The sequence below is a fragment of the Peptoniphilus rachelemmaiella genome (assembly GCF_943169845.1).
In the GTDB taxonomy this organism is placed as follows: Bacteria; Bacillota; Clostridia; order Tissierellales; family Peptoniphilaceae; genus Aedoeadaptatus; species Aedoeadaptatus rachelemmaiella.
In genome coordinates this window covers 1-57,671 of the sequence record NZ_CALPBW010000006.1, presented here as the reverse complement: position 1 = coordinate 57,671, position 57,671 = coordinate 1, and the positions used below count along the sequence as shown (strand labels likewise).

At 48.7% G+C, this 57,671-nt stretch carries 50 protein-coding genes and 1 tRNA gene (1 of these 51 running past the window's edge); 12 read left to right on the top strand and 39 right to left on the bottom strand.

Annotated features, from left to right (window positions below; translation table 11 throughout):
- The 12 genes from KO087_RS03825 to KO087_RS03770 form a co-directional block, all read right to left on the bottom strand.
- Positions 1-961, bottom strand: partial view of an ABC transporter ATP-binding protein gene (locus KO087_RS03825; RefSeq protein ID WP_215507878.1) — the 5' portion only. It extends 422 nt beyond the left edge of the window; 961 of the gene's 1,383 nt are visible here — the first part of the coding sequence; it begins with the start codon at positions 959-961; its stop codon lies beyond the left edge, outside the window.
- Positions 958-1,686, bottom strand: a complete 729-nt coding sequence (locus tag KO087_RS03820; RefSeq protein ID WP_215507876.1) for an energy-coupling factor transporter transmembrane component T family protein — start codon at positions 1,684-1,686, stop codon at positions 958-960. Before KO087_RS03820 ends, KO087_RS03825 begins: the two co-directional genes overlap by 4 nt.
- On the bottom strand, positions 1,686-2,276 hold the full coding sequence (locus KO087_RS03815) for an MptD family putative ECF transporter S component (RefSeq protein ID WP_215507874.1): 591 nt from the start codon (positions 2,274-2,276) through the stop codon (positions 1,686-1,688). The genes KO087_RS03820 and KO087_RS03815 overlap by 1 nt, the downstream gene beginning before the upstream one ends.
- A gap of 25 nt (positions 2,277-2,301) precedes the next feature.
- Positions 2,302-4,026, bottom strand: a complete 1,725-nt coding sequence (locus KO087_RS03810; protein ID WP_215507872.1) for an ABC transporter ATP-binding protein — start codon at positions 4,024-4,026, stop codon at positions 2,302-2,304.
- Complete coding sequence (locus KO087_RS03805; protein ID WP_215507870.1) at positions 4,023-5,792, bottom strand: ABC transporter ATP-binding protein; 1,770 nt, start codon at positions 5,790-5,792, stop codon at positions 4,023-4,025. The genes KO087_RS03810 and KO087_RS03805 overlap by 4 nt, the downstream gene beginning before the upstream one ends.
- Positions 5,793-5,899: 107 nt before the next feature.
- Positions 5,900-6,514 (bottom strand): TetR/AcrR family transcriptional regulator, encoded by a 615-nt coding sequence (locus tag KO087_RS03800; RefSeq protein WP_215507868.1) that lies wholly within the window; start codon positions 6,512-6,514, stop codon positions 5,900-5,902.
- Between the two features lie 499 nt (positions 6,515-7,013).
- Positions 7,014-7,652 (bottom strand): hypothetical protein, encoded by a 639-nt coding sequence (locus tag KO087_RS03795; protein ID WP_215507866.1) that lies wholly within the window; start codon positions 7,650-7,652, stop codon positions 7,014-7,016.
- Positions 7,624-8,469, bottom strand: a complete 846-nt coding sequence (gene ispE / locus KO087_RS03790; RefSeq protein ID WP_215507865.1) for a 4-(cytidine 5'-diphospho)-2-C-methyl-D-erythritol kinase — start codon at positions 8,467-8,469, stop codon at positions 7,624-7,626. Before ispE ends, KO087_RS03795 begins: the two co-directional genes overlap by 29 nt.
- A gap of 42 nt (positions 8,470-8,511) precedes the next feature.
- Positions 8,512-8,763, bottom strand: a complete 252-nt coding sequence (locus tag KO087_RS03785) for a Veg family protein (RefSeq protein ID WP_285814621.1) — start codon at positions 8,761-8,763, stop codon at positions 8,512-8,514.
- Between the two features lie 238 nt (positions 8,764-9,001).
- Positions 9,002-11,260: a 5'-nucleotidase C-terminal domain-containing protein gene (locus KO087_RS03780; RefSeq protein ID WP_215507863.1), complete on the bottom strand. Its 2,259-nt coding sequence runs from the start codon at positions 11,258-11,260 to the stop codon at positions 9,002-9,004.
- Between the two features lie 69 nt (positions 11,261-11,329).
- Complete coding sequence (msrB, locus tag KO087_RS03775; protein WP_215507862.1) at positions 11,330-11,764, bottom strand: peptide-methionine (R)-S-oxide reductase MsrB; 435 nt, start codon at positions 11,762-11,764, stop codon at positions 11,330-11,332.
- 9 nt (positions 11,765-11,773) lie between these two features.
- A complete protein-coding gene (locus KO087_RS03770) occupies positions 11,774-12,280 on the bottom strand; it encodes a zinc ribbon domain-containing protein (protein ID WP_215507861.1) in 507 nt (168 codons plus the stop codon).
- Between the two features lie 146 nt (positions 12,281-12,426).
- Here KO087_RS03770 and KO087_RS03765 point away from each other — a divergent pair, with 146 nt between their 5' ends.
- Together KO087_RS03765 and KO087_RS03760 are read left to right on the top strand one after the other, a co-directional pair.
- Entirely contained in the window at positions 12,427-12,663 is a 237-nt protein-coding gene (locus KO087_RS03765) for a glutaredoxin family protein (RefSeq protein ID WP_215507860.1), read from the top strand.
- A gap of 61 nt (positions 12,664-12,724) precedes the next feature.
- Positions 12,725-12,922 carry a DUF1858 domain-containing protein gene (locus KO087_RS03760; RefSeq protein WP_215507858.1) on the top strand — a complete coding sequence of 66 codons (198 nt, stop codon included), beginning with the start codon at positions 12,725-12,727 and terminating at the stop codon, positions 12,920-12,922.
- 65 nt (positions 12,923-12,987) lie between these two features.
- Here the strand turns inward: KO087_RS03760 and KO087_RS03755 are convergent, their stop codons facing one another.
- The 15 genes from KO087_RS03755 to KO087_RS03685 form a co-directional block, all read right to left on the bottom strand.
- Entirely contained in the window at positions 12,988-13,860 is an 873-nt protein-coding gene (locus tag KO087_RS03755) for a DUF1002 domain-containing protein (RefSeq protein ID WP_215507856.1), read from the bottom strand.
- 144 nt (positions 13,861-14,004) lie between these two features.
- Positions 14,005-14,235, bottom strand: a complete 231-nt coding sequence (locus tag KO087_RS03750) for a glutaredoxin family protein (protein WP_215507854.1) — start codon at positions 14,233-14,235, stop codon at positions 14,005-14,007.
- A gap of 62 nt (positions 14,236-14,297) precedes the next feature.
- Positions 14,298-14,636 carry an ArsR/SmtB family transcription factor gene (locus KO087_RS03745; protein ID WP_215507852.1) on the bottom strand — a complete coding sequence of 113 codons (339 nt, stop codon included), beginning with the start codon at positions 14,634-14,636 and terminating at the stop codon, positions 14,298-14,300.
- A complete protein-coding gene (gene rsmA, locus KO087_RS03740; protein ID WP_251374907.1) occupies positions 14,636-15,508 on the bottom strand; it encodes a 16S rRNA (adenine(1518)-N(6)/adenine(1519)-N(6))-dimethyltransferase RsmA in 873 nt (290 codons plus the stop codon). Before rsmA ends, KO087_RS03745 begins: the two co-directional genes overlap by 1 nt.
- Positions 15,501-16,049: a ribonuclease M5 gene (rnmV, locus tag KO087_RS03735; protein WP_251374906.1), complete on the bottom strand. Its 549-nt coding sequence runs from the start codon at positions 16,047-16,049 to the stop codon at positions 15,501-15,503. Before rnmV ends, rsmA begins: the two co-directional genes overlap by 8 nt.
- Positions 16,037-16,810, bottom strand: coding sequence for a TatD family hydrolase (locus tag KO087_RS03730; RefSeq protein ID WP_215507850.1), 774 nt, complete (start codon positions 16,808-16,810; stop codon positions 16,037-16,039). Before KO087_RS03730 ends, rnmV begins: the two co-directional genes overlap by 13 nt.
- A gap of 8 nt (positions 16,811-16,818) precedes the next feature.
- Positions 16,819-18,792 carry a methionine--tRNA ligase gene (gene metG, locus KO087_RS03725; RefSeq protein WP_215507849.1) on the bottom strand — a complete coding sequence of 658 codons (1,974 nt, stop codon included), beginning with the start codon at positions 18,790-18,792 and terminating at the stop codon, positions 16,819-16,821.
- Positions 18,793-19,122: 330 nt separating this feature from the next.
- A complete protein-coding gene (locus tag KO087_RS03720) occupies positions 19,123-19,557 on the bottom strand; it encodes a hypothetical protein (RefSeq protein ID WP_215507848.1) in 435 nt (144 codons plus the stop codon).
- Positions 19,558-19,717: 160 nt separating this feature from the next.
- Complete coding sequence (locus KO087_RS03715; RefSeq protein ID WP_215507847.1) at positions 19,718-20,374, bottom strand: DUF6198 family protein; 657 nt, start codon at positions 20,372-20,374, stop codon at positions 19,718-19,720.
- Positions 20,375-20,713: 339 nt separating this feature from the next.
- A complete protein-coding gene (locus KO087_RS03710) occupies positions 20,714-22,777 on the bottom strand; it encodes a helix-hairpin-helix domain-containing protein (RefSeq protein ID WP_215507846.1) in 2,064 nt (687 codons plus the stop codon).
- 57 nt (positions 22,778-22,834) lie between these two features.
- Positions 22,835-23,944, bottom strand: a complete 1,110-nt coding sequence (prfB, locus tag KO087_RS03705) for a peptide chain release factor 2 (RefSeq protein WP_215507845.1) — start codon at positions 23,942-23,944, stop codon at positions 22,835-22,837.
- A 17-nt stretch (positions 23,945-23,961) separates the two neighbouring features.
- A complete protein-coding gene (gene secA, locus KO087_RS03700) occupies positions 23,962-26,700 on the bottom strand; it encodes a preprotein translocase subunit SecA (protein WP_215507842.1) in 2,739 nt (912 codons plus the stop codon).
- A 79-nt stretch (positions 26,701-26,779) separates the two neighbouring features.
- Positions 26,780-27,022: a DUF951 domain-containing protein gene (locus KO087_RS03695; RefSeq protein ID WP_215507841.1), complete on the bottom strand. Its 243-nt coding sequence runs from the start codon at positions 27,020-27,022 to the stop codon at positions 26,780-26,782.
- Positions 27,019-27,855: a mechanosensitive ion channel family protein gene (locus tag KO087_RS03690; RefSeq protein ID WP_215507840.1), complete on the bottom strand. Its 837-nt coding sequence runs from the start codon at positions 27,853-27,855 to the stop codon at positions 27,019-27,021. The genes KO087_RS03695 and KO087_RS03690 overlap by 4 nt, the downstream gene beginning before the upstream one ends.
- A gap of 16 nt (positions 27,856-27,871) precedes the next feature.
- Positions 27,872-28,942, bottom strand: a complete 1,071-nt coding sequence (locus KO087_RS03685) for a hypothetical protein (RefSeq protein WP_215507839.1) — start codon at positions 28,940-28,942, stop codon at positions 27,872-27,874.
- A 57-nt stretch (positions 28,943-28,999) separates the two neighbouring features.
- Between KO087_RS03685 and pgeF the strand changes: the two genes are divergently transcribed.
- The 9 genes from pgeF to KO087_RS03640 all read left to right on the top strand — a co-directional run bounded on the left by pgeF (position 29,000) and on the right by KO087_RS03640 (position 37,660).
- A complete protein-coding gene (pgeF, locus tag KO087_RS03680; protein WP_215507838.1) occupies positions 29,000-29,725 on the top strand; it encodes a peptidoglycan editing factor PgeF in 726 nt (241 codons plus the stop codon).
- Between the two features lie 54 nt (positions 29,726-29,779).
- Positions 29,780-29,855: transfer RNA gene (locus KO087_RS03675), tRNA-Ala, on the top strand.
- A gap of 119 nt (positions 29,856-29,974) precedes the next feature.
- Positions 29,975-30,769, top strand: coding sequence for a glutamate racemase (gene murI / locus KO087_RS03670; RefSeq protein WP_215507837.1), 795 nt, complete (start codon positions 29,975-29,977; stop codon positions 30,767-30,769).
- Positions 30,762-31,847 (top strand): bifunctional glycosyltransferase family 2/GtrA family protein, encoded by a 1,086-nt coding sequence (locus KO087_RS03665; protein ID WP_215507835.1) that lies wholly within the window; start codon positions 30,762-30,764, stop codon positions 31,845-31,847. Before murI ends, KO087_RS03665 begins: the two co-directional genes overlap by 8 nt.
- A gap of 107 nt (positions 31,848-31,954) precedes the next feature.
- On the top strand, positions 31,955-32,818 hold the full coding sequence (locus KO087_RS03660) for a methylenetetrahydrofolate reductase (protein ID WP_215507833.1): 864 nt from the start codon (positions 31,955-31,957) through the stop codon (positions 32,816-32,818).
- Complete coding sequence (locus tag KO087_RS03655) at positions 32,811-33,437, top strand: hypothetical protein (protein ID WP_215507831.1); 627 nt, start codon at positions 32,811-32,813, stop codon at positions 33,435-33,437. Before KO087_RS03660 ends, KO087_RS03655 begins: the two co-directional genes overlap by 8 nt.
- Positions 33,434-35,806 (top strand): homocysteine S-methyltransferase family protein, encoded by a 2,373-nt coding sequence (locus KO087_RS03650; protein ID WP_215507830.1) that lies wholly within the window; start codon positions 33,434-33,436, stop codon positions 35,804-35,806. The genes KO087_RS03655 and KO087_RS03650 overlap by 4 nt, the downstream gene beginning before the upstream one ends.
- A 295-nt stretch (positions 35,807-36,101) precedes the next feature.
- A complete protein-coding gene (locus KO087_RS03645) occupies positions 36,102-36,617 on the top strand; it encodes a sigma-70 family RNA polymerase sigma factor (protein WP_215507829.1) in 516 nt (171 codons plus the stop codon).
- Positions 36,614-37,660, top strand: coding sequence for a DUF4179 domain-containing protein (locus KO087_RS03640; RefSeq protein WP_215507828.1), 1,047 nt, complete (start codon positions 36,614-36,616; stop codon positions 37,658-37,660). The genes KO087_RS03645 and KO087_RS03640 overlap by 4 nt, the downstream gene beginning before the upstream one ends.
- 208 nt (positions 37,661-37,868) lie before the next feature.
- On the opposite strand, the gene KO087_RS03635 is transcribed toward KO087_RS03640, so the two are convergent.
- From KO087_RS03635 to KO087_RS03580, 12 genes are all read right to left on the bottom strand, one after another.
- The gene (locus KO087_RS03635; RefSeq protein WP_215507827.1) at positions 37,869-38,174 is read right to left on the bottom strand and encodes a YciI family protein; all 306 of its coding nucleotides are present in this window, start codon (positions 38,172-38,174) and stop codon (positions 37,869-37,871) included.
- Positions 38,171-39,514, bottom strand: coding sequence for an aminotransferase class I/II-fold pyridoxal phosphate-dependent enzyme (locus KO087_RS03630; protein ID WP_215507826.1), 1,344 nt, complete (start codon positions 39,512-39,514; stop codon positions 38,171-38,173). The genes KO087_RS03635 and KO087_RS03630 overlap by 4 nt, the downstream gene beginning before the upstream one ends.
- Positions 39,514-40,392, bottom strand: a complete 879-nt coding sequence (locus tag KO087_RS03625) for a radical SAM protein (protein ID WP_215507825.1) — start codon at positions 40,390-40,392, stop codon at positions 39,514-39,516. Before KO087_RS03625 ends, KO087_RS03630 begins: the two co-directional genes overlap by 1 nt.
- Positions 40,393-40,520: 128 nt before the next feature.
- Positions 40,521-41,273 (bottom strand): formate/nitrite transporter family protein, encoded by a 753-nt coding sequence (locus tag KO087_RS03620; protein WP_215507823.1) that lies wholly within the window; start codon positions 41,271-41,273, stop codon positions 40,521-40,523.
- 110 nt (positions 41,274-41,383) lie between these two features.
- Positions 41,384-42,532, bottom strand: coding sequence for an ABC transporter permease subunit (locus KO087_RS03615; protein WP_215507821.1), 1,149 nt, complete (start codon positions 42,530-42,532; stop codon positions 41,384-41,386).
- Positions 42,525-43,595, bottom strand: a complete 1,071-nt coding sequence (locus KO087_RS03610; RefSeq protein ID WP_251374905.1) for an ABC transporter permease subunit — start codon at positions 43,593-43,595, stop codon at positions 42,525-42,527. Before KO087_RS03610 ends, KO087_RS03615 begins: the two co-directional genes overlap by 8 nt.
- Positions 43,588-45,183, bottom strand: a complete 1,596-nt coding sequence (locus tag KO087_RS03605; RefSeq protein WP_215507819.1) for a sugar ABC transporter ATP-binding protein — start codon at positions 45,181-45,183, stop codon at positions 43,588-43,590. The genes KO087_RS03610 and KO087_RS03605 overlap by 8 nt, the downstream gene beginning before the upstream one ends.
- Positions 45,184-45,260: 77 nt before the next feature.
- The gene (locus KO087_RS03600) at positions 45,261-46,601 is read right to left on the bottom strand and encodes a DUF3798 domain-containing protein (RefSeq protein ID WP_215507817.1); all 1,341 of its coding nucleotides are present in this window, start codon (positions 46,599-46,601) and stop codon (positions 45,261-45,263) included.
- 188 nt (positions 46,602-46,789) lie between these two features.
- Entirely contained in the window at positions 46,790-48,970 is a 2,181-nt protein-coding gene (locus KO087_RS03595) for a YhgE/Pip domain-containing protein (RefSeq protein WP_215507815.1), read from the bottom strand.
- Positions 48,957-51,491: a YhgE/Pip domain-containing protein gene (locus tag KO087_RS03590; protein WP_215507813.1), complete on the bottom strand. Its 2,535-nt coding sequence runs from the start codon at positions 51,489-51,491 to the stop codon at positions 48,957-48,959. The genes KO087_RS03595 and KO087_RS03590 overlap by 14 nt, the downstream gene beginning before the upstream one ends.
- Before the next feature lie 183 nt (positions 51,492-51,674).
- Positions 51,675-52,034 carry a hypothetical protein gene (locus KO087_RS03585; RefSeq protein WP_215507811.1) on the bottom strand — a complete coding sequence of 120 codons (360 nt, stop codon included), beginning with the start codon at positions 52,032-52,034 and terminating at the stop codon, positions 51,675-51,677.
- Between the two features lie 105 nt (positions 52,035-52,139).
- A complete protein-coding gene (locus KO087_RS03580; protein WP_215507809.1) occupies positions 52,140-53,306 on the bottom strand; it encodes a CD0519/CD1768 family membrane protein in 1,167 nt (388 codons plus the stop codon).
- A gap of 668 nt (positions 53,307-53,974) precedes the next feature.
- Between KO087_RS03580 and nifJ the strand changes: the two genes are divergently transcribed.
- Entirely contained in the window at positions 53,975-57,496 is a 3,522-nt protein-coding gene (gene nifJ, locus KO087_RS03575) for a pyruvate:ferredoxin (flavodoxin) oxidoreductase (RefSeq protein WP_215507808.1), read from the top strand.
- Positions 57,497-57,671 lie beyond the last annotated feature (175 nt).

Here is a 57,671-nt window from a genome sequence, read left to right as displayed (position 1 = left end):
AAATTTTCCCTTTATTTTCTTTGTATAAGCCACATATGATTTTTGCTAATGTAGACTTCCCAATTCCATTTTCTCCAACAATCCCAATAATATTCCCATAGCTAAATTTAAGATCCTTGATGGACAAAATTGTTCTGGTACTTCTTTTGAACATCAGATTTTTTAACTCTAATAAAGTCCCTTTATTTGAAGTTTCAAAATCATCAAATCTTTCAATGGCTTTATAATCAGAATGCCTAAGTCCCGTTCTCATTCGTTCATCTTCACTTAGATTTTCAATTTCGTCCATACTATATTCTCTGATGATTTTTCCATCCTCTAAGTATATTGCTCTATCAACAATGTCTATTAAATACCACAGCCTGTGTTCTGCAATAATAATAGTTTTTCCTAAAGATTTAAGCTTTTTTATTGTAAGCGATAGTTCTTTCATTGACTTTATGTCTAAGCTTGAAGAGGGTTCATCAAGAATAAATATCTCAGGGTTTAATGCGTAAATGCTTGCTATAGCAATCTTCTGCTTTTCTCCTCCGGAAAGACTGAATATATTTTTATTCATCAAGTTTTCAAGATGAAGCTCTTTTTCGACTTCTTCAATTCTTTTGTTAATTACTTCCCTTTCTATGCCGTAATTTTCTAAACCAAAAGCAATTTCATCGGTTGTATTGGTTGTATAAAATTGTGTTTTGGGATTTTGGAAAACCGTACCTACACTCTTAGATAATTTATAAATTGGTGTGGTAAATGCATTCATACAATTGACCATAACACTGCCGGAAATGTCCCCATCATAAAACTCGGGTATTATGCCATTCATAAGCTTTAAGAGAGTCGACTTTCCACAACCACTTCTACCACATAGAAGAATGCATTCTCCTTTTTTTACAATTAAATTAATGTCTTTTAATGAGTAATTCGCTCCTCCCTTGTATTTAAAACTTAATTCTCTAATTTCAATCATAAGTCCCACCCCGAAATTTTCATAACTACGACGATTAATATAATTAAAGTCATAGAAAGTAAAACACAACGATCCTTTATCCTCAACTTAATAAGATATCTACTTGTTTTGTTAACAGGCGCATCAAGTCCCCTTATAATGGCTGATTGAGAGAGCTCATCCCCAATTTCTATCACACTTACGAATAAGGGTACAAAAAAATACTCCATAATTAATGTTGGTTTTCTTATTAAATTTATTAAGTTGAAATTAATTCCTCGCGTTTTCATCGCCATATTTATATGACTCCATTCGTCTTTAATGGTAGGCAAACATCGAAATATTACAGAAATCATTATGAGCGAGTCTTTTGAAAGTTTTAATTTTTGTAATGTTGCCACTGCACCGGAAACAGATGTGGAATTTAAAATCCATTTACCCACGATAATACATGGCAGAAATTTTCTTCCAATTGCCAAGATAAATAAAATTAAATTCAAAAGAAAATTCATACTAAAATAGGCTAAAGATTTTTCCAATACTACACTTATTACAAAAAATAAAATATACCTTATCGCAGATTTTCTATAACCTTCACTAATAATAATGGCAAGGAAAAATAATGTAATAAGGCTTTGATAGACCAAACTGAATCCCATAAAAATTAAAATATTCGCACCTATAAGTAAGATAAGTTTTGTTCTGAGGTCATATTTTGACCCCAGAACAAACTTTGAATTTTCCATTATAAAACTCCTGCGGATTCCAACTTTTTATTTAGTATTTTCTTTGTAAAATAAGAACCGATCAAAGAGAATATAAATGTTCCTATGATCATAACCGGTAACATCCATATTGGTGTCCATGCTCTTACTGTGTTACAAAAGCTTTGATCTAAGCCACCTTTTATTACACTTTCAAAAAATGCTTCTCTCATAACCCAAATTGGTAAGAATCCTCCAAATAAGTTTAGAGAAAAAAACATATGACTAATTGTATTTTTCTTAAAGTCTGTATATTTTCCACTTTTTGCTATGAACATGGCAATTATTCCGGCAGGCACTGCCACTAATGGTGCAATTGGAATATGCCCTGTTGCAACTAATAAAATACTTGGTAAAATAGCTGCGATTACAATAGCAGTAGCTGACTTTGTCTTTGCAAGAAGCATATGATAGGTTGGTGCAGCAAGTAGTGCTACAAGCATAGGCATTAGTAAAAATAAAACAGGGACAGGCATAGATATTGCCCCAATTACTAAATATGTTACAAAGTAAAGTGCAATTAAAACACCGGCTGTAACTGCGTTTTTTGATGATTTCTTTTGTGTTTTCATAAGTTTCCTCCTTTAAAATTGATTGTTACTGTACAATCTTCCATTCTTTAGACTTTTCTTGATAATTCCATAAGTCTTTATATAGTCCTTCATTTTTAATAAGTTCTTCATGCTTCCCAACTTCCTCTACCTTTCCGTTGTTTAAAACAACAATTTTATCAGCTCCCATTACGCTTCTTAATTTATGGGCTACAACCACAACTGTTTTATTCTTAATTAAATTTGATAGAGCTTCTTGTATAATAAGTTCATTTTCAGGATCAAGCGAAGATGTTGCTTCATCAAGTAGTATTATTGGGGCATTTTTTAATATTGCTCTCGCTATTGATATTCTTTGTTTCTCACCTCCAGACAGAGTCGCTCCTCCTTGTCCAATCATAGTGTCAAATCCATCATCTTTATTGACTATAAAGTCATAAGCTCCTGCCATTTTTGCAGCATTCATGATTTCATCTTTACTCGCATCTTCATTTCCAAACTTAATGTTGTTATAAATTGTGTCTTTAAAAAGATACACATCTTGAAACACAACAGAAAATTTATCCATTAATTTATCAGGGTCGGCTGTTAGCAAATCTACTCCACCAATTTTAATTGTCCCTTCATTAGGATCATAAAATCTGGAAATTAATTTAATCAGTGTAGATTTTCCAGAGCCAGAGTAACCAACAAAAGCAGTTAATTCATTTTCATTAATGTCTAATGAAACATTGTCGATAACCTTAGTTTCCTTATAAGAAAATGAAACATCACAGATTTCAATTTTGTTGCTTTCGATTACATCGCAATTTCCTGACATGGGTTCAGCGTTAAGTAGGTTGATGATTCTCTCTCCTGAAACTGATGCCATTTGTAGACCCGTATAATTTACAAGTGCAAGCTCCAAGGGATCAAAAATTCTTGTGCCTACAAATAAGAACATTAAAAATGTATCAATTTCCAAAGATCCATTTATAAATAAACAGGAACCGGCTAAACTCATCAAAGGAAGTCCTATTCTTAAAATCATACTTGCTATAGTAGTTAATGAACCAACCCCTTTCTCACTCTTAATATTTGCGTCTTTTGAGTTATCTATATCTTCTTCAAGTTTTATTAATGTATCATCTATGCTGTTATAAGCTTTTAGAGTCTTAATGGCATCCAAATATTCGTTTGTATCTTCTTCCTCTTTTATCCTCATTTTCTTTGTTTTCAAATAGATTTTTTTCTGAAAGTTTTGCATGAGTGTGAGAAGTAGAACAGAAATCGGCAATCCAATAAGTGTTGCTATTCCCATTTTTAGATTAATGATCAAAAATAATATTGAGCAAAGAACTGCTACACATATACCACTGAAGAATTGAGGTAGTTGGTGCGTTACTGCCGTTTCAACTTTGAAAAAATCATTCATTAATGTATCTAAGATCTCTGCTGAGCTTTTCCCTGAAATATAACCTATTGGCAGTTTTCTTATGTGGTCTGCAAGCTCTATTCTTCCATCTGCACTAGACTTGTATCCAAGTTCATAGGTATATTTTGTGGCTAAATTTTCCAATAAGAATGTTACAAAGAAAAATATTGCCATTATCCCAAAATACTTACATAAAAGGCTCGTATCTATACTATCTGCACCTCTATTTAAAAATAGTGTTTCTACAATTTTCGCCAAAGCAATAAATGGTATAAGGTTGGAAATAGAAGCCAAAACATTTAAGGCAATGGATTTTCTTATATTATTCATCTTTCCTAAAGTAATATTACTTATCATTCATTCTCACTCCCTTCTATATCCATTTGCCAAATATTCGTTTTCTTATAAATTTCATAAAGTCGCTTATATATTCCATCTGCAAGGATTAAATCTTCATGCTTCCCTCTTTCTGCAATTTTTCCATCAGATATTACTAAAATTTGATTTGCTTGCTCTATGGTATTTAACCGATGCGCAATCATGATAACTGTCTTATCTTTAACCAATTCAGATAAAGCTTCCTGCATAAGATATTCATTTTCAGAGTCTGCAAAACTTGTTGCCTCGTCTAATACTAATACCGGTGCGTCCTTTAAAATTGCTCTTGCCACGGCAATACGTTGTTTCTCTCCTCCGGATAAATGAGTTCCTTTACCCAAAACAGTGTCATACCCATCAGGAAGTTTTACAATAAAATCATGACATCTTGCTTTTTTACATGCTTTTATAACATCCTCTTTTGTGGAGCCTGTCTTTGCCATAGCAACATTATTGAAGACTGTATCTGTGATTAAATCACTGTCTTGAAAAACGAATGCTATCCTCTCCATTAAGTCGTTCATCGGAATATTTTTTATATTAACCCCACCAATTTTAATGGAGCCTTCTGAAGGATCGTAAAATCTGGGTATTAGCGTTCCAATGGTAGATTTGCCTGCTCCCGAATAGCCAACCAATGCTGTAACTTCTCCTTGTTTAGCACAGAAGCTTATATTCTTTAAAACCTCTTCATTTCCATAAGAAAAGCTTACATTCTCGAATTCAAGATCATGACCTTTTATCTCTTCCTCGCTATTTTCAATTGCCAATTCTTTTTGATCTATGATTTCGTAGATTCTCAAAACAACTTCATTTAGTAAATTCATTCCTTCTGCAAAATCTCTAAGTTTTAATGCAGGTACGCTAATGGCAGGTGCAAGAATCAAATAGAAAATAAAAACTGTAGCAAAATCCAAGTTATTATTTCGTGACATTAAAAGTATTCCTACTGGAACTATGAATGTAGCAACAGATAAAATAAACATTCTAAATGAAACAAATCCCGGTCTTATCATTGATGTCATCGAACTTGTAAAGGCTCTATATTCTCCTACTGACTTTGAAAAAGTTTTAAATGATTTTGCTCCTGTTCCAAATATTTTTACTTCCGGCATACCTTTAACATATTCACTGGTAGCTGAATTAATTTGATCCAATATTGCAAAGTTCTTCTCAAGTCCACCTGATTTTATAATCTTTGCCATGATTGCAATCTGAATTCCTAAACCGACAAATATAATTAACAAAGTCGTAAGACCTAATATTAAATTTATCTTCAACATAACAATTATCATTGCTAAAATTAGTGCTAAAGTTGAAATTAAATTTGGTAATTGATGAGAAAAATATCCCTCAATTTGATTCATGTCCGATCCTAATACTTGCCTTATTTTTGACTTGTTGTCTCCGGTAAAAAATCCTAAAGGAAGATTCCCAATATGAAATAATATCTTCTTTTTTAAGTTGGCTATTAAAACATATGAAAACTTATGGCATAAAATACCGCCAATGTAAGTTAAGCAATATGACAATACCACTGCTGCAAGTCCATAGATACAGAACTGTATTGTACTTTGTTCTAATTTTCCATATAAAAATAGAGATTTTATGACTTTGTATATCACCAAAATTGGACAAATACTTAACAGCATCCCAAGAGTAACAAATAATATTCCTCCTACAAGTTGTCCTTTTTTTATTTCACTGTAGAAAATAATATCTTTGATTGATTTCTTCTTTTTCATCTAAAACATACCTCCTTACCGAACGAGTTCGTTCATTTGCCTTAAAACTAATACAAGGAAAACATCCTTGATGTTTCCCTTGTAAAATACTTATATTTTATTTTTCTCTACTGAGGTCTTTGAAATAGTTCACCTATTATTCCAAAGGCCTCGCTTGAATTTGTTTTGTTTTCTCCCTTAATAATATAGTCATTATATATTGTTCCAACAGCTCCGTATAAAATAAAAGCTGCAAAACTTCTCACATTTTCTCTGTTTATTCCCATATTATTTCCTATTTTTTTGTCTTCAATCCCTTCAATTATAAACTCTGAATAGACATATATAAATTTTCCAATGTAATGAATCAATTCCCATAGCCTGTAAGAATTATCTGTAATTGAATTCTCTTTTGAAAAATTATATCTTGTCGTAAACTGACCGATATCTTTTACTATAAGTTCCCTTAAAGTTTTTATTCTTTCTTCGTAATCTATTTCCTTGTTTTGGAGTATATCCAACTTATTTTTTAGTTTTTCATCAAAATATGTTTCCATACACGCCAAGAAAATATCTTCTTTTGATTTGAAGTAGTAATAAAACATTCCAGGTGCACCATTAACTTCTGCGAGAATATCTCGCACAGAAACTTTCTCATATCCATTCTTCTCAAAAAGCCTGGATGCTATATTTATAAGCTCCTGTTTTCTTTCTTCCGGATCCTTTATATTTCTTTTTGTCAAAACCTCACCACCAATCGACCGACACTCGTTCTTTTAATATAGGCTATCATTCTCATTTTATTTTGTCAAGAGCGAAGCCTAAACAATTTATATATAGAGTACTCCTGTTAATTCGGTCATAATTCTCAACGTTTCGCTTGCAGTATGTTGTTTATATTGCATTTGATCTAGGTTGTATTCATTTGTTCACGATTTTACTTCGGAATCTCGCCTTTTTACTTTTCTTTGAATCGATCGTTAGAGTTGACGCATTTAAGTGTTTGATTGTTCCGCGCATCCTTGCCGGCTTCGATAGACGTAACTTCTCTTTTCAGTGAACTGAAGAATTTTTAATGGGCGTGTTGTCGCGGCAATTATCTTTTCTCTATCTGCTTTAAATGATTTTAATCTTCTCTTTCTTCTATTCGTCATTGTTTTTTCCATGAAAAGACCCCCAAGAGTGGATGTCTCGATCCAACTTTTGGGGGTCAGTGCATCATGCAGAGAGGGTCATTTTGTTTTATCTTTTTTTCGACACCTCGCCCCGTAGCCAGGGGTGGGGATAATATTTTCTGAAGCGCACCGCTTCGCCTAAGAGCTCGCCCATGAACCGCTCCACGGAAAAGTCCCATACTGTCCAAAAAAAGCGGCACTCACCCTCCTCCTCTGTTTCGGGGAAGGTTTCAAGCCATAGGTCCAGGGGATCTGCCACGGCGATTTCCTTTTCTTTAAACGCGCGGGAAAAATCGTCTCGCCGGTAGCTGTAGCCCAAAAGGGCCAACACCAACGTGCCGCCTTTTTCAAAGCGCGCCTCGTAGGAATCGATCATGTTTAATACATAGCTGTGGTGAAAAAGGCCGTCTGCCACGGTGTGGGCCAAAAATTCCGTGTTCACATCGTGGTTTCGATAGCCCATGGTGCGGCCTTTTGCGGAAGCCTCCTTTAGAAGCTCGGCAAAATCACCATCTGCGTCTTGGGTTAAGCAGAAGGCAGCATCCATCTTCATGGAGCGGAAGCGGGCTTTATTTTTTTTGTAAAAATCTTCGCCCGTGGCGGGATCGTAGAGGATCGTAAAAGAAAGATCCGGGCGGCGCCGAATCAGCGCGGCCGCCGCATACATGCCCGCTTTGTCATTGATGGCTATTCCCAATCGTTCCATGTTCCTCTCCCGCCGTTTCCGTTTTGATTACGATTTTATACTTCTTTCTTAGTATAGCATAGGCGGCGTCCCGATCCTCTATTTTTTTAAACAAAGCGTATACCGTGGGCCCGGAGCCGGACATGTGGGAAAAGGCCGCCCCCGCCTCGTAAAGATCGCGAATCATCCCGTCGATGACCGGATGCATACCGCTGACGCCGGGATAAAGGTCGTTGACCACCACATCCCTGAGCCCTTCGAGTCGTCCTTCTTTCAGAAGATTCACCGCATCGTCTACAGCGGCTGTTTCGTGAAAGGCCTTCACCTTTTCGTAGGCCGCTTTCGTGGACACGGCAAAGCCCGGATTGAGCAAAAGCACCGGATAGGGCGGGATGTTTACAGGCCGGAGCACATCGCCGATCCCCTCGCCTACGGCGGCCTTGCCGTAAAGACAATATGGGAAATCCGCCCCCAGCACAGCACAGTCATGGATCAGTTCCTCATCGGCAACAGGCAGGCTGTAAATGTCTCTCACGGCCTTTAAAACCAGGGCGCCGTCGGCTGTGCCCCCGGCAAGGCCCGCCCCCGCCGGAATGTTTTTTTGAATCACTATCTTCACGGGCAAGGGGCCGAAGCGGTTTTCTAAAAAGCCATGGGCCTTCGCCATGAGATCCTTCTCCCCGTAATTGGGCCCTTCAATGGAAAAGGCGGCGGTTTTTACTATTTCAATCTCGTCATATAGCCCGATGGGCAGAAAAAGTGTTTTTATTTCGTGGTAGCCGTCGGCTCGTTTGCCTGAAATCCACAAGCCGACATTGATTTTTCCGTAGGCGCGCAAGGTATCCTCCCATAAAAAAAGCTCCGCCAAGGGAGCCTTTCACTACGATATTTTTAATTTAGCCGAATCCGCATCTTCTTCCAGGATCATAATTTTTACCGTGGACGTGAGTACGTCGGCATAGGTAAATGAAATGTTTCGATCGCTGCGATCGTCGGAAGAGATGCTAATGACAAACAGGGAGGGGTAGACCGCCGTGAGCACGCCTTTACGGGTGACAATGCGCTTGCGCCCTCGATTTGCCTTCACAATTACCTCTTTGCCAATATGCTCTGACAATTCGTTTTTTATCATATCCATTTGTGTCATTGGGACCGCCCTTCTATCCACACAATTATATGTGATACAAGTATACAATAATCCCCGCTGTTTGTCAAGGCAAATAACGCTATATAATACCGCAAAAAAGAGGGTGGGTCAAGAGAAATATTCGTGAATCCAAGTATTTTTTAACCTTCTTTTCACCTTCTGTTTACAATCCCTTTTCTTCCCATGAAAAAAGAGCCGTCGCCGGCTCTCTTTTCATTTTCATTTAAGCTGCCTTCTTTTCAGTTTCGACTGCTTTTTTATCTTCCGTTGCCTTCTTTTCAGGTGCAACTTTCTTTTCTTCGGGTTTCTTACCTTTTTCTTCCGCTTTTACCTTTTCATCGACTTTTTTCGTAGCGCGGACGATTTCATCCAGCGCATCCATGACTTTGGCCAGTTCCGCACGGGTAGCCGATGCCTTGGGTACGAATTGATTGTTTTCGCGACCTTGCATTAAGTTGGTGTGGCGAACGATGTCGATGGGTTCGAGGGCCCATTTGGAAATCATTTTTTGATCGGAGAAGGGTTCTTTCAAGTCCAGGGTGTAGGGAACTTTCTTGCCTTCGACGTAGCGACCTAAAATGGTGGCCATTTCTTCGCGGGTAACCTTTTGGTTCGGTTTAAAGGTATTGTCTTCATAACCGAGGACGTATTTGTTCTTGGCTGCCCAAACGACGCCGTTTTCGTACCATTCGCCGGCTTTGACGTCGGTAAAGGGATTGGCTGCCGTTTGTTTAACATCTTGTCCTTCCAGGCGGGCCAAGACGGACACGAGCATGCCTCTGGTAATGGGTTCATTCGGTGCAAACAGGGTGTCGCTTACGCCTTTAAAGAGGCCTTTTTGCGTTGCGGAAAGGATGACCTTTTCTGCCCAGTGGCCCTTGATGTCGGTGAAGGCGTTGGTCGGTTCGACGGGTTTTACATCGCCCTTCGCTTCGGCCACGATACGGCCTTCGACCTTCGGGTCCACATTTTTGTGTTCAGCCAGGTATTTTTCCAGAACTTCCGTGTACATACCGTAGTCGCCGAGCTTTTTGCCTTTGGCGAACATGGTGTAGCCGTCGCCGCCGGATGCCATAAAGTCATTGGTTGCTAAGGTGTAGGTTTTTTCGAGATCAAGTTCCTTGTCTCCTACCTTCACGTCGTAGACGCGCTTGCCGGCTTCTTGTTTCGGATCGTATTTAAAGCTGACGCCGGAAACTTGAGGGAATTTCCCTTGAGGTGCCGGTGCATCGGCTACGCCGAATTCCAAAGCGGCCAGTAAATCGGCGCCGGAGACTTCGATCTTCATAATGGTGTTTCCGAAGGGGAAGGCGGTCCAGATTTGGGTCATGTTGATCTTCCCTGCGGGAATCGTTTCGCGGATGCCGCCGCCGTTTGTAAACGCCACGTCGGATTTTGCCGCTTCGCGCATGGCGTCTGCCACCATGTTGCCGAAGTTGGTTTCTTGCGCGCGCACATGTTCTCTCGCGCCATCTAAATCAACAGCGGTGGTGCCGACGACGCGTTCCAGTTTGCTCTTGTTGTTTTCGTACATGGCGTCGAGTTTCTTTGCGATGTCTTTGTTTTCTTCAATGTTTTCGAAGAATTTGGCGTCGCGAAGAACGGCGGTCTTGGAAATAACATCTTTGCCTCTTAAGGTGATGTTTACTTCGCCTAAGTTTTTCAGGTAGTAGCCCGTTTGCGCGATCAGGGTATTGTTCACGACTTTGCCTTCGGGCAAGGTGGTGTGGGAGTGGCCGTCGATAATGACGTCGATGCCGTCAACAGCTTTGGCGATGTCGGATGTTTTTACAACCGTAGCATCGTCGATGCCTACGTGGGCCAACATGACGATGACATCAACGCCTTGATCCTTCAAGGATTTCACTTGGGCGCGCGCCACTTCGACGGGATTTAAGAAGGTAATGCTTTCGGTGTTCTTCGGATTGGATTTTACTTTGGTTTCTTCCGTAGCAATGCCGAAGATACCGACTTTAACGCCGTCTACATCGAGGATGGTTTGGCCTTTAAAGTCGTTGGTGCCGGTGTTTTTAATGATGTTGGCAGCCAGGATATCGAAGCCTTCGGAGGAACCTTTTGCGGGTGCAGCTTGGTTTTTAAAATCCACCAGGGCTTGATAACCATAGTTGAAATCGTGGTTGCCGGGCACCATGGCCTTGTAACCCATGGCCTTCATCACGTCGATGACGCCCTTGCCGTTTTCAATACCGGCCAGTGCCGTACCGTGGGTCACGTCCCCGGCATCTAAAAGCACCGCATTTTTAATGCTGTCCGCATAAGTTTTCACCCGTGCATAACCGATATTGGTGAGTTTCTTGTCTTTGCCGTACTCCGCTACCATGTGTCCGTGGACATCGTTGGTGTGAAGCAAGGTAATGGTCTTGGTTTCTTCTGCCGGCGCGGCAAATACGCTCATGGGGCCGGCGATGACGCCGAGGACCATGGCCAATGCCAGTGCCAGGGATAAAAATTTCCGTTTCATGATACCTCCTTTAGTTCACTAACGTATATATCTATTATACCCCCGTCGGAGGTTTCTAGTCTTTTCAATTTAGAGACAATCCAGCCAAGAACCGTACCCTCTTTTCTCCATTTCTTCCTTGGGAATAAATTCGATGCTGGCGCCGTTAATGCAGTAGCGCAAACCCCCCGCTTCCGCCGGCCCGTCGTTAAAGACGTGGCCCAAGTGGGTGGTTTCCGTCTCCACTTCCGTGCGAATCATGCCGTAGCGCCCGTCGGTGGTCTCTTTAATCGGTGCGTCGGGGGCCGTCTTGGAAAAAGCGGGCCAGCCGCAACCGGAGTCGAATTTATCTTTCGAGAGAAACAAGACCTCTTTCGTAATGACATCCACATAGATGCCTTCGTCGAATAAGTGATCGTAGGGATGGGAAAAAGGAAGCTCCGTGCCTTTTTCTCGGGTCACGTGATAGGCCACATCGCCTAAGGATTCCCTGAGTTGCGCTTCGTCCAATTCTTTTTTATCCATCAATACCTCCTATGCCAAAGGCGTGCCGCAGCGCGGGCAATACGTGGCCCCGGCCTCCGCCTGGAAATGGCAGTTCTTACATTCTACAAAATCCGGATCATCGGCAATTAATTCGATGGTCTCGATTTTTCTGCCGCAGTGGGGACAGAAATTCGTATCTTTGTTAATTTCCGTGTGGCAATCCGGGCATTCGTAGCGGAACACCTCTCCCGCGAGCTCCTTTGACGCCATGCGATTTTCCAGACTCGCCTTTTCTTTTTGCAATTCGTCGATGGCAAAAAGCAGCTCGGAGCTCGTCGTGTCCGCCAAATGGGACTGCTCCCGCATTTCCATATAATAAACTTCCCCTAAGTGGGTGTATTCCTCCAGAATTTTCGCCTCCAGCTCGCGAATTTGCATGCGCAACTTCGCCACATTGGAGGCCTCCTTCGCACTGTAAAGGCCCTTTATGCTTAAATCTTTTACCTGATTGGAAAGGTCTTCAAAACCTTTGCCGATGCTGTTAAAAATATCCATACCTTCACCTCAAATAAAGCATACCACATGGCCGCGGTCATTTTTACGACTTAGAGAAGGATTAGACTTTTTTTCAATTCATCCCTTCATGTGTGAATAGCCATCACTTGGGTATAAAACAAATAACAAGAAGAAGGAGGAATACCATGGATTATAAATTATACGCGGCTACCTATTGCCCCTTTTGCAAAAAAGTCATCGACTTTATGGAAAAAGAGGGCGTAGAAAAGGTGGACGTCGTCTTCGTAGACAAAGATGACGAAGCGAAAAAGGCATTATTGGAAGGCAGCGGCGGCAAACAAGTTCCCTGCCTCCACTACGGCGATACATGGATGCTGGAATCCGACGACATCATCGCCTACATGAAGGAAAATTTGATCTAACTTGCCATTCTTTTTCCCATAGGATAAAATGAATGAGAAAATAAAGCTTAAGGAGGCTAGGATGATTACAAAAGATACTTTAATCGGCGATTTGGTTCGCCAATACCCGGAAGCCATTCGTGTCCTCATGCAATTTGGCATGGGCTGTGTAGGTTGCCCCTCCAGTCAAATGGAATCCTTAGAAGAAGCTGCTTATGTTCACGGTTTTGATGCCGACGAACTGATGAAGGCTTTAAACAGAATCGTTGAAGCAAAATAACAAAACAAAAAAGCCTCCCCCATGGGGAGGCCTTTTTCATTGAGAAACCCGGCTGGCCGGGTTTTTTATTTGTTGAAAATGCTATCGAACAGATCGGCGAAAAAAGCTTTGATCTTTTGAATCAAACTTTGGCCCTCTTCGCTGTTAATGTATTCCTTTGCCTGATCGGCGGCGCCTTTTGCTTTATCAGCCAAGCCGTGCCAGTCGATGTCCGTCTTTCGTAAATTGTCGAAAAAGTTCGTCAACTTATCCGTTTGCTCGGCGGTGAGATTAAGATTGTACTCGTTGGAAATATTGATGATGATGTTTTGCACTTCTTCCCGGCTCTTCGGCGCTTCCGTGGCGATTTTTTCCTTAATGTCTTTCACCAGACCCGTGGCCTTGTCCGCACCCACCTGTTGTGCTAAATCCGAGGTGACGACCATTTCTTCGTTGGCCGCTTTTTTTACTTTGTCGCTGATTTTTTTGCCGGTCGAAGTTTCGTAGGCCTTCATGATCCCGGTGAGCGCCGCCGTGCCGCTGACATTCATCGGCGCATCCACGGTGATCTTCGCATCTTTAATCCCTGCGGTCTCCAGGGCTTGGCGATACATATCGTGGGTAATGTAGCGAATCCGCTTCGACGTTTCTACTTGGATGCCGCTGCCTTCGGCGGTGTATTCCACTCTGGCGCTGGAAATGGCCTTGCGACCGATCTTCGATTCGGGCACGAAATCGCCCAGGTATTTGTGCTCTTCCTTGTTGGTGACCTCGATGATTTGATCCTTGTCCGATCCGTTAAAGCGCTTCATCAAGGCATCTCGTTGTTCGGGCGTAAGGTCCTGACCGAAACACAGAATCACGTCGCCTTCCACGGCATCGGCGAATACCGGCGCCTGAATCGTAACGAGCATGAGAAGGGCCAGAGCCGCTGCCATGTATTTTTTTAGAAACTTCATAATCTCCTCCACTTCTTTTTTCGTATGCCATTATAACACAGGGGCCGCGAACCGCCGCCGAAAAAGAAATGTCTTCGCTATTTTTTAGAAAACTTTTGCTTTTCGGCACGAAAAAAAGAGGCCGAAGCCCCTTTTTCAGTTTCGTTATTTTGCCAAGGCGGCGTCGATGCGTGCGCGGTCGAAGCCGACGATTTCTTCTTCGCCGATGACCAAAACAGGTACGCCGGTGTAGCCCATGGAGATCAATTCATCTCTTGCAGCTGCGTCGGTTTGCACGTTTTTTTCATCAAATTCGATGCCTTTTTCCTTCAGATAATCCTTTGCCATGGTGCAATAAGGACAGGTGTTGCTTGTATAAACTTTTACTTCTGACATTGTCATTCCTCCAAAATAATTCATGATTTCGCTTACTCAATTTATACCCGCGAGGTATGGGCTTAATCACCTTCGCCGATTTTATGCATAGCGTGGGTGTAGCCCATGGTAAAGAGGGTCGCCACATGGTCGTCATCCAGGGAGTAGTAGACTTTGCGCCCTTCTTTTCTCGAGCGAATAAGCCCTTCTTCTTTCAGAAGAATGAGCTGATGGGAAATGGAGGATTGGCTCATGCCTAAAAGTTCCACCAGTTTCGATACATTGCAGGTGCCCAACATGAGGGCGTACAAAATCTTTAATCGCGTGGGGTCGGCCATGACTTTAAAAATGCCGCTCAAGCTTTCGATTAAAGGTTCGTTTTCCACAAAGGCGTGAAATGTCTCGTCGCTGTATTCCGCCATTAGTCGCCCTCCTTTTCTACTTTCGGAAAGTTTTTCGCCAAAATCCGATACTCTTCCACGGTAATGGCCTCGGCCCGACGACCGGGGTCAATGCCCGTGTCGACCAAGGCTTGAAGGATCTGATCTTTTTCGATTTCGAAGCCGTAGGTGGACAGGGCGTTTAACACGGTTTTTCTTCGCTTGGAAAATGCCGCCCGCACCACGGCCTCGGCCCGCTTCAGATTTTCCCGGTGATCGGTTTTAAAATTCGTAAGGGCCAAGACGGCGCTGTCTACATTGGGCTGGGGCATAAAGCAGGTGCGGGGCACGGTGAGGGCCACGGCCACATCGGAGCGCATTTGTAAATAAACGGAGATGGAGCCGTAGGCCTTCGTTCCGGCCTTGGCTGCCATGCGATTTGCCATTTCTTTTTGCACCATGACGTGAACCGATTCCAAGGGCAGGTCCGAATTAAAAAGATGCAACAAAATCGGCGTGGTCACGTAATAGGGCAGATTGGCTACCACTTTAATCTTGTGATCGCCGAAGCGGGCCGCCAGTTCTTTTTTTAGGTCCGTCTTTAATACATCTTTGTAGAAAATCTCCACGTCTTCGTATGCGCCCAGGGTTTCATCAAGAATGGGCTTTAAGTGCTCGTCGATTTCCACGCAAAATACTTTCGCGCCACGTAGGGCCAATTCTTCCGTTAAGGTGCCGATGCCGGCGCCGATTTCTAAGACGACGTCCCCTTCGCCGACGTCGGCATTGTCGGCAATGGCGCGGACGATGTTTCCGTCCATGAGAAAGTTTTGGCCCAGGGATTTTTGAAAGCGAAAGCCCCATTTCTCTTGAATCTCTCGGATCCTGGCCGGGCTGTATAGTCGTTTATCCACCGAACACCTCCTCATAGATGCGCTCAAATTCTTCGACGGAAATGCCGAAGCTGTTGAGTCTCTGCAAAAATTGCTTGCCGTTGCCGTGACCGATGCCTAATGCCTCGGCCATTTTTTCGCGGCGCCCTGCCGCATCCGATGCCCCCGTCATGCCGTAGCGAATCATATCCGCCTTGGTAAATGTTTCTTCGTAGACTTTTTTCATGGGCTTGGCACGATAAATCGCTTCCCGAATATCCTCGGCCCGTGCGTTTTCGATGCCGATATCGTCTTTATAAAGGGCCTTGTCCTGCGGCAAATAGGCCTGCTTCGGCGAGGCCAATGCCTCTGTAAGCCGCCGGCGAATTTGCTTGCCCATGTAATCAGGATCCGTGAGAATAATGACGCCGCGGCGACGCTCCACTTTTTTCAGCTCGCGCAAAAATTTTTCGCCGAAGGCGTAGCCTCCCGTGGCCATGACATCGCATTTCAGGGCGCTCTTCACCCGGGCGATGTCATCTTTTCCCTCGACCACGATCACTTCTTGTATTATTTCTTCCATTTGTAAAACCGTTTCGTATTTTCATCTGTGTGCGCCACAAGATCCGCCACGTCCATGTCCCTGAGGGCGGCGATATTTTTCGCCACATAAGCCACATACTTGGGCTCGTTGCGCTTGCCTCGATTGGGCTCCGGAGTCATGTAGGGGCAGTCCGTTTCCAAGAGCAGGCGATCCAAGGGCACGGCCGCCGCCACTTTCTTCGGCACTTTGGCGTTTTTAAAGGTGGTCACGCCGCCCAGGGAAATGTAGCAGCCCAGGGCCATAAAACGCGCCATCATTTCCACAGAATAGCTGTAGCAGTGAATGAGCACGTGGTGACCGGGATGGGCCTCGAGAAAATCCTTCACGATGTCGTAGGTCTCCTCCGCCGCATCCCTGGAGTGGATCACCAGAGGCAGATCCACTTCCACCGCCAAATCACACATGGCGCGAAAGACAGTCCGCTGCACGTCTCGTGGCGAATTTTCATAGTAGTAGTCCAAGCCGCATTCGCCGATGGCCAGCACTTTTTCGTCCTTTGCCAGCTCCACCAATTCCGCCCGCACGGCATCGTCGTAGTACTTCGCCTCTTGGGGATGAACCCCCACCACGGCGTAAAGGCGGTCGTGTTTTTTCGCCAAGTCCGCCACGGCGCGGGAGGTTTCAATATCGCTTCCCACATTCACCACGGCATCCAGGCCGTCTTCTTCCATGCAGGCGATAATTGCTTCTCGATCGTCGTCAAATGCCTCATTTTCCAAATGGGAATGGGCGTCTATCATAGATCCTCCTAACTGATTCTTGCACCGGATTTTAATTGTTCCATGGTGGTGGCCAGGGACAATTTTCCGTCTTTGTCTTCCGCCGCAAGGAGCATGCCTTGAGACAGAACGCCACGCAATTTCGTGGGCTTTAAGTTGGCCAAGAGCAGGATTTGTTTGCCCGTGAGCTCTTCTTTCGTGTAATATTCCTTAATGCTTGAGCAGATGACCCGCTTTTCGTCGCCGACGCTGAGATTTAAAACGTAGAGGCGATCGGCATTGGGGTGATCTTCCACGGAATCCACGGTGGCGACGCGAATGTCCAGTTTATCGAAGTCGTCGATGGTGATTTCCGGCTTCAGATCCAAGGCTTCCCCTTCCTCTTCCACCGCTTCGCCCTTGGCGAGTTTTTCCGCTTTCCGCTTTTCAATGAGGGCGTGGTTGGCATCCCAGAGGCGCTTCGTTTCTTCTTCGATATCGAGGCGCGGGAAGATGATCTTCTTTTCGCCCACGTGTTTGCCCGGTTCCAAAAGGCCCCAGCGCGTGGCGTCTTTCGCTTCGAAATCCTTCGTCGCCGTAATTTGTTCGGCGATGGAAATGGCCGTGTTGTTCATAAAGAAAGACAGAAGGATGGAGACGATGCGCAGAGATTCCGCCAAATTATAGAGAACCGTATCTAAGCGTTTCTTTTCGTCTTCGCCGCCTTTGGCCAAGACCCAGGGTTCGTTTTCGTCTACATATTTGTTGCTGCGGCGAACCAATTTCCAAATGGCTTCCAGTGCCGTGGAGAATTGATAGGTCTCCATTTCTTTTTCCAGCTCGCCCCAAATGCTGACGGCCAGATCCTTCAATTCCTTGTCAATGGCCGTTTCGCCGTGAGGCGCGGGGACGATGCCGTCGTTGTATTTTTCGATCATGGAGACGGTGCGGGAGACCAGGTTCCCTAAGTCGTTGGCCAAGTCGGAATTCAGCCGCTTCATAAAGCTTTGTACATTGAAGCTGCCGTCGTGGCCGAAGGAAAATTCCCGCAGAAGGAAATATTTCAGGGCATCGACGCCGTAAAGGTCGATAATGGGTTCGGGATAAATAATATTGCCCTTAGACTTACTCATTTTGTCGTCGTCGAAGAGAATCCAGCCGTGGCCGAAGATTTGTTTCGGCAGGGGCAGATCCAGTGCCATGAGCATGGCAGGCCAGATAATGGTATGGAAACGCATGATTTCCTTGCCTACCAAATGGACGTCCGCCGGCCAGAAGTTTTTAAATTGCTCGTCGTCGGTGCCGAAGCCCGCGCCGGTTAAGTAGCAGGACAGGGCGTCGATCCAAACGTAGATGACGTGTTTGTCGTCGAAGGGAACGGGCACGCCCCAGTCGAAGGTGGAGCGGGTGACGGACAAGTCATCCAATCCGTCTTTTAAGAAAGAGTTGATCATTTCGCTCTTTCTGTAAGCCGGTTGAATAAATTCCGGATGATCTTCGTAGTATTGAAGTAGCTTGTCCCGGTATTCAGAAAGGCGGAAGAAATAGCTTTCTTCGTGTTGCAAGTGGGTTTCGCGGCCGCAGTCCGGGCACAAATGGCCTTCCAGCAATTGGGATTCGGCCCAGAAGGATTCGCAGGGCGTGCAGTAGTAGCCTTCGTATTCACCTTTATAGATTTCGCCCTTGTCGTAGAGCTTTTGGAACAACGCCTGCACGTTTTTTTCGTGTTGGGGATCCGTGGAGCGCACAAAGGAATCGTAGTGGATGTCCATGGTCTTCCAGAGAGCCTTGGTATCGTCGACAATGGCGTCGATGTATTCCAAGGGTTCCTTGCCGGCTTCCTTGGCCTTTTCCTGAATCTTTTGGCCGTGTTCGTCGGTGCCGGTAGTGAACAGGACATTGTAGCCTTGCAGGGTCTTAAAACGCTTCACCGCATCGGCAGCCACGGTGCAGTAAGTGTGGCCGATGTGTAAATTGTCGCTTGGGTAATAAATGGGCGTTGTAACGTAAAAGTTCTTTGACATGTATGCCTCCTTGCATATAGATGATATGCTCGACCATAGAGGATGGCCGAAAAAAATTTCTTGTAACAATTATACTATCAAGGCAAGTTCTGCGCAATAAACCCGCGTCATGCTATACTTTTTAAAGAAGCTGCAAAAATAACAAAGAAAATAGAAAATCCATAAAAGCCGTGACTTGCCGGTTCAGACTTCAGGCGACATACGCTTTTAATTGAAAAAAGAAGAGGCTTTGCCGATCAATGGCATATGCCTCTTCTTTGTCATTTCATGATTATGACTTTCCTGAATGTAATCTTACCTCTTAACGCCGCACTCAACCTGTACGCATACCTATTGCAATGACTTCACACGAAAATCAACAAAGAACAGATCGACGATGAGCGTGGCAAGCCATAGGGCAATGAGCGGGAACTTCGAACCCGCGAATGTTGCCAGATCCACAAAAGGAAAATCCCACGAAACGCTCCGCCCGGCGTCGATGATTTCTAATGGCAAAAGAACCAAGATTTCATTAACGAGCAATGCGATAACAAGAGATACAATCTGCGACCTGATAAAATCCCGCCCCGTAATTTGCGATCTTTTTCTGAGTCCACGCAAGAGCAAAAGCCACAGAAAGATAGTGAGAAGCTGACTCATTCGACAGACCACAAGATCATCCCCAAACATAACGCTGAAAAGAAATCCGACAGCATTTGGAAACAATGCCCAAGGAATCATTCGAAATAGATAGGTATTACCTAGGTTCCTCTTTGCCATCATCATTTAAATCTCCCTTCGACACAACTCTGCATTGTCCCGTTGTTTATTCTTTTTCCGTTCCGCCCTTTTAGTCATAATCGTTTATCTTATAAATATCTTTTATACCTTCATATAAAAATAGAGACATGGATACAATCGTCTCTGCCTCTATTTTCATACTCAATTATGCGTTTTTCTCGATGCCGCCTTGGCTCACTTGCCAAGCCGGTGCCTTCATCTTTAATTCAAATTGACCAACTAAGTAAGAGGAGATAATCGTCGTGAGAAAAGAGAATATCAACCGCGTCGGTGCAATGTAGGTAAGAGACAGTGTAAGTACAACTGCATCGGTAAAGAAGTAGGCGCGAGAAATGGGCCACTTCAATTTTTTCGAGATCACCATGGCCAGGGCGTCGTCGCCGCCGGCGCAGCCCCCGGCCGAGACGGCAATGCCACAGCCGCAGCCGATAAAGATCCCGCCGGCTATAGCAGCGAGAAGAGGCAGGTGATACAAACTGGGAAGGACCGGGCCCATAAAGTTAAAAATCCAGTAAAAGACGGAAAAGCCCAATGTGGCAACGGCCGACTTCTTTAAGAAGCATCTGCCCAACATGGAAAAGCCCAGGCCGTAACAAATGCCGTCCAGTATCGGCGAGACATAGGCCAAATTCAGCCCCACGACTTTCTTTAAAAACAGGCCCAAGCCCAAAACGCCGCCCTCGGTGATTTGAGAGGGTTCGTGGACATTGACCACGCCGAAAGCCATAATGGCGCAACCCAGCAGAATTTTGAAAAAATCTTTCTTCGTAAGTTCAAGGTTTCTCAGCAAAGAACTGAGCATAATTGTCACTCCTAATTCAAGGATTAGGGAACCAAAAAAAGACTGCCGTCTTAGGTTCTCCTAAATCGCAATCTTCGGATGGTGTCGATGCTTTTTGTTTTGCTGATTTTTTCTTGTAAAAACTCTGAGCCAACGGATAGGCTTAACGGCTCGAAAAATCCCACATCAGGCACTTTTCAAACACTCATCGCATACCCTGCATCAGATAAAAACTACCGATTAAATCGGCAACCACCGTAATAAAACAGTACTATCTCGGATAGTATACCACATACACTATTTCTATTCAATCCTTTTCTCCCGCGATAGGGAAAAAGCGGGGACGCCGCCCCGCTTCAATTATTCTTTTACATCCAGAGAAATCCTGCCCCGTTCTTTATCCACTTTTTCGATGACCACCTTCATGCGGTCGCCGACTTTTAACAGATTGTAGATGGCGCGATTTCTCTTTCCTTTTAATTTTGTAATGTGCAATAGCCCTTCTTTTTTGACGCCGATGTCGATAAAGGCGCCGAAGTCCACGACGTTTTTCACCACGCCTTCCAGTTCCAGCCCGGGCACCAATTCTTCCATGGTGAGTGCCGAGCGGCGCAGGCCCACATCTTCCGTGTCGCCGCGGGGGTCGCGGCCCGGTTTTTCCAGCTCCCTGCGTATGTCTTCCACGGTAAAGGCGCCGGCATGGGCGAGGATTTCTCTTTCCTCGTCGGTGAGGCTTTCTTCCCTCAGGATCAATTCCGCCAAGTCGTAGGATTCCAGGTGCACGCCGGTGCGGTCCAGAATATTTTCTCCGTTTTGTATGCGCAAAAAGCCCGCCGATTGTTCAAAGGCCTTCTCGCCCAGGCCCTTCACCTTTTTGATCTCCCGGCGATTTTTAAAGGCCCCTTCGCTTTCCCGATAGGCCACGATGTTTTTCGCGAGATTCGGACCGATGCCCGCAACGAAGCTTAATAGGGAGGGCGATGCGGAATTAATGTCTACGCCCACTTCGTTGACGGCGCCTTCCACCACGCCCTGCAGGCGATCGTCCAGGGCTTTTTTGTCCAGATCGTGTTGGTATTGGCCCACGCCAATGTGCCGCGGCTCGATTTTCACCAGCTCCGCCAAGGGATCCTGAAGCCGCCTTGCGATGGAAATGGCGCCACGGACAGTAACGTCCAGATCGGGAAATTCTTCGATGCCCAGTTCCGATGCGGAATAGATACTGGCGCCGTCTTCACTTACCACGGCATAGGCCACGTCCCATTGCTTCTCTTCAATGAGACCCGAGACGAATTGCTCCGTTTCATAGCTGGCCGTGCCGCTGCCGATGGAAATAAATTTCACGCCGTGCTTTTCGACGAGACCCTCGATGATTTTTTTCGCCTCTTCCACCCTGGGCTTTGGCGGCGCGGGAAAGATTACGGCGTTGTCTAAAAACTTTCCGTTTTCATCGACTACGGCAACCTTGCAGCCCGTGCGGTAGCCCGGGTCGAGGCCCAAGACCACGTAATGGCCCAGTGGCGGCATGAGAAGGAGGGGTTTTAAATTTTGCGCAAAGACCTCGATGGCATCAGCCTCCGCCCGCTCCTTTAAATCCCGGCGAATTTCCCGCTCCAGAGAGGGAAAAAGAAGCCGCTTAAAAGCATCTTCCGCCATGGGAAGAAAGGCCGCCCGCTTGTCGTCGTTAGGGCCTGCCACCTGAAGAATCATGGAGATCAACGTCTCTTCGCTGCACTGAATCTTTACCTTTACGGCGCCTTCCCCTTCCCCGCGATTCATGGCGAGGATGTTGTGGTTCTTCACCTCTTTTAGGGGCGCGGTGAAATCATCGTACATACTGTAGGCGGGATCCGCTTCCTTCCCCGCTTCTGTCGTGAGCACGCCGCGGCGCCACAAATAGCTCTTAAGCAGGCGGCGTACCTTCGCATCGTTTGAGACGGCCTCAGCCACAATGTCGCTCACGCCTTTTAGAATCTCTTCTTTCTCCAAGCCTTCAAAGACCTCTACCTCATCTTCAAAATCCTTTAAAGACCCGTCGGACAAAAAGTTTTCCGCCAGAGGCCCCAAGCCTTTTTCCAGAGCATCGGTGGCTCGCGTTCGCCGCTTGGGCTTGTAGGGGCGATACAAATCCTCCAAGGTCTGCATATCCCAAATGCCTTCAATGGTCGCCTTTAATTCTTCCGTGAGCTTGCCCTGGCCTTCGATGGTATTCAGCACCGTTTCCCGGCGATCCGCCACCTTCTCCAGTTCATTTTTTCTGCCTTCGATTTTACGAAGCACCTCGTCTTCGATGCCGCCGGTAACATCCTTTCGGTAGCGGGCGATAAAGGGCACGGTATTTCCCTCGTCTAAAAGTTTTAACGTGGCGTCCATTTTCTCCGAGGCGATATGAAATTCCTCGGCTAAAATCCTTCCGATAATCATGGTTCCTCCATTTAAAAAGAGAGGGCGAGCCTCTCTTCTCATTCATTCTTTCTATTGTTAAGCTTCCGCTTTATCTTCCAGATAGGCATTAATAAAGGGATCCAAATCCCCGTCCATGACCCGATTCACATCGCCCACTTCAGCGCCGGTGCGATGGTCTTTCACCATGGTATAGGGTTGGAAAACATAGGAGCGGATCTGAGAGCCCCAGGCGATTTGGGCGTAATTCCCCGCCAGGTCCTCGATCTTTTCCTTTTGTTCCTCTTCTTTTAATGCCACGAGTTTAGCCTGAAGCATTTTCATGGCCTGCTCGCGGTTTTGAATTTGGCTGCGCTCGTTTTGGCATTGCACCACAATCCCCGTGGGAATGTGGGTAATGCGCACGGCGGAGTCGGTGGTGTTGACGTGTTGACCACCGGCACCAGATGAGCGATAGGTGTCGATTTTTAAATCGTCCTGATTGATCTCCACATCCATGTTGTCGTCCAGTTCCGGATAGACGTCCACGGAAGTAAAGGAGGTGTGGCGCTTTTTCGCCGCATCAAAGGGCGAGATGCGCACCAGGCGATGCACGCCTTTTTCCGACTTCAAGTAGCCGTAAGCGTGGGGTCCGGAAATCAGAAGCGTGGCCGATTTAATGCCCGCCTCGTCTTCTTCCAGTATATCCAACACTTCCACGGAATAGCCCTTGCCTTCGGCATAGCGCGTATACATCCTTAAGAGCATATTCGCCCAGTCCTGGGCCTCCGTCCCGCCGGCGCCGGCGTGAATGGCGAGAATGGCATTGTTCATGTCGTACTCGCCGTTTAGAAGGGTTTGGATTTTAAAATCGTGGGCCTTTTCTTCAATGGCATCGAGATTTTTCTTGAGCTGATCGTAGAAACTGAAGTCATCTTCCTCTTCCATAAGCTCCAACATCACGGCCGACTCTTCCATGGCTTCCACGAGTTCGTCGTACACATCGGTGCGGGATTTAATGGCATTTTGCTCGCGGATCACCTTTTGCGCCGCTTCGGAGTCGTCCCAAAAGCCGGGCGCCATGGTTTTTTCCGTAAGCGCCTGATTCGTCTGCTTCAGACCCTCGATGTCGATGCTCTTGGCCAGTCGCTCCACCAGCTCTTCAACCGCTTCCAGGCGTCCCCGATCCAGAAATATATTTTGCTCCATAGGGATCCTTTCCTGATTTAGGCGTTTTTGCCGCAGCAGTGTTTATACTTTTTGCCGCTGCCGCAGGGGCAGGGATCGTTACGACCGACCTTTTTCTCCGTGCGACGAATGGGTTCTTGTACGCCGCTGTCGGGATTGACGGTTTTCACTTCCTTGGCCACTTGCTTGCGTTCCATCTTTTCGGGATTTTGCACGTGGAACATAATGCGCACGGTTTCTTCGCGAATGCTTTCGTTCATGGCTTCAAACATATCGAAGCCTTCTTCGGCATAGGCGCGCACCGGATCGATTTGGCCGACGGCCCTTAAGCCGATCCCTTGACGCAATTGATCCATGGCATCGATGTGATCCATCCAGCGTTGGTCTACGACGCGCAGAAGAACGACGCGTTCCACTTCGCGGAAGGCTTCTTCGCCGAATTCTTCCACCTTTTGGGCGTAAGCTTCTTTGGCTTCTTCCTTCATGAAGCGTTTAAGTTCATCGGCGCTTGCCTTTTCGTGGCCGTCCATAAAGTTTTCGTCGAAATCGAAGGCGGCGCGGCCGAAGCGGTAAATACTTTCGTAGTCGATGTATTTTTCGTGTTTGTCGTTGACTTTTACATTGAAGTCGATGGTGTCGTCGATTAAATCTTCCGTCATGGAGGCGATGTCGCCGGAAAGATCGTCTCCTTTTAATACTTTTTCACGTTCCGTATAGATAACTTCCCGTTGCTTGTTCATGACGTCGTCATATTGCAAGACGTTTTTACGGATGCTGAAGTTGTTGCCTTCAACTTTCCGTTGGGCGGATTCGATGAGACGGGTGAGCATTTTTGCTTCGATGGGCTCATCTTCCGGCGCATCGATGCCGTCCATGACCTTTTTGAAGCGGTCGCCGGCAAAGAGGCGGATAACGTCGTCTTCGGCGGAAATGTAGAACTTCGTGCTACCCTTGTCCCCTTGACGACCTGAACGGCCCCGCAATTGATTGTCGATACGACGGGATTCGTGGCGTTCGGTACCGATAATGTGCAGGCCGCCGTCGGCGATGACCTTTTCTTTTTCGGCGTCGGTTTCCACTTTAATTTCGTCCCGAAGATCGCTGAAGCGCTTTCTGGCTGCCAGGATTTCTTCATCGTCTGTATCAAAGTAGCTATCAGCCGCATCGATCATTTCCGGTTCAAAGCCCTCTCTGGCCATTTTTTCCTTGGCCATGTACTCGGGATTGCCGCCGAGGACGATGTCGGTACCACGACCGGCCATGTTGGTGGCGATGGTCACGGCGCCGTAGCGACCGGCTTGGGCGACGATTTCAGATTCTTGTTTGTGGCGCTTGGCGTTTAATACCTTGTGGGGAATGCCGCGCTTTTTAAGATAGGAAGAAAGTTTTTCCGATTTTTCGATGGATACGGTACCCACAAGAATCGGCTGACCCGTGGCGTGGCGACGGGCGATTTCATCGGCCACGGCGCGGAATTTCGCATCTTCCGAGCGATAAATGGCGTCGTCTTGGTCCACACGGATCACTTCTTTGTTCGTGGGGATTTCCACGACGTCGATATTGTAGATTTCTCTAAATTCCGATTCTTCCGTCATGGCCGTACCGGTCATACCGGCGAGCTTTTTGTACATACGGAAGAAGTTTTGGAAGGTAACCGTGGCCAGGGTTTTCGATTCGGCCCGCACTTCGATGCCTTCCTTAGCTTCGATGGCTTGGTGCAAGCCTTCGGAGTAGCGACGGCCGTACATGAGACGACCGGTAAATTCGTCGACGATAATGATTTCGCCGTCGTCCACCACGTAGTCGATGTCTTTATGCATGGTGCCCTGAGCCTTTAAGGCTTGGTGGATGTGGTGGAGAAGCTCCGTGTTGTCGGGATCCGTTAAATTGTCGATGCCGAAATATTTTTCAGCCCTTCCTTGGCCGATTTCGGTCAAGGTGGCGGTCTTTTGCTTTTCGTCGATGACGTAGTCTACGGTTTCTTCGCGGAATTCGCGGTTAAAGCGGTCTTCCGCTTCTTCCGCCTGATCCTTGACTCTGCTGGTCAAGGTGTCTACGAAGTTTTTCGCTTGGGTGTAGAGCTCTGTGGATTCATCCCCTTGACCGGAAATGATTAAGGGGGTACGGGCTTCGTCGATTAAGATGGAGTCCACTTCGTCGACGATACAGTAGTACAGTTCCCGTTGTACTTGATTTTCCTGATAGACCACCATGTTGTCACGGAGGTAGTCGAAGCCGAATTCATTGTTGGTCCCGTAGGTAATGTCGGCGCCGTAGGCCACTTGCCGCTCTTCCGGCGTCATGTCGTGGAGAATACAGCCTACGGTCATGCCTAAGAAGGAATAGACTTTGCCCATCCATTGCTTATCCCGTTCGGCCAAGTAGTCGTTGACCGTAACCACGTGGGCGCCCTTGCCGGCCAAGGCATTTAAGTAGGCGGGCAGGGTTGCGACCAAGGTCTTCCCTTCACCGGTTTTCATTTCGGCGATACGGCCTTGGTGGAGAATAATCCCACCGAGAATTTGCACGGGGAAGTGTTTCATCCCCAGCACGCGGTCGGCGGCTTCGCGAACCACGGCAAAGGCTTCGGGAAGGATGTCATCAAGGGACTCGCCGCCGGCGACGCGGCCTTTAAATTCGGTGGTCTTTTCTCTTAATTCTTCGTCGGTTAATTCTTGCATGGCACTGTCCAAAGCGAGGACTTTTTCCATGGTCGGGCGGATTTTTTTAATCTCCCGATTGGAGTAGGTGCCGAATATTTTATCTAATAGAGACATTTATACACGTTCCTTTCACTAACTTTTTATTTTAACAAATCTCGTCCGATCCCGCAACGAAAGGGGAATATTTCATCATTTATACACTTTCGGCGTCGTCTTTCGGCCGATGGTGGACGATGGCCACCATTTTTTCGCCTTCTTTAATTTTCCTGACGCGCTTTTCAAAATCCATGCGGGCCATCCAAATGGTGCGCTCGCAGCCCATGCAGGCCAGTTTTATGTCCACACCGGTCCGTAAAATCTTCCACAGATTTTCGCCGCATGGGTGGCCTTTTTTTAAGGTGACCACGTCGCCTTCTTCGTAATACAGTCGGTTCATTTCACCTCTCCTTTAAAGGGGCCCTCGTAGCGGGCGATGGGTATGTTGATGTTTTCCGCGTTCATGGCCTTAGCGATGGCTTTTCTCAGATCGTATTCGATGTCAAATTGATTGCGCGCTTCGTCCCAGGCCACCACGGTAATTTCGTAGCCGTTGGCGATAAAACCCGTCACGCCCCACACTTCCGTGGTGGACTTCGGGTATTTTTCTTTTAACGAATTTGCAGCAGCTTCCACCACATGGATGACCCGGTCCGGATCTTCGCTGCGATCGATGGGCACCACCACCTTGGCCCGCTTTTTTCCTCGCCCCCGATTGGTGACGATGCGGATGGCGGAATTGGGGATGGTGTGGAGGGTGCCGTCGAAATCGCGAATCACCGTGGCGCGAAAGCCCAAAGACACCACATAGCCTTTTTTGTCGGCGCATTCCACGTATTCGCCGACGGCAAATTGATCGTCGAAGATAATGAAAAAGCCGTTGATAAAGTCTTTAATGATTTCCTGCGCCCCCATGGCAATGGCCAAGGAGCCGATCCCCGCCGTGGCAATTAAGGTGGATGTGTTGACCCGGCAAAGGTTTAAGAAGATCAACAGGGCCAGGCCGTAGATGCCGTATTTCGACGCATTCCCCGCCAAATGGGTTAAGGTAATGACTCGGCGCTTGTTTCGCACCGCTTTTTTCTCGCGATCGGCGATGTATTTGCTCAAGACTTTTCCGATAAGGCTCACGGCAATTCGCGAGACAAAAAAGAGAAAGATTCCGGCAAGGATCATGCCGGGAATACTTAATTTCCCCGGCGCCGTAAATAAAAAGGCTTTAATTTCAGCCATAACATCTCCCATCTGTTTATTCTCTATGTTTTAATTCCTGAATCTTATTCTTCCCGAAAGAAAAAAGGGGCTTCAGACGATAAAAGGCCACGTGTTTGTGTTCGTAGGCGGCCAGGTAGCCGTCTTTTAAGAGGAGCTTTTCCTGATTGTCGTCGAAGCGAATGTGCACAGGGGCCGAAGACATGGGCCGCGAGAGAATCTCCCGATTGCCGTAGGCGAAAAGCCCTTCATTCATTACCGCCAGTCGGTCCACATTGGCTTCCATCAGGTAGTGTTTCTTTTCCCTAAGCTTGCCGTCGTAGACGCTGAGCAAACCGCTGTGAAGAGAATAGAGACGGCCCTTGTACATGGTGACGTCGGATAAAATCGGCGTCTTTTGTGTAATCAACTCCTTATCTAAGCCGTACAAATGCTTTTCCGTCACCACCACAGGGTACTTCCCCATGACCATGCGCATGGCCACTTCCATGGGAAATTCCGTCGAGGCCATGGCGCCGCGATCGCCCTTTCCCTCTTCGCGATACACCGTGGTCTTGTAGCCGTTGGCCGCGTTGGAAAGCTCCGTCACCACAAAGGACTTAGATGAATCGAAGCGGTAGTCCAAAATGTAATTTTTCGTCTGAAAAACTTCCGTGAGCCCCCCGCCGTCGGTGGCGACGAAAAGTTTCTCCCCGTCGTCGTAGCGGCAATGGAAAATCCGCGTGCCTTCTTGCACCCGGGCATTAAACAAGGTGCCGTCAATGCGGTAGGATTGCTTTTCCTTTCCGTCTTCGCCGAATACCGCCACTTTGTCCACGTCTTCGTCGTAGAGCATGGCGTCGGATTCGCCGAAAAAGGCCTTTTGCCCTTCGCCTAAGCGGTCCACCGTCTTTTTCCTGCCCTGTCTGTCGTAAAAGGCCAGGCGGTCGCCGTCGAAGGTGGCCAGCACGCCGCCTTTTAAAATGCTCATATTTAAAATTTCCTGATCGGTCTTTACCTGAAACAAGGCGTCGGCTTTGCAGGGAAGCAGGCTCTTTCCTTTGATTCCCAAGCTCGCCGCGACTATAATAAAAAGAAAGAGGCCAATCCTCTTTTTAAATTTGCTCATAAAATCCTCCAGCACCATTATAACCAATGGAAAGAAAGATGGAAAGGCGGATAAACTGTGTTACTCAGAGATTCTAAAGGGATACGCTTTGCCGTATCGAAAAAGCCCTACGATTTTCGCGCCGCATTAGGCAAAGATCACTTCAAAAAAGACACCGCCTGTTTTCTTCACGACCTCGGCGTCGAAGCAAAGGACGTGTATTATATGAACCAAACCCACTCCGATCACGTGGCCCTCATCGACGGCGCCCGCCGCGGCGACGATTACTTCGGCTACCGCATTGTGGCCAATACCGACGCCATGATTACGAATCAAAAGCACGTGGCTCTCGTTACGCGCATTTCCGACTGCACGCCGGTGCTCCTTTACGACCCGGCGAAGGCCGCCATGGCCTCCATTCACGCGGGCTGGCGCTCCACGGTACAGAAATTGCCGGCGAAGGCCCTCTCTGCCATGATGGAGCATTACGGCACGGACCCGAAGGACGTCTTGGCCTTTATCGGGCCCTGCATCGGCCCCGAAAGCTTTCAGGTAGGCAAGGAAGTAAGCGCCCTTTGGCGAGCGGCATTTGCTTTTGCAAGTGATGTCATTTCTCCTGACGATGCAACCCACGACTTTATCGACATGAAGCAAACCAACGCCCGCATGCTTTGTGAAGTCGGCGTCTTGGCAGAAAACATCGACATCGATCCCGCCGATACCCTCACCGATTCCCGCTACCATTCGTTTCGCCGGGACGCGCCGAATTTCGGGAGCAATGCTTTATTTTCGATTCTTCTTTAAAAAGGGCTTGACATTTTTCTTACATCCCCGTATACTAATCAAGAACTCAATTGCGGGGGTGTAGCTCACTTGGGAGAGCGCTTGAATGGCATTCAAGAGGTAAGGAGTTCGATTCTCCTCATCTCCACCACAGTCGCCTATAGGGCGGCTTTTTTTATGCCCTTTTAACGAAACTTTGACATATGAAAGGGCCCTTTCGCGAACTGCGCTCGTTCATCTGTTATAATATTTTCAGAAAGGATGTGACTTATGGGGGATTCAATTGTTATTTTCGACTCCGGCCTCGGCGGCGTCACGGCGCTTTTAGAAGCGATTCGCGCCATGCCCTCGGAGCACTTTATTTATTACGGGGACACGGCCCACGTGCCCTACGGCCCGAAGGATGCCGAAGAAATTCGCGGCTATTTGGATCGCATGATGGAGGCCACACGCCCCTATTCGCCGAAAGCCGTGCTCCTCGCCTGCAATACGGCCACGGTCACATCCGCCGATTACCTGAGGGAGAAATACACCCTGCCCATTGTAGGCATGGAGCCTGCCGTTAAGCCCGCCATCGAACACGATGTGGATCGAAAGCGGATCCTGGTGCTTTCCACGGAGGGCACGGGAAAGAGCGCCCGCCTGCGCCGACTCGTGGAAAAATTCGACGATGACCGCCTGGTAGACATTCTGCCTCTGCCGAATTTGGTGGATTTCGCCGAGCGGCTGGAATTTAACACCGACGCCGTGCGCTACGACATGGAAACCATTCTCGCCTCCTATCCATTGGAAGAATACGGCGCTTTGGTCTTGGGCTGCACCCATTTTATTTGGTATCGGGATCTTTTCCGCGAACTGCTACCCGCCCACATGGAAATTTTAGATGGCAACGGCGCCACGGTGCGCCAGCTCATGCGAAAACTGGGCGGAAACATTAAAAAGGAAGGAGAGGGGAAATTGCAAATGGCTTTTACAGGCAAACTAACAGAGGACACGGCGGCATTTTTGCGCCGCACGGTGCCCATGAAAATCGAATTCATTTCCCCGGGCGGATACAATGACTGATCGCGTCTTTGAATCCAATCGGGATCTGGTTTTAATTCCCGCCTACGAGCCCGACGAAAGCCTTCTTTCTTTCGCGAAGGCCCTTCTCGCCAAAAAGCTTCAAGTGCTCGTTGTCGACGACGGAAGCGGCGAGGCCTTTAAGCCTCTCTTCGATCAACTACCCGACGAGGTCACGCTGCTGTCTTACGAAACCAATCGAGGCAAGGGCTACGCCATGAAGTATGCCATGGAAAAGATCGCCTCTTCCATGCCCGATGTGGAATTTATCGTTACCGCCGATGCCGACGGCCAGCACAGCCCCGAAGATACCCTGCGCATTCTCAAGGCGGTGCACGAAAATCCGAACGCCCTCGTATTGGGCGTGCGGGATTTTCCCGAGAACACGCCCCTGCGCTCCCGCGTCGGCAATCGCCTCACGGCAAAATTTTTCGGCTACCTTTCCGGCATCAAGGATTTGGACGACACCCAAACGGGCCTTCGAGCCTTCAGCACCGAGCATTTGGATCTGCTCCTTGCCACGAAGGGCGAGCGCTACGAATACGAAATGCGCCAGCTCATGGACTGGGCGAAAAGCCCCTATCCCCTGGTGCAGGTGCCCATCGAAACCATTTACAGGGACAAGGAAAACTCCACATCCCACTACGATGCCGTGAAAGATTCGGCGCGGATCTTTCGCAGCCTCTTGGATAACGGCGAAGCCGTGCTCTTTACATTAAGCGGCATCATTAGCTTCACCCTGGACTTTCTGCTTTTTAATTTATTTTATTACCTTGCCCGCCCTTTCAATATCCCCTATGCTCTGACCATTCCCAATGTGGCAGCACGGCTCATCAGCGCCAATTTAAATTTCTACTTAAACCGCAATTACGTCTTTGAATCCAACGATCCCTTAATCGAAGATTTCTTGCAGTACGCCGCCCTCGTCGCCCTCCTACTTACGGCCAACAGCCTGCTCTTAAGTTTCTACGGCCATGTCTTAGGCCTTCAAGCCACGGCAGCGAAACTCTGCGTGGAAATTACCGTATTCGTCATCAGTTATCTTGTCCAACATTTTTATATCTTCGCAAAGAAAAAATAAAGCACGTCGCCGGCCTTTCGCGTGAAATATGTCCCACCATTCACGAAACGCTATTGCGCGACGTGCTTTCTGTGTTATAATGTGAAAATTACTTTTGGAGGTAATTTATGCACATTAAAGAATTTTTTTCACCCAATCACACACGACTCTCATTTGAAATCTTTCCCCCGAATCAACGAATGTCTTTGAAGGCCGTTATGGCCTCAGCTGCGCGCATGGCGGCCTACGAGCCCGACTTTATGTCCGTCACCTTTAAGGCCGACGGCAGCGGCGGCGATCAAACCATTCAAATTTCAAATGCAGTCAGTGAAGTGATGGGAATTCCCTCCATCGCACACCTGACCTGCTCGGGCATTCCGAAAACGGAACTTCCCGCCATTTACGACGAGCTCACGGCAAACAAAGTAAAGAACATTCTCGTCTTAGGCGGCGACTCCGCCCGGGAGCTGGGCGAGGACGCTTACTTGCCCTATGCCAAAGACATGGTGGAATACTTCCGCGAGCGCGGCGATTTTACCATCGGCGCCGCCTGCTTCCCCGAGGGCAACAACCCCGCTCTTTCCATGGACGAAGAACTGCGTCAGTTAAAGGAAAAGGTGGACATGGGCGTGGACTTCTTAACCACGCAAATGTTCTTCGACAACGAGGTCTTTTACCGCTTTTTGGAAAAGGCCCGCGCCATAGGCATCGACGTGCCTATTTTAGCCGGCATTATGCCCATTACAAGCGCCGGGCAAGTGCGCCGCATCAAGGATTTAAGCGATGCCGCCCTGCCCGATCCCCTCTTGCGCATGGTTGATCGCTTTAAAGACAATCCCGACGCCATGTTCGATGCGGGGCTAACCTATTCCGAAAGTCAAATGGCGGATCTCGTGGCTGCAGGCGTCAGCGGTATTCACGTCTACACCATGAATAAGCCGGCCATTCCGGAGCGGATTGTCCGCGATTTAGGCCGCCTTTTCCATGCTTGATCTGGCGTCCATTCACGACGTGCCCGCCCTCGATCTCGAGGATTTACGGCGCAGAGAAATATACCGCTACCTGCGCCTGGAGGGAAATGCCCCCGACGATGCCACCTCCGCCGATGTGGAGCGGAATTTGTTGCGCCTCAAAGACACGGTGGATGTACGCGCCGTGGCTTCCCTTCGACCCATAACGAAACAAGACGGCGCCATCGTCTTCGGCGACTTTTCTACTGAAAGTGAAATGCTTCAAAAGAATATGAAGACCAGCGAATACGCCCTTCTCTTTGCCATGACCTTGGGCCCCGCCGTGGACCGGCTGATCAGCCGCCTGCTTATTACATCGAAGGCCGACGCTTTTATTACCGACGCCTGCTGCGCCGAGTACTTAGAAAGTTACGCCAATCACTACTGCGCCCAAGTGCGGGATGAAGCGGCGCAACAGGGCTTTTTTGGCCATCCCCGCTTCTCCCCCGGCTTCGCCGATTTCGGTTTGGAATTTCAGTGGCCCTTGATTCGCAGTTTGCAGGCGGATAAAAAAATGCATATCGCCCTGACAGAAGGCAATATGCTCGTCCCGACAAAAACCATTACCGCCCTTATGGGTTTGGATCGGAGGAATCTATGACATCGCTATTGGATTCATTAAAAAACGGCCGCCTCTACTACGACGGCGCCTGCGGCACCTACTTACAGGCACAGGGCTTGGAGGCCGGGGCCCTGCCGGAGATTTTAAACATCGACGCACCCGAAGTCATCGTTGATATGCACCGAGCCTATTTAAAAAGCGGCGCGGACATTATCCTCACCAATACATTCGGCGCCAACCGCTTTAAGTTTGCGGATTCTGACGTGTCGGTCGAAACGGTGGTGGCCGCCGCCGTAGCCAACGGAAAAGCCGCCGTGGAGGCGGAAGGTGCCGGCTACGTGTCTCTGGATATCGGACCCTTGGGAAAAATCCTGGCACCTTTAGGGGATGTGCCCTTTGAAGATGCCTACGATTGTTTTAAGGAAATCGTCACGGCCGGTGCCGCGGCCGGATCGGATTTAATTACCATCGAGACCATGTCCGATACCTACGAGATTAAAGCGGCCCTACTCGCCGCCAAAGAAAATTCGGATCTTCCCGTCTTCGTCACCGCCGCCTTTCAGGAAGACGGACGCCTCTTAACGGGCTGCGACATGGACGCCTTTGTGGAAATGACCACAGCCTTAGGTGCCGATGCCATCGGCATGAACTGCTCCTTCGGCCCGGTGCAAACCCTGCCCCTTATGGAAAAAATGACGTCCCTCGCCACCATCCCCGTCATCGTGAGTCCCAATGCCGGTCTGCCGAGCATAAAAGACGGAAAAACCACCTACGACATCGACGCCGAGGCCTTTTCCGATTACATGATTCAGTTTGCGGAGATGGGCGTGGGCGTACTCGGCGGCTGCTGCGGCACCCTTCCCGCCTACATCGAAAAAACTGTGGAGAAAACCCGTGCCATTGACGTCACCCCGCCGAAGGGGCGCCCCCGATCCGCCGTAAGCTCCTACACCCATGTCGTGGACTTCGACGAAAAGCCGGTGATGATCGGCGAGCGGCTCAATCCCACGGGAAAAAAATACCTGCAGCAGGCCCTGAAGGATCGCCACACCTCGGCGGTGCTGGCCATCGCCTTGGAAGAGGAAGATGACGGCGCCCACGTCTTGGACGTCAATGTGGGCGTGCCCGGCCTTGACGAAGTGGCGGTGCTGCCGGAAATTATCCGCGCCCTGCAAGGGGTGTGTGATCTGCCACTGGCCATCGACACCAGCAACCCCGATGCCATGGAAGCTGCCGCCCGCATCTACAACGGCCGACCCTTACTTAATTCCGTGAGCGGCAAAAAATCCACCATGGACGCCGTCTTTCCCGTGGCGAAAAAATACGGCGGACTTTGCGTGGCCCTTCTCTTAGACGACGAGGGCATACCGAAAACCGTGGAAAAGCGCATGGCCATCGTGGATGCCATCCTCGAAGAAGGCGCCCGCTACGGCCTGGGGCCCGAAGCGTTTCTTTTCGACCCCTTGGCCATGACCATCTCCAGCCAAAAAGACGGCGCCGTCGTGGTCCTCGAAACCTTGCGCCGTTTGAAGGCCCGTGGCCTTCACTCCACCTTGGGCGTGTCCAACATTTCCTTCGGCCTGCCCAATCGGGAGCTCATTAACAGCAATTTCTACGCCATGTGCCTTGCCGCCGGGCTCAGTGCAGGGATCGTGAATCCCTCCTCGGCCCTCATGCAAAAGGCCTACAAATCCTCCATGGCCCTTTTAGGCTGCGATCCGGATTTCAGCGATTTCATCGCCGCCTTTACGGAAGAAGAAAAAACCGCGGCCCACGCCGGCGACCGGGATCTTTCCTACGCCATCGAAAAGGGCCTGAGCAAAGATGCCAAGGACATGACTGTAGCCCTTCTTTCCGATCACAGCCCCATCGACATTATTAACGGCTACTTGGTTCCCTCTCTGGACAAAGTGGGCCGAGGCTTTGAGGAAAAGACCCTCTTCCTGCCCCAGCTCCTTCGCGCCGCCGATGCCGCCGCCGCGGCCTTTACGGTGATCCGCGCCAAAATGGACGAAGAAGGCAATGTGGCCGAAAACAAAGGTCGCATTCTCGTGGCCACGGTGAAAGGCGACATTCACGACATCGGAAAAAACATCGTGAAGGCCCTTTTGGAAAACTACGGCTTCGATATCTTGGACTTGGGAAAAGATGTCTCGCCGGAAAAAATCGTGGCGTCGGTAAAAGAAGAGCACATTCCCCTCGTGGGCCTCTCCGCCCTCATGACCACCACGGTGCCCTTTATGGAAGAGACCATCGACCTTCTGAAAAAACAAGCCCCCGACACAAAGGTTATGGTCGGCGGCGCCGTCTTAACGGAAGACTATGCCCAAGAGATCGGTGCCCACGTTTATTGCAAAGACGCCATGGCTTCCGTGCGCTTTGCGGAAACATTTTTTGAAGACAAGTAAATTTCGACATAGAAAAAGCGAGCCTGTGCTCGCTTCGAAGCGATGGATAAGGAAAGGAGAATCACATGATTCACCTTTCCTTTTTTATAGACTCAAATCTACTTAAACGCTAAATCGTCAACTATTAAAAACTGTCGGCTGATTCCGCGCCATAAAAAAGAGATAAATTCGACTAAAGATGGTATTTGTCTGCAACCGGGAATAAGTGAAGCTCGTCTTATTTTAATAAGAAGCCCCTTAAAAAATTGTCAGAACCATGAACCCCGGCACGAATATACTAGTGAAAGGAGGAAATATGGAGACTAAAGAGTTGATAAAAAGGCTGAAGAACAGAGATGAAGACGCGTTGTACGTCGTCATCGAATTATATGGGAAAGTGTTAAAAGGCGTGATCTCAAAAACACTTTGGAAATACCCGAGCCTTTGGGATGAAGCGATGAATGATTCTCTTCTAAGTATCTGGCAAAATATCGACTATTTTGATCCGAAGCGGTCTTCTTTTAAAAATTGGTGTGCTGCGGTTTCAAAATACAAAGCCATCGATTTGCTCCGAAGAGAAAGCAAATTTGAGGCTATTCTTCTCGACGAAAATTCCGCGTCAAAAGATTCCGACGTCCATTCCAATTTAGAAATAGAAGAAGCTCTATCCACCTTGGGCGATGAGGATAAAAAACTCTTTGAAAATATTTTTATTCGCGGGCTTTCCTATGGCGAGGCGGCATCGGAGCAACATATTTCCACGGAAAATGCCTATCAAAAGGTTAGCAGGGCGAGGAAGCTTTTAAGAAGATGGAGAGGTGAAAATGTATGAAGGATAATCTTTACGATCGATTGAACGATATAAAAATAGAATACGAAGAGGTTCCTCTCAAAGATTTTGAAAGAGAAAATCTCAAAAAGGTGGTGAAGAAATTGAAACGCAACAACAAGAGACGACTTTTCGTCAGAAAAACAGGAGCGATCGCGGCCATATTGCTTTTGGCCTTTGGCGTTACGAACTATGCATCCGGCGGCTATGTTTTAGCAAAGACGAGAGAGATCACGGACAACATCACACTTAGTTTGTCGAGCGCAATGGGCCTATCACCCGATGTAGACAAGTACAGCGTCAAATTACATGAACCCTTCGAAATAGACGGCAAAAAATATGTTTTGGATACCATTACGACAGAGGACAATAATCTCTACGCCGTGCTTTTGAGCTTCAATGGTCCAGGTGAAAAGCTGTCGGAGGGTGCCAACTTAACGGAGCTTAAAGTAAACGGTAAAAGAGTCAACGTCCTCGGCTCAAGCGGCCAGGAAGGAAATTTGCCGGGCAAGCCCAATGTAACCGCCACATCTTTAATATATTCCTTGGAAAGTCCCCTACCGAAGGAAGGCACGGCACAGCTGGAGTTTATCTTTGACACGCTTTTGGGCAACAGCAAAAAAATTTCTATTACTACTCATGTGGATATGGCGAAGATGAAAATGGAGAAAAGGATCATCGCAAAAGATTTTGCCGTACCGAATACAAACGGAATTATGATTAAAGAATTCACTATGAGCCCGGCTTCACAAAAAATGATACTCACCTATCCGTCATCGGCGAAGGACACTATTTTTTCGGTGAAGGCGAGAGATTCCAAAGGTCGCTTAGTTTATTTCGAAACGATCGAAGCAGACAAGAACACGTCGACCCTCTACTTCTCGCCGGTTACCAGCGAAGTCACTGCCGATGAATTGTTAAACGACATCTCAACATTGAAATGTCAATTATATAAAGCGGAACTTCCAAACCATGGCGGAAAAGAATCCAATGAGGAGGAAGCCATAGGCGACGAATTTACCTTTAATTTGTCTGCAAGCAAATGAATCGCACTTTTTCCGTAAAATTGCGTCCTTGAAAATATAGAATAAATCACATTAACGATCATGAGCCTTTTAATCGCAAAAAATGCCGAAGCCCCTTTGGACTTCGGCATTTTTCATACAGGAACGCACATAAGAAGATAAACCCCTAATGGTGTTGATCGCTTGTCTTGTGTCCAAAGCGAGCCTAGTGTGCTCGCTTTTTGCTTGTTTATTTTTCTAAAAATTTCTCCGGATGGTTGCTGAGGATGGCATCTTCGATTTCGACGATGCGGTATTCCACCACATCGGCCAGTGTCAGCGGGTCGTTTTCGAATTCCGACAACACTTCATCTAAGTGATTGCCTCTAACCAAGCCGAGAAAGCCGTGGGCCTTATCGCCGAACATGAGAAAATCCCCCCGATCCATGCCCGCTTGTAAAAAGTCATGGAATTCTTTCTTCAGCGCCTTGTTTTCGTCATCGTAAAGTGAAAAGTTAAAGGTCTTGAACTTGCCTTCGACGAGATAATACTTCATAATGCCTCCTTAATGACCGTGATTTTTCCGTCTTCAAAGCCGATGCTGTCTTCTCTTTCTGAAATGGCCGCCATAACCTCTTCAGTGATTCGTTCTCCGTAGGTGACGATGGGAATGCCCGGCGGATAGGGCGTGATGTTTTGTGCCGCCACTCGGCCTTCGGATTCGCCGACAGCCACAGATTCCGTCTCCATGAAGAAAGCCGCCCGCGGCGGAAAAACCGCTTCCGTTTTCGGATATATACCCTTCTCGACGCCTGTCCTCTCTTCTTTCTTCGGCAAGGATGCGATGGCACGAATCAATCGATCCACATCCTCGTCTGTGTGATAGGGCGACAAAATGGCCAGGGCGTAATAGTCGTCGCCCATTTCAAGATAAACGCCCTTCTCCGCCAAAAGGGACACCACTTCATCGCCGCGGTAGCCGGGCAGGTGGAAGAGAAATTTCATAGGATCCGTGCAGGCCACAAAGGGCCCCCGCGCCTTGACGACAGTGATTTGCGGCAGGCGGCTTTCGATCCGCGCACGATGGCAGAGAAGCTTCTGCCAATCTATGTCTTTCCCCGCCGCCACGGCGTATTCCGAGGAAAGCATGAGCAAATAGGACGGCGAGGTGGAGAGAAAAAGGCCCATGCCCTTTAAAAGCGTCTCCTCCTCCACATGGCTATTTATGTGCAAAAGCGCCGCTCCGGTAAGGGCCGCCATGGTCTTGTGCAACGACTGCACCGTGTAATCACCATGGCGAACGGCGCTCATATCCGCGAGGGGCGTAAAGGCCCAATGGGCGCCGTGGGCCTCATCCACGATGAGGATTTTGTTTCGGGCGTGGACGATGTCGGCGATTTCTTTCAGCTTCAAACCGCCGCCGAAATAATCGGGACTCGTCAAAAATACGGCGGAAATCGACGGATCCGCGTCCAAGGCCCTAGCCACGTCCTCGGGATCCACGCCGGAAAAAAGCCCCGTGGCCTCATCCACCGGTGCCGGCAAATAAGATAGACGGAGATCCAGCGCCACCGCCCCGTGAAAGAGGGACTGGTGGGAATTACGCTGAATCAAAATCGTCTCCCCGGGCTTCGCGGCAAGGTAAAGGGCCAGCTTGATCCCTGTGGTGGATCCCGCCGGGACGATGACGCTTTTTTTCACGCCGTAAGCCGCGGCGATTTCAGCTTGGGCCTCGGTAATGGCCTCCGTGGGATCTAAAAGATTGTCCGCCCCGATGACCTCTGTCCAGTCGTCCTTGAAGTCAAAATCGAAAGCCACTCGGCCCCTATGCCCGGGCATGGCGAAATTCACCCCGCCGCGAAGGCCTTTTACGGCTTGATATAACGGCCTTTTCATTAATAACCGTAGCGTTGCAGCCGCGCGTTTTTCTGCTCTTCCGTCATGCTGTCGTAGACCGCCCGAAGCTTTCTGAGCATCTCTTCTTTTTCAGAGAAGCGGCCGATGACCGGCGCCGTGTTGTAGGCGTGGACGCCGAAAAACAGTGCCCGTGGGTTGAGATCCAAGTGCTCCAGAAGGTGGATTTCCTCGAGAAGAATGTCCCCCTCCGTCAAGGGCACGAAATCCCCTCGCGCCACTTCTGCCGCAAGCTCCGTGCCCGCGTGCACCGAGGTGGTCAGGGGCGAGACGCTCAAGGGCTGATGCTTGTTTAAAAGCGCCGCCGTTTCCTCGGCATGGGCAAAGCTGTCTTCTTTCCCGGCGATGCCGGACATCACCATGCAGATCCAGTCGATGCCGGCTTCTTCAAGCTTGGCCAGCTCGCGGTACTCGTCTTCTTGGGTGCAACCTTTTTTAATGCGCTTTAAGGTGGGATCGTGGGCGGTTTCGATGCCGATGTACAATTGATTGTAGCCGGCCTTTCTCAGCCGCTTCAAATCCTCCATACTTTTATTTTTTATATCGAAAATCGACGCATAGCAGGTAATGGTCTCGATATTGGGCAAGTACTCGTAAATCCAATCGGCGATTTCCAAAAGATAGGCCGTATCTAAAATAAAGGGGTCGCCGTTTAAAAGAAAGATGCGATCCAGCCGATCGGCATAGGGCGAAAGCTCTTGGAGATCTGCGATGACCTGTTCCTTCGGCGCCTTTCTGAAACTTACGTCCTTATACATGGCACAGTAGGTGCATTCATTGTGGGAACAACCCACCGTCACTTCCAAAAGCGGGCTATAGGCCTCTCTCGGCGGGCGAAATGTTTGTCCTGTGTAGTGCATAAAATCTTCCTTTCTGCTTCTGAACTTGACTGTTGTCTACTTAACTATACCATGAAAGGCCGTGGAAAGCATGAAAACAAGGAAAAAGCGACCGAATGCCGATCGCTTCTCTATTTCATGGCGTAAAATTATTTCTTTGCCATAAGGGTGTAGGGCACGGCGACGAAGAAAATGCCGCCGATCATATTGCCCAAGGTTGCCGTTAAAATGTTGTAAAAATAACTTCCCATGGTCATGGCCGTCCCCGGCGCCATAAAATCCAGGGATAAAAGCACCATATTGGCAACGGAGTGTTCGAAGCCCGCCGTAAAAAAGATGACGATGATCCAGAAAACCATGATAAGCTTCCCCGACTCCGAGGTCATTTTTATGGAGCACCACACGGCGAGGCAGACCAGCATATTGCATAATGTGGCCCGCAAAAGCAAAGCGCCGAAGGGAATGCTCACCTTCGCCGCCGCCACCGGTGCCACGGCGGCACAAAAGGCCTCGGTCATAAGGCCCGTGTGGGCAAAGATCCAGGCGAGGAGAATGCTCCCGATCCAATTGCCCACGTAACAGATCACCCAAAGTTTCAACACATCTTTGGCCGAGACCGTGTTTTCCAGAAAGCCCGCGGCCATGACCAGGTTATTTCCCGTAAACAGCTCCGCCCCCGCCATAATGACCAAGCTTAAGGCGCAGGCAAAGGACATGCCCATGAAAAGTTTCATAAGAGGCATGGAGCCCATGGCGCCGATGGTAAAAGAAAGCAAGATGCCGAAGCCGATAAACATCCCCGCCAGGAGAGACGAGGCGAAATAACCTGTGGGGTTTTCATTTAAAAAACGAACCTTGTCCGCCGCCGCCTGAGCGACGCTTTCTACTTCTTTTCGAAACATAAAACACCTCCCGCAAATACATCCTATCGCCGCGTTTTTGCAGATACGCGGTTAAGAAAAAAGAGCGCACCGGGCGCCCTTTTCTCGCCTCTTAGGCGAAGCAACTTTATTTAAGATGCAGGCGTCGGGGAGGAATCCTCTCCTTCACCTAATGCCTGTCGTTTGTTTTCCTGACGTGCTTCTTCCGCTTGTTTGATGCGATTGTAGGCGTGCATAATCAAGGCTACGGTAACAACACCGTAGGAGATAAAGGTACGGAAGTACTCGCCCATCATGGCATCGCCGGTTAAGATACGTCCGGCTTGAGGCAGAATAATAAACATTAAGTGGAACAACATGGTCCCGATGACGGCATTGGGAATGGTGGCCCGCATAACGCTGGCGCCGCCGACGAGAATCGACGCTGCCGCATAAAGGGCCGCTTGGTCTTGCCCGGCGTAAGTGGCCAGGGTACCGATGTTTTGCAAATAGATAATTTGCCCGTAGCAAGCGAGTACGGTGGAGATCACGATGGATTGTACCCGCACTTTGTCGGAGTAGATCCCGGCGTTTCCGGAAATCACTTGATCCATCCCCACGGCCTTCATGTCGTGTCCCAGCTTGGTCTTTTTAAACCATACGATAAAGGCGCAGAGCAGGGCGATGATTAAAATGGTAACCACGGGAATGTCGATGTTTACCCTTTGGGTGGCCGACACGGGGAAATTGATGTTGTAAAGCAAGATGTTGTCGATGGCGTGACCCGAAGTAAGGGTGATGGAGTTTTTGATCCCGTAGCCTTTCGACAAAATCATGGCCTGATTGTGCATGGGCACCAAAGACCCACACAGATAGAGCAAAAAGAGCATGTACACGCCCAGCATAAAGAAGGCGAGCATCATGGAGGTGATCATTTCTCGTCCTCTGGCACGATTTAATACGTGGCCGGAGAATTTACCCAGCAAAATGGCGATGGGCGTACCGATTAACACGGCGACTAAAATGCCCGCCGGCCCTGTAATGCCCCAGTCTTGGGCAAAGATCAGACCGATTTGGCCGCTCATGGCGCCCAAGGGGATACCGAAGTTAATGCCCATGCCGGCGACAATGGGGATAATCAAAGAAAGGACGAGGAAGGTGTTGCGCACCATGCGCTTTCCGATTTCCGAAGTAACATAGCTCAAAGGCGGCCTGGCGATCCATAAGCCGATGGCGATGATGATAATAAACAGAATCGGCACCGCGTATCGCGACAGCTTTGATGTAAAGGACTTATTCATTATTGTTCCTCCTGGTCAATGCGTAGACGATCATACCGTTGGTGACGATCAATCTGAGTACTTCCGACACGTCGATGTTAATGGCCCCGTTAATGACCGTCGGCGTCAAGGTAATAATCCCTTGGAACAAGAAGGTCCCGATGATGACATTGGGAATATTTGCCTTGTTAATACTGGCGCCGCCGATTAAAAGGGCCGCCACGGTTTGGAAGGTAAAGGACAAGGGCGATTGATAAAGCTGAATAAATCCGTAGGATTGTTGATAGACGATAATGCCCACGGCAGCGATGACGGTGGAAAGAATAACCGAGAACAGACGCATACGATTAATGTTGATACCACCGGCTCTGGCGTATTCGGGATTGGATCCTACGGCGGTCATGGCCGTACCGGTTTTCGTGCGGAAGAAGGCCCACACGGCCAGGGCCAAGACGGCGAAGATCAAATACATCCCTACGGGAATGCGCACGCCGAAAATGTGGAAGCTCAAGAAGTCCGTCAAGACGCCGGTGGAGCTTCTGGTGCCTGCGGCATCGACGGTGTTGTGCATCCAGTAGGCGGCGACGGGAATTTGTTGGGAAAGGCCTTTACCGGCGTAGCTCAATACGGAGACCGGATTTTTGTAGGGCAGGATCAAATAGATCATGCACATAAAGGCCGTAAAGGAATAGCCCACATAGGTGGCGATCAACATTTCGTCGCCTTTGATTTTATTGAGTAAGACGCCATAGCCCCAGCCGAAGACGACGGCAACCAAGGCACCTAAAAGCATCCCCAAGAAGATGCCGGCGAATCCGGTCAGACCGAATTCAATGCTGGTCACGCCGCCTAAAATACCGGCGACGATGCCGATGGGCAAACCGAAGTTCAGCCCGCAGCCCGATTGCACCATGGGAATCAAGCTCAGTACCAAAATAGAAAACATGCCGAAGCGGGCCAAGACGTTTTGAATGGAATCCGCCAAAGACACGCCGGCGGCCGGTGCCGCGGCAAACAGGGCCAATAGGAATAGACCGATGATCAGTCGAGGCAGCCCGATTCGTTGAATCCATGTTTTATTCACGTGTATCCACCTCTACTTTCTCACCACTCATTAACAAGCCGAATTGGCCGGGATCTGCCGTGGCAGGCAAGATGCCCGCAATGCGCCCTTCGCAAATGACGGCGATGCGGTCGCAAATGCTGCGCAATTCTTCTAATTCTGAAGAAATCATGACGATGGTCGTCTCTTCTTCTCGATTAATCTTTTCAAGGGCGTTTAACACCAATTCCTTGGCGCCGATATCGATGCCCCGCGTCGGTTCCGATACAAACAAAAGCTCCGGATCCATGCACAGGGCCTTGGCCAAGCAGACTTTTTGTTGATTGCCTCCGGAGAGGTTCCCCGCCTTTTGGTGGCCACCTGTGGTTTTAATGGCCAGGGACTGAATGTATTCGTCGGAAACCCGTTTCATTTCCGCTTCATCTCTAAAACGCATGCCCAAAACCCGTTTGATGAACTTGTTTTGCACCTGCATGGCGTTAAAGGAGATGTTCCAGTAAATGGGTTCGTCCAGTAAAAGACCCACGCCTCGTCGGTCTTCGGAGACAAAGGCGATCTTGCTTTTTAAAATTTTATTGGTGTGGCCGAGGGCCAGGGGCTTTCCGTGAAATTCCACGGAACCGGATACGGGATAGGTGCCCAAGATGCCGTTGGCGATGCCGAGTTTGCCTTGGCCGGCGAGACCGGCGATGCCTAAAATCTCCCCTTCCCGCACGTCGAGATTCACGTCGTAAACCTGTTCGCCGGGCATATCCACCGCCAAATTTCGTATGCTCAGGGCCACTTCTTCGGACACTTTCCGATTGGGGTCTTTTCCTTCGGGGCGAATGCCGTTTTCACGGCCCACCATCCACGCGGCGATTTGATCGATGCTCAAGCCTTCGTTCTTTCGGCTTTCCACGATTTCTCCGTCGCGAAGCACGACGATGGAATCGCAAATGCTCAGAATTTCACGCAAGCGGTGGGTAATGAAGATAATGGCGATGCCCATGTCCGACAACCGTTGAAGGGCCTTCATCAGTTGATCGGCTTCCGATTCGGTTAAGACGGCGGTGGGCTCGTCCATAATAATGAGCTTCACGTCTTCGCGAGTAATTTCCCGCGCGATTTCGATAAACTGTTTATGTCCTACAGGCATTTCGGAGACCATCCCTTTCGGGTCGATGCTCACGCCTAATGTATCGAGGGATTCGCCGGAGAGGGCGATGTTTGCCTCCGTGTCAATGGTGGCATACTTTTTTCCGAAGATGGAGGAGATCACCGATTGCTTGGTGCGCTCCATATTAAACGTAATGTTTTCGGCGGCGGTGAACCCGGGAATTAAGTTAAATTCCTGGTGAACCATGCCGATGCCCGCATCCAAGGCGTCGATAGGTGATTTAAAATCAATGGGTTCGCCGTTCAGTAGGATTTCTCCGTCGAAGCCTCCGGTTTCCCGAATGACTTCCATTCCGAAGATGATATTCATTAAGGTCGATTTGCCTGCGCCGTTTTCGCCGACCAGCCCGAGGATTTCACCGGGCTTTAAGGAGAAGCTTACGTCTTTTAATACGACGTTTTCGCCAAAGCGCTTTTCGACATGTCGGACCTCCATCATGTTCTCAGCCAAAATTTACCTCCTAATGAGAAATAAACCAACGAAGATCGCTGGTTTATCTCCAATGCATATGATCGTGTGTTGAACGATTATTCACCTGTTTCGCCTTCAGCTTGTTCTTGCGAAGCTTTAATGGCATCCAAGTCGATATTCATGGTCATGTATTTTTCAGGTACTTCAACCTTATCCATGCCCAGGTAACCCTTGCCGTAGACATAGGTGTCTTGTGCGAGCAAGATGTGGTTGTCTTTCTTTTCGCCGCTTGCGCGATCCACGTAGTTAACAGCCATCCACTTGGCACCTTCGGTGTAGTTGTCGATGCAGTCGATGATGTTGTCGATATTGGTCAGTTCCATTTTGCCGTGGAGTACTTGTTGTACTAAGTCAACGGCACCTAAGGTGAGGGAGTAACCTAAGGAGTATGCCCAGGTACCCATGCGACCGGAACCGCCGGCTGCGACAACGGCTTTTTCAACTTCTGCATTGATGGCTTTCCAGTCACCGGCCTTGTCTTGAATGTCGACGGAGAATGCTTTCGGATAACCCATAATCGGGGAAGGTAAGTCTTGTTCTACGAAGATGGCGCCGCCGGCTGCAACCCCTCTTAACAAGGGTTCCGTGTGGGCGTCATTGGTACAGAAGAACGCCGTGTCCTTACCGTATTTGTCGATCCAGGGTTGAATGTTTTCTGCGATGTATTGTTGTGCGCCGGGAACACCGATGTCAGTGGTGGGGTCAGGTGCGTTTAAGGAAATAAATTCAAGACCTAAATCCTTGCAGGCTTCTTCCATAATGGCACGACGCAGAGCCAAAAGCTCGATGGACATGTGGCGGGGGAAGGTAATGTGAGCAAACTTCGTTGCGCCCATGTCTTTTGCTGCCTTGATGATGCGGTAGCCGCGGCTGACGTTGTCGGCATCTAATACTAAGTCCGAGCTGTTTTCAGCCATTACCGTATCTTCTTGTGCGGTTAAGTTGATTAAGATGATGTCCGGGCGTTTGGCGCGGATTTGTTGGAATGCGGCGGAGGTTCCGGGAACGGCTTGGTTCACGATAACAGCACGCATATCCGGGTCGTCTGCCATGGCGACAATTTTGGAAATGGTGGTTTCTTGTTCCGCTTCGAAACGGTCGGGGTAAGTGTCGTGGCGAATCATGCCGCCTTCGTCGGCGTTGCCGTATTTCTTAATGGCTTCTTGAGCCGCACGGAATTCGTCTTCCGCTTGAGATACGGTACCGGTTACAATACCGATGTGAATCGGGTCGCCGTCTTTTAAGGTTTCAAATTTTGCGCGCGTCGCTTCTTTCGGTGCATCGCCGCCTTTGTTACCGGAATTTCCAGTATCGACTTTGGTACAGGCTGCCGTAAAGACTAACAGCATCATGGCTACGAGCGCCATCGACAAAAAGCGTCTGTTTCTTAGTTTCATAGTCATCTCTCCTAAATCCCTATGTATTTTTCACTTAAGCTCTCTCTTAAGTTTATAATATTTTAATCCACTAAAGTCCGAAAGTCAAGATAATATAAAATTCTGTTCCTATTTTCTTCTAAAGCCTGGGCGCAATAAAAAATCTCCCCTGATTTCTCGGTTCAGAGAAGATTCTTTGTAGCTTTTGTTTACATGAGTTTCGTCTCTTCCAAACGCTCCGTGAAGCGATCGTTTATTTCCATAATGGGTTTTCTGAGGACGAGACCGAGGATGAGGGCGAAGGCGAGATAGAGCGTAAGGTTCAACAGGGATTGAAGGTACATGGTGCCGTAAAATCCGCCGATGGTTTCTTTCATGGCGTTCATGCTGTGGACAAAGGGCAGGAAGGGATACAGGGCCTTGAAAAACCGCGGCGCCACGTCGATGGGAAAGGTGCCGCCGCTGCCCGCCACCTGAATGACCATTAGGACCACGCAAATGGCTTTTCCGATGTCGCCGAAGGAGATGGTCAAGGTGTAGATAAGCACGGTAAAGACCATCGACGCCGCCCAGGCGGCGAAGAGGAAATGGGCCGGATGCAAGCACTGAATTCCCAAAAAGTACAGATCCCCCAGGGCCATGAGCAGGCTCTGGATGGTGGCGATGAAAAGAAACAGGCCCAGCCTGCCGAAGTATTGTTCGTGGGGCTTAAAGGGGCCGTATTTTTTCTCGTAGGACGCCGGCGTCTTTACGTCGATTAAAGCGACCTGAATCACGGCGCCCACCCACAATGCCAAGGTGGTGTAAAAAGCCGCCATGGCCGAGCCGTAGTTTTCCACGGCAAAGATGGGGTGCACCCGCGTCTCAATGGGTTTAGACAGAAATTGGCTTAACTGCTTCGTATCTTCCGACAAAAAGAGCTTGATTTTATCCACGCCCTCGGCATTTTCCAACACCACGGTGCGGCTATAGAGATCGTCGACGGCATGTTTTGCCCCGTCGATTAGTTGGATGGATGTGTCCATGTGGCGGGAAAGGGCGGAAAGATTTCCCTGCAGTTTCTCCGACAGGCGTGCCACTTCCCTCGCCGATTGATCGGCGTCGGCCCAAAGTTTTTCCGTGTCTGCGCCTACCCCGTCCAATTTTTTTTGAAGGGATTCCATGGGCCCGAGGAGGGTGTCGTTCATTTCTCGCCGAAGGGATTTCAAATTGTCTTCGTTTTTCTTTTTGCTCTCGAGAAATTCCCGGCGCAGGGCGGCGACATCGTCGTGTGTCGTGACCCCTTTGTCGTCTACCGCTTCCAGGGCCCGCAACATGGCCGCCTCATAGCCTTTGCTCCGGCGAATCTTCTCCGCCGCCCCCTCGAGGCCCCCAAGGGGCACGGGGAGCCCATTGTTTAAATCCGTGACCTTTTTCTCCATGTCCTCTTTGTCCGCGATGTCTTGTTCCAAGGTGCGGATCACGGCCCGGCGATTGGCCACAAGGCGGTCTCGATGCTTCTCTCCTTCTGCGAAGAGATCGTCCACATCGCCGCTGATCGTTTCCATGTAGCGGAGGTTTTTATCCAGTGCCGTTTCCATGTTTTTCCGAAATTCGTTTAGTGTGGATTTTAATGCCTTCAAATCCTTTCGATCGCTTTTCATGTGGGCCATGTTTTCTTCCAGGGTATTCCTCGATGTGTCCATAAGGCTGTCGCCGCTTTTCATCACCACTTGAGAGGCCTCCGCCAATTGTTTAAAGGATCTGAGGGTGGCGGCCTGGGCGTCCAATGTCTCGCCGCTTTGTGTCAGCTGCTGCTGCAGCCGATTCCACAGCCCGTCGACGCGGGCATTCTCCCCGTCTTCTTTAAAGGTTAAAAGGGAGTCGAAGGCCGTGTCGTAGAGGGTTTTTGTGAAGGTTTCTTTCACCCAATCCGTCAGATTCCCCGCTTCTTTTCCAACGACTTTCGGAGCGATGGCGTTTTTCTTTTCGTTTACATAGTATTCCAATTCCGGCGCCTCCCCCGCCGGGGAAAGGAAGGAAAACATCTTTTCGCTGAAATCCTCGGGAATAATGATGGCGGCGTAATAACGACCGCTTTTCACGCCTTCCACGGCATCTTTGCGATCCGTAAACACCCAATCCACCGTATCTTCCACGGCGAGATTCATCTTTACCTTCTCGCCGATGGCGAAGGTTTTCGGAATGAGGGTCGGTTCATAGCCCTTGTCTTCGTTGACCACGGCCATGGGAATGTGCTCCGTGTGTTTGTAGGGATCCCAGGAGGCGGCGATGTTGAACCAGGCGTAGAGCGAAGGGATCAGGCTGATACCTAAAAAGACCACGAAGACGATGCTGTTGTTTTTTATTCTGGAAAAGTCTTCCTTAATATGCTGCTTAATCTTTTTCATGGGCATCCTTGCCTTTCAAACGGTCCAAGACTTCTGATTCGGAAAGATCCATCCACTTTTCTTCCTCCTCGTAACGATAACGGTAATATTCCAACCAAATCAAGTAGGTGGCAAAGGCGATGATGGATGCGACCCAAATCACCAGGTAGCGGATCTTGCTGTCCATGCCCAGGAGCAAGCAAAGGAAGACGGCAGGCACCACGGCCAGGGCTCCAAAGGCGTAGATCTTCTTTTTTTCGTAGGCGGCAAAAAATCGTCGATGCTTTTCTCTTTTCCGCGCAAGGCCCGCCACGTCTGAAGCGAGAATCATGGGAATCAGATCCGCACCTATAAGGCGTTGTCTCTTCGGAAGATCGCCGTGAATCAATTCGCTTTGAGCCAGTTTTAAGTCGAAAATATGATTGAGCTTGCCGAAGATGTGGGGCCCCACCAGGCCGATAACGAGGGAGACGGGCACATAGGCCATAAGCAGGAGCCAGTCTTTCGCCAAATGGTAGCCATAGATGCCGAGCATGGCTTCCCGCATGGCGTCGATGCCGTAGTGAAAGGGCAGGGCCGGATAAATGGACCTAAAAAACGGCGCCATCATTTCGATGGGGTAGGTGCCGGAAGCGCCGGGAATCTGCAGGATGAGCACGATGACTGCAATGGCCTTGCCGATGTTTCTGAAGGTGGCAGCCAAGGAATAGATGATGGACACATAGGCCAGGGAGGCAAAAAGGGCCGTGAGAATAAAGAGGAAGGGGTGGGCGCACTGCACCTTCAAGAGGTACAAATCGCCGGCACCGACGATGAACGCCTGGGCGAGGCCGACGAGAACAAATAGGCCCAAGCGAGCGAAGTAGCCTTCTTTAAATGTCAACGGCTCAAGATCGTCTTCTCGGTCCACGTCGATTTTTAAAATTGATATGAGGATCATGCCGCCGACCCACAGAGCCAGATTGGTAAAAAAGGGCGTCATGGCGCTACCGTAGTTTTCGCTTTCGTAAACGACGTGGGAATGCACCGTCACCGGGCTTTCCATAAAGGTGGTAAATGTCTTTTCGTCCACACGGGTGGCCTCGCGAATTTTTTCGTAGAGGGGCCCTCGAGCCAACTGCCCCAAATCCTTTTGCAAGCCGGAAATGCTGTCTTGGGCCCGCTTCAAGCTATCCAAGCTGTTCGCCACGGTTTTGTGCGCCTCTTCGGTCATGGCTTCCGTGCTCCCCAGGAGTTGATCGAATTCGTCTAAAAGGGTGGGCAGGGTGGCCAAGGTACCGGAAAGATGGCCTTCCACTTGATTGAACAGGTCGAAGCTTTGATTCACGGCAGGCGGAATGCTGCTGCGGTAAGCTTGCTCAAAGGCCTTCCGTTGATCGGAGGATTCCTTGAGGCGCTGCTGAATGCGTAGGTGGCTTTTTTTCAATGACGCCTCCGCCGAATCGAGGATCGCCTGTTGTTCCTTCACCGCGGCGATTATCTCGCCGTTTCTGCGATTGATTTGGCGACTGCGCCCCAAGATATCCAGTGGTTTTGCCGCCTTTGGGATTGGCGAAAGGTCTTCTAAATCCTTTAGCACCTCGCCGTTTAATCCGTTAATCAATTCCATGTCCACGAGGGCCCGGCGGTTGCCGCTTCTTTCATAAGTAAAGTCGCCGTCCAGAGACTGATGCTTCTTTTCCGAATAGGCATCGGCCACCTGCACCATGCGGTTCATCTCTTCCATGAGATTTTCGTAGGCGCCGATCATTTTTTCACTTTCTTTTCGGGTCTCTTCCAAGAGCCCCGCCGCTTCGTCCAGCGTTAGTTCGCCTTTTTTTACCGCCTCTTTCAGCGACGCCACGTCCCCGCGAGCACGGTGGCTTAAATCCGACAGGCGGTTCATCTCTTCATCCATATTTTTTAAAACCGTCTCGTATTCCGCCAGATTTTTGCCCACTTTTTCCAGGCTGTGAATGGCCTGCGCTTTCTTCTCCTCCGCCTCGGCGCGAAGTTCTCCGGTGGACGCCGCCAATTTCTTTCCTAAAATCTCCGAGCTCATGGCCACAAAGCGGCTGTCGATTTCAGCTTCCAAGGTGCCCATGCCCGTGGAGGTAATCTTCGGGGCAATGGCGTTTAATTTTTCGTTGACGTAGTAATCCAGCGCCGGAAAGCGAATGGCGCCTTCATCTAAAATCGAGAGAAAGGACGAGGAAAAATCCGAGGGAATGACGATGGCGGCGTAATACTTCCCCGCCTTCACGCCTTCAATGGCGCGGGCTTTGTCCACGAAAGTCCACCCAAGCTGATCGTTCGTTTTTAATTGCTTGATAATTTCGTCGCCGGCATTTAGGTCCTTGCCCTGAAAGGGGACGGCCCTGTCTTCGTTGGCTACGGCAATTTTCACTTGATTCAAATTTCCGTAGGGATCCATGTTCGCGGCAATATTAAACCACGCGTAAAAAGAGGGCAAAAGACAAATGCCCATTAAAACCAGTAGCGCCGCACCGTTGGAGCGAAGCCGCTTTAAATCCCGCTGTAAAATTTTTTTGACTTTTTCCATAGAGACTCTTTTCCGTTAACGATTGATCCACGGTCCGCGCCCGTGGGATTCGTTCTGATTTATCATTTTTACCCCCACCATTTGCAAATACACAAGCTTCGGCTCTATTATTACTTCTCTCTGTTTGAAATTAAAAAAATCAGCAAAAAAACAGGACCCCCTACGAGATCCCGTCGCCAACATTTATTTTTGGTTCACATTTCGAATGAGCTTGGTGAAAAGCAGGAGCACGCCTCCAAACATAATGAGTATAATGATCCCCTTCGCCAAGGTCCAAGAGAAAAAGAAGAGAGAAAGGGCGACGAGCAGCCCGCCGTGTAGCTTCGGCCCGCCGAAAAGTTCTTCTTCTCCGTCGGCGGAGATGCCCTTGCCCCGACGCAGCTCGTAGTGAAACACGAAAAATCCGATGGCGGCAAGAATCATGGCCCAGGTGGCTAAGGTATCCGTCGGTTCGCGGAAGAAGCCCGCCGCCATGGCCCCTTGCCTTAACAAGATCATGACCAGGCCAAGGATCGCGTAGGTTTGTAATTTCTTTTTATTCATCGATTGCAAATTAATTCCCCGTTTCTTTCAAAGTAATCTATATGAATTTTAACACAAAACCTTCTCCGTGCAACAAAAAAGCGCAGATCCCTCTGCGCCTTTCTCTTAAGCGATGAGCATGTAAATGAAGTGGGCCGCGACCCCTGCCACCAAGCCGCCGATGGTGTGCGACAAAATTGCCTTGCCTGCCAGCTCTCTGGAATCCAGGGCATCCATCATGGCGATATGGGTGCTTAAATAGCCGGACCAGCACATCCCCATGGCCGTAAAAACGGCGATGTCATTGGGTAGGGCCACCCCTGTTTTAATAAAATTCGGTACCAGGGAAATGGCCGCCCCGACGGCGCCTAAGGCCGTAATGGGAAAGGCGATGGCTTCCGGCGATTGGAATCCGAAAATCGGCTCAAAGATAAATTGCAGCTTTTGACCGACCAGGGGCAAAAACTCCACGCCTTCGTAGGCGGCGCCGGTGTAATGGCCGCCTTCACCGGGGCCAAAGGTAATCATCATGACGAAAGTACAGACGATGAGCACGCCGGGAATAATGGACACGCCCATGTCCACGCCGTTTCTTCCGCCCTCCAGAAGCGCATCCAGCGTCCGTTGAAAGAGATTGCCTTCGCGAATGTAGCGAAATTCATTTTTACCGTCAAGATCTTCTGCCGTTAAGGTTTCGTCGTAGGGATCATCGGCCGAATCGCCGTAATGCTTCTTCGTTTGAATAAGCATGAGGCGTACGCTGACCACGGATCCGATGAGGGCGCCCACATTCCCGATAATGGCCGGGACCATAAATTCCTGGCCTTGGGAGATCATAAAGGTGGTGACGATGAGGCCCATGCCGAAGGATGTTCCTAAATTGCAAAGGGCGGGCACTTGATACTTTCTGAAGTATTGAGTAAAGGTCTTGTCTTTTGCAAAAGATATAATCGCCGGATTGTCGGACAAGTAGGTAGCCACGGCACCGGTGACGCTGGCGCCGGGAATCCCCCAAACAGGCTTCATCATCGGTGCAAAAATGCGGTTAATCAAGGCGATGGCGCCGAATTCCGACATGACGCCGCTAATGGCCCCGGCGAGCACAGCCATGGCCATAATCAATAAGACCGTCTGTAATAGTAAATCGTGGGCCGTGGCCATCATGGTTTTGAACATCATGCCGACGCCCATTTTATGACCGATTAAATAAAACCCGCCAATTAGTATGACGAGGAACACGAAGGTCTCGATGCCGATGGCCTTGACTTTCTTCTTTCCTTTTAAATTATCCATATCTACCTCCGCACAAAATCGCCGCTCTCGCCGATCGCCGTGACGTGACACCGTCGATTCCATTCATTTCCTCATTTATGAGAATTAAAGTACATTATAATCTAATTTTCTCGGCGGTTCAACAAATAAATCGATCTTCATCTATCCTCGACCTGCGATACGACGCCCATTGCCCTCAATCTTTTCCGTCGCGGGTGTCCAGCATCTCCTCTTCCCACCGGTCAATTCGCCGGCGGCTCACAAAGGGCATGATCCGACCCGGATGTTAACCATTTCAAAATTCGCAGGACGCGAAAAGAAGATTGACTCATAAAAATCGAAGTATAAAATTGAAGGAATTCGTCGAAATTCTAAAAGTATGGGAAAAGAAGCACTGCAAATTTTAATCTTTTGCCGAGAAAGTTTTGCTTCGCCTTCATGACGGCGTTTGTTTTTTAGTTTTTTCCCCTTTTATCTGCCAATATTGTTGTTTGTCGACAAAATTCTTTAGAAATTGTGTTTTTGATAGAATTCTGAAATTCACCTACCATTTTCAGAACCCTTTGTATATAATGTTTTTTGAGGACGAGGAAGCCCGATGTGTTAACGTTTTCACACAACCCTTCCCCGCACCTGTCGGTCCGCCGACAATAGAACATCATCTCGAAAGAATGTTAAGGAGTGTGTACATGACCGAAAAAGTCTATAAGTCTATGGACGGTAACGAAGCGGCGGCTTATGTCTCTTACGCTTTTACCGAAGTAGCAGCAATTTTCCCGATTACCCCTTCTTCCCCCATGGCAGCCTCAGTCGATAGCTGGGCAGCTGACGGCAAGAAGAATCTTTTCGGACAAGAAGTACGTTTAGTAGAAATGCAAGCCGAAGCAGGTGCTGCAGCTACCTTGCACGGTTCGCTGGAAGCAGGCGCATTAACCACGACCTACACCGCATCTCAAGGTCTGGCCCTGATGATCCCCAGTATGTTCCGTACCGCCGGTTCTCTTTATCCGGGCGTTATGCACGTTGCCGCTCGTACCTTAGGTTCCCACGTTCTTTCTATTTACGGGGATCATTCCGACGTTATGGCTTGCCGTCAAACAGGCTGGGCCATGCTCGCATCCGGCGATGTTCAAGAAACCATGAACTTGGCCGCCGTCGCCCACTTGGCAGCCATTGAAGGCAGCGTACCCTTCATGCATTTCTTCGACGGTTTCAGAACCTCTCACGAAATTCAAAAAGTCGAAGTCTTCGATTACGAAGATCTGGGCAATCTCTTAAACTGGGATGCCGTCGAACATTACAAACAAAACGCCATGAATCCGGAACGCCCGAAACAAAGAGGGATCGTTCAAAACCCGGATACCTATTTCCAATCCAGAGAATCCATTAACACCTTCTACGACCGTCTTCCCGAAATCGTAGAAAGCTATATGAACAAAGTCAATGAATTAAAGGGCACGGACTATCGCCTCTTTAATTACTACGGCGCAGACGATGCAGAACACGTGATCGTCGGTATGGGTTCTGTCAGCGGTTTGGTTAAAGACACCGTCGATCGCTTAAATTCAGAAGGCCAAAAGACCGGTTACTTACAAGTACACCTCTATCGCCCCTTCTCCAAAAAACATTTCTTAGCTGAAATGCCCAAGAGCGTCAAACGGATTTCCGTCATCGACCGTACCAAGGAACCGGGCGGCAGAGATCCTTTGTATCTCGACGTTTCCGCTGTTTACAACAACACCAAAGATGCGCCTGAAATTTACGGCGGTCGCTACGGCCTTTCCTCGAAAGACGTTGACCACGCACAAATTAACGCCATCTTCGAAAACTTAAATCAAAACGAACCGAAAGACGACTTCACCGTCGGTATCGTCGACGATGTTACCTATCGTTCCTTACCGGTGGATCGCAGCTTCGTTATTCGCAATCCCAAGATCATCAACTGCAAGTTCTGGGGTCTGGGCGGCGACGGTACCGTCGGTGCCAACAAAAACTCCATTAAGATCATTGGCGACAACACGGATATGTACGTTCAAGCTTACTTCGAATACGACGCCAAGAAGACCGGCGGGATCACCAAATCCAACCTGCGCTTCGGCCACGAACCGATTCGTAACAGTAATGCCGTTACCTACGGCGACTTCATCGCTTGCCACAACCAAAGCTACATTACCCGCTACGACATCGTCAACGAAATTCGTCCGGGCGGCGTCTTCTTAATGAACACCACTTGGGACGACGAAACCCTCGCCGAACACCTGCCTAACAAAGTTAAAAAGTATTTGGCAGAAAACGACATTCAATTCTACACCATCGATGCCGTTGAATTGGCTGAAGAAATCGGCTTAGGTCGTCGTACCAACACGATTTTACAATCCGCATTCTTTAAGCTCGCCGAAATCATCCCCATGGATGAAGCCGAACGCTTAATGAAGGAATTCGCCAAGAAATCCTATCAACACAAGGGCGACAAGATCGTCAACATGAACTACAAGGCCATCGAAGTGGGCTATCAAAACCTCCACAAATTCGACGTTCCCGCCGAATGGAAGAACCTTACCGTGGAAGAGGCGAAAGTCGACCCGACTTTATCGGATTACGTCCGCAACATGATGCTTCCCATTACGGAACTTCACGGGGACGATCTGCCCGTATCCGCATTTAAAGGCTACGAATCCGGCTACATCCCCTTGGGTACCTCGAAATTCGAAAAACGCGGCATCGCCGTTCACGTACCCCGTTGGCAACCGGATAACTGTATCCAATGTAACCAATGTTCTTTCGTCTGCCCCCACGCAGCCATTCGCCCCTTCTTGTTAGATGAAGAAGAAGCAAAGAACAAACCGGAAAACTTCCGCAGCCTCCCCGCCAAGGGCTTCGATCAATACGAATTTGCCATTCAAGTGGATCCCCTCGACTGTACGGGATGCGGTAACTGTGTACAAACTTGCCCGGCTAAGGAAAAAGCACTTGTCTTCGAAGGTTTCGAATCGCAACTTCCGGAACAAGAAAACTGGGATTACGCCATGACCTTATCCCACAAGGAAAATCCCATGAACAAGTTCACCATTAAGGGTAGTCAATTCGAACAACCGCTCCTCGAATTCTCGGGCGCTTGTGCCGGCTGTTCCGAATCCCCCTATGCGAAACTTCTCACCCAACTCTTCGGCGACAGAATGTACATCGCCAATGCCACGGGCTGTTCCCAAGCTTGGGGCTGCGCATTCCCCATCGCACCTTACACCACCAACCACCAAGGCTTCGGTCCCGCATGGTCCAACCTGTTGTTTGAAAACAATGCGGAATTCTGCTTAGGTCTGTACCTGGCTACCGGTCAACAACGTGAAAAGGTCGCCATGGAACTGGAAAAGGTCAACGCCGCCATCGACGACAAGGAAGCAAAAGCTGCCTTTAAGGAATGGGTCGACAACTACAACGAAGGCGAAGGCACCCGCGAACGCAGCGACGCCGTAATCGAAGCACTGAAACGTTTGGATCTCGACGGCGAAGCGTTGGTCGCAAGAGACTATGTCCTTGCCCACAAAGAACAACTGACCAAGAAATCCTTCTGGATGTACGGCGGCGACGGCTGGGCATATGACATCGGCTACGGCGGATTGGACCACGTCCTCGCAACCGGCGCCGACGTCAACGTACTCGTCGTTGACAACGAACTTTACGCCAACACCGGCGGTCAATCTTCGAAGGCTACCCCGAAGGGTGCTGTCGTACAATTTGCCGCTGCCGGTAAGAAGACCGCGAAGAAAGACTTGGGTCTGTTGGCCATGAGCTACCGCGACATCTACGTCGCCAAGGTCGCCCTCGGTGCCAATATGAACCACTTAATCAAGGTCATTAAAGAAGCCGAAGCTTACGACGGACCCTCTCTCATCGTCGCCTACTCGCCCTGTATCAACCACGGTATTACCAAGGGTATGGCTTATGCGACGAAACAACAAAAAGAAGCCGTCGAAAGTAACTACTGGCAACTGTACCACTACAATCCCGAGCTCATCGCCAAGGGCGAAAATCCCTTCAAGATGGATTCCAAGGAACCCTCCAAGTCCTATCGCGAATTCCTTATGAGCGAAAACCGTTACGCATCCTTGCTCCGTCGCTCCCCCGAAGAAGGCGAAGAACTTCTCGACGCTTCGGAAGAAGATGCAAAACAAACCTACAAACGCTACAAAGAATTGTCTGAAGAAAACTAATCTCAGCTTTTCTCAAAGGCCCTCGCTTCGGCGGGGGTCTTTTTTCGCCTTGAATTTACAATCTAAGTGCAACAAAAAATGATTCACCGTTTTCTGGTAAAATTATGTCGACGAAAACCAATCAACCAGGAGGAACGATGAATCATTATTCTCATTTTACACTAAAAGAGCGTGA

Excerpts from the sequence above, each read along its gene's own strand:
- KO087_RS03820 (WP_215507876.1), bottom strand. The coding sequence starts at position 1,686 with ATGGAAAATTCAAAGTTTGTTCTGGGGTCAAAATATGACCTCAGAACA.
- KO087_RS03815 (WP_215507874.1), bottom strand. The coding sequence starts at position 2,276 with ATGAAAACACAAAAGAAATCATCAAAAAACGCAGTTACAGCCGGTGTT.
- KO087_RS03810 (WP_215507872.1), bottom strand. The coding sequence starts at position 4,026 with ATGATAAGTAATATTACTTTAGGAAAGATGAATAATATAAGAAAATCC.
- KO087_RS03805 (WP_215507870.1), bottom strand. The coding sequence starts at position 5,792 with ATGAAAAAGAAGAAATCAATCAAAGATATTATTTTCTACAGTGAAATA.
- KO087_RS03795 (WP_215507866.1), bottom strand. The coding sequence starts at position 7,652 with ATGGAACGATTGGGAATAGCCATCAATGACAAAGCGGGCATGTATGCG.
- KO087_RS03785 (WP_285814621.1), bottom strand. The coding sequence starts at position 8,763 with ATGATAAAAAACGAATTGTCAGAGCATATTGGCAAAGAGGTAATTGTG.
- KO087_RS03780 (WP_215507863.1), bottom strand. The coding sequence starts at position 11,260 with ATGAAACGGAAATTTTTATCCCTGGCACTGGCATTGGCCATGGTCCTC.
- msrB (WP_215507862.1), bottom strand. The coding sequence starts at position 11,764 with ATGGATAAAAAAGAATTGGACGAAGCGCAACTCAGGGAATCCTTAGGC.
- KO087_RS03770 (WP_215507861.1), bottom strand. The coding sequence starts at position 12,280 with ATGGATATTTTTAACAGCATCGGCAAAGGTTTTGAAGACCTTTCCAAT.
- KO087_RS03765 (WP_215507860.1), top strand. The coding sequence starts at position 12,427 with ATGGATTATAAATTATACGCGGCTACCTATTGCCCCTTTTGCAAAAAA.
- KO087_RS03760 (WP_215507858.1), top strand. The coding sequence starts at position 12,725 with ATGATTACAAAAGATACTTTAATCGGCGATTTGGTTCGCCAATACCCG.
- KO087_RS03755 (WP_215507856.1), bottom strand. The coding sequence starts at position 13,860 with ATGAAGTTTCTAAAAAAATACATGGCAGCGGCTCTGGCCCTTCTCATG.
- KO087_RS03750 (WP_215507854.1), bottom strand. The coding sequence starts at position 14,235 with ATGTCAGAAGTAAAAGTTTATACAAGCAACACCTGTCCTTATTGCACC.
- KO087_RS03745 (WP_215507852.1), bottom strand. The coding sequence starts at position 14,636 with ATGGCGGAATACAGCGACGAGACATTTCACGCCTTTGTGGAAAACGAA.
- rnmV (WP_251374906.1), bottom strand. The coding sequence starts at position 16,049 with ATGGAAGAAATAATACAAGAAGTGATCGTGGTCGAGGGAAAAGATGAC.
- KO087_RS03730 (WP_215507850.1), bottom strand. The coding sequence starts at position 16,810 with ATGATAGACGCCCATTCCCATTTGGAAAATGAGGCATTTGACGACGAT.
- metG (WP_215507849.1), bottom strand. The coding sequence starts at position 18,792 with ATGTCAAAGAACTTTTACGTTACAACGCCCATTTATTACCCAAGCGAC.
- KO087_RS03720 (WP_215507848.1), bottom strand. The coding sequence starts at position 19,557 with ATGATGATGGCAAAGAGGAACCTAGGTAATACCTATCTATTTCGAATG.
- KO087_RS03715 (WP_215507847.1), bottom strand. The coding sequence starts at position 20,374 with ATGCTCAGTTCTTTGCTGAGAAACCTTGAACTTACGAAGAAAGATTTT.
- KO087_RS03710 (WP_215507846.1), bottom strand. The coding sequence starts at position 22,777 with ATGATTATCGGAAGGATTTTAGCCGAGGAATTTCATATCGCCTCGGAG.
- prfB (WP_215507845.1), bottom strand. The coding sequence starts at position 23,944 with ATGGAGCAAAATATATTTCTGGATCGGGGACGCCTGGAAGCGGTTGAA.
- secA (WP_215507842.1), bottom strand. The coding sequence starts at position 26,700 with ATGTCTCTATTAGATAAAATATTCGGCACCTACTCCAATCGGGAGATT.
- KO087_RS03695 (WP_215507841.1), bottom strand. The coding sequence starts at position 27,022 with ATGAACCGACTGTATTACGAAGAAGGCGACGTGGTCACCTTAAAAAAA.
- KO087_RS03690 (WP_215507840.1), bottom strand. The coding sequence starts at position 27,855 with ATGGCTGAAATTAAAGCCTTTTTATTTACGGCGCCGGGGAAATTAAGT.
- KO087_RS03685 (WP_215507839.1), bottom strand. The coding sequence starts at position 28,942 with ATGAGCAAATTTAAAAAGAGGATTGGCCTCTTTCTTTTTATTATAGTC.
- murI (WP_215507837.1), top strand. The coding sequence starts at position 29,975 with ATGGGGGATTCAATTGTTATTTTCGACTCCGGCCTCGGCGGCGTCACG.
- KO087_RS03665 (WP_215507835.1), top strand. The coding sequence starts at position 30,762 with ATGACTGATCGCGTCTTTGAATCCAATCGGGATCTGGTTTTAATTCCC.
- KO087_RS03660 (WP_215507833.1), top strand. The coding sequence starts at position 31,955 with ATGCACATTAAAGAATTTTTTTCACCCAATCACACACGACTCTCATTT.
- KO087_RS03655 (WP_215507831.1), top strand. The coding sequence starts at position 32,811 with ATGCTTGATCTGGCGTCCATTCACGACGTGCCCGCCCTCGATCTCGAG.
- KO087_RS03650 (WP_215507830.1), top strand. The coding sequence starts at position 33,434 with ATGACATCGCTATTGGATTCATTAAAAAACGGCCGCCTCTACTACGAC.
- KO087_RS03645 (WP_215507829.1), top strand. The coding sequence starts at position 36,102 with ATGGAGACTAAAGAGTTGATAAAAAGGCTGAAGAACAGAGATGAAGAC.
- KO087_RS03640 (WP_215507828.1), top strand. The coding sequence starts at position 36,614 with ATGAAGGATAATCTTTACGATCGATTGAACGATATAAAAATAGAATAC.
- KO087_RS03635 (WP_215507827.1), bottom strand. The coding sequence starts at position 38,174 with ATGAAGTATTATCTCGTCGAAGGCAAGTTCAAGACCTTTAACTTTTCA.
- KO087_RS03630 (WP_215507826.1), bottom strand. The coding sequence starts at position 39,514 with ATGAAAAGGCCGTTATATCAAGCCGTAAAAGGCCTTCGCGGCGGGGTG.
- KO087_RS03625 (WP_215507825.1), bottom strand. The coding sequence starts at position 40,392 with ATGCACTACACAGGACAAACATTTCGCCCGCCGAGAGAGGCCTATAGC.
- KO087_RS03620 (WP_215507823.1), bottom strand. The coding sequence starts at position 41,273 with ATGTTTCGAAAAGAAGTAGAAAGCGTCGCTCAGGCGGCGGCGGACAAG.
- KO087_RS03615 (WP_215507821.1), bottom strand. The coding sequence starts at position 42,532 with ATGAATAAGTCCTTTACATCAAAGCTGTCGCGATACGCGGTGCCGATT.
- KO087_RS03600 (WP_215507817.1), bottom strand. The coding sequence starts at position 46,601 with ATGAAACTAAGAAACAGACGCTTTTTGTCGATGGCGCTCGTAGCCATG.
- KO087_RS03595 (WP_215507815.1), bottom strand. The coding sequence starts at position 48,970 with ATGAAAAAGATTAAGCAGCATATTAAGGAAGACTTTTCCAGAATAAAA.
- KO087_RS03590 (WP_215507813.1), bottom strand. The coding sequence starts at position 51,491 with ATGGAAAAAGTCAAAAAAATTTTACAGCGGGATTTAAAGCGGCTTCGC.
- KO087_RS03585 (WP_215507811.1), bottom strand. The coding sequence starts at position 52,034 with ATGAATAAAAAGAAATTACAAACCTACGCGATCCTTGGCCTGGTCATG.
- KO087_RS03580 (WP_215507809.1), bottom strand. The coding sequence starts at position 53,306 with ATGGATAATTTAAAAGGAAAGAAGAAAGTCAAGGCCATCGGCATCGAG.
- nifJ (WP_215507808.1), top strand. The coding sequence starts at position 53,975 with ATGACCGAAAAAGTCTATAAGTCTATGGACGGTAACGAAGCGGCGGCT.